The following is a 55,045-nucleotide window of genomic DNA, read 5'->3' as shown; positions in this document are numbered from 1 at the left end:
AAAAGGGCTGCGCGACCGCTATGAGGCGCACCATCGTGTTTCCATTTCCGATGAAGCGATTGAGCAAGCGGTGAAGCTGTCCGATCGTTACATTACCGACCGTTTCCTGCCCGATAAGGCGATTGACTTGATCGACGAAGCTTGCTCGAAAGTGCGCCTCCGTTCGTTTACAGCGCCGCCGAAGCTGAAAGAGCTCGAGCAAAAGCTCGAGGAAGTGCGGAAGGAAAAAGATGCAGCCGTGCAAAGCCAAGAGTTTGAAAAGGCGGCTTCGCTGCGCGATATGGAACAACGGCTGCGCGAAGAGTTGGAAGAGACGAAACGGGCGTGGAAGGAAAAACAAGGGCAAGAAAACTCCGAAGTCACGGTGGAGGATATCGCTGCGGTTGTGTCAAGCTGGACCGGCATCCCGGTATCGAAACTGGCCGAAACGGAAACAGAACGTTTGCTCAAGCTTGAGGAGATTTTGCATGCCCGCGTCGTCGGCCAAGATGAGGCGGTGAAAGCGGTGGCGAAAGCGGTGCGCCGCGCCCGCGCCGGTCTGAAAGATCCGAAACGCCCGATCGGTTCGTTTATTTTCCTCGGCCCGACCGGCGTTGGGAAAACGGAATTGGCTCGCGCTTTGGCAGAAGCGATGTTTGGCGATGAAGACGCCCTGATCCGCATCGACATGTCGGAGTATATGGAAAAACACTCGACATCGCGGCTCATCGGTTCACCGCCGGGGTATGTCGGCTACGAAGAAGGCGGCCAGCTGACAGAAAAAGTGCGCCGCAAGCCGTACTCCGTCATTTTGCTCGATGAGATGGAAAAGGCGCATCCGGATGTGTTCAATATTTTGCTGCAGGTGCTGGAAGACGGGCGCTTGACTGACTCGAAAGGACGGACGGTCGACTTCCGCAACACGATCATCATTATGACGTCGAACGTTGGCGCCGACGCGCTGAAGCGGAACAAATACGTCGGATTTAACATTCAAGATCAGCATCAGCAGTATAAAGACATGAAAAGCAAGGTGATGGACGAACTGAAAAAGGCGTTCCGTCCAGAGTTTTTAAACCGGATCGACGAAATTATCGTCTTCCATTCGCTTGAAAAAGAACATTTGAAACAAATTGTCCGCCTGATGGCCGATACGCTCGTGAAACGCCTGAAGGAACAGGATATTGACTTGGAGTTGACCGAGGCGGCCATTGAGAAAATTGCCGCTGAAGGGTTTGATCCGGAATACGGCGCTCGCCCATTGCGCCGCGCCTTGCAAAAGCATATCGAAGATCGGTTGTCGGAAGAGTTGCTAAAAGGCACGATCGCCAAAGGGCAGACAGTCGTCGTCGATGTCAAAGACGGGGAGTTTGTCGTGCTGGCGAAACAGGCGGTTGTGTAAGGGAAGGGGTATGCGGCAGTTTGCTGCCCATACCTTTTTTCTCATCTTGCCGATCCGGCGATAGAAGGGGTTTGTAGAAATGGTCAAAAAGAAAACGAAGTTTGTTTGTCAAGAGTGCGGCTATGAGTCGGCCAAATGGCTCGGCCGCTGTCCAGGATGCCAAACGTGGAATTCGTTTGTGGAGGAAATCGAGCGGGCGGTTTCTGGGCGTGGCGCGTTTCTTCACACTGAACCGTCCAGTTCGGCCCAACCGGTTCCGATTACGGCGGTCACAGCTACGCAAGAACCGCGCATCCGAACGAACAGCGCGGAACTCGATCGCGTGCTCGGCGGCGGGATCGTCAAAGGTTCGCTCGTCTTGATCGGCGGTGACCCCGGGATTGGCAAATCGACGTTGCTGCTGCAGACGTCGGCCCAGCTCGCCGCGGCCCGTCACAAGGTGTTGTATATATCCGGGGAGGAATCAGTGAAGCAGGTGAAGCTGCGCGCCGGGCGCCTCCACGCCGAATCAAATGAACTATATGTGTTAGCCGAAGCGAATATGGAATATATTGTAACAGCGGTGGAAACGATTGCGCCTGCCTGTGTGATCATCGATTCCATTCAGACGGTGTACCGAACCGATATTACGTCAGCCCCGGGCAGCGTCGCCCAAGTGCGCGAATGTACGGCCGAGCTGATGAAAATCGCCAAAACGAAAGGCATCGCCATTTTCATTGTCGGCCATGTGACGAAAGAAGGGGCGATCGCCGGGCCGCGCTTGCTTGAACATATGGTTGATACGGTTCTTTATTTTGAAGGGGAGCGGCATCATACGTACCGTATTTTGCGGGCGGTGAAAAACCGCTTCGGTTCGACGAATGAAATCGGCATTTTTGAAATGCGTGACATCGGGCTGCGAGAGGTGGAAAACCCGTCGGAAGTGTTTTTGGAAGAGCGGTCGCGCGGAGCGGCGGGCTCCACGGTCGTCGCGGCCATGGAAGGGACGCGCCCGGTGCTCGTTGAAATTCAGGCGCTCGTTTCGCCGACGAGTTTTGGCAACCCAAGGCGAATGGCGACCGGCCTCGATCACAACCGCGTTTCGCTGCTGATGGCGGTGCTTGAAAAGCGGGTCGGGCTGCTGTTGCAAAACCAAGACGCCTACTTGAAGGTAGCGGGCGGGGTAAAGCTTGACGAACCGGCCATTGACTTGGCGGTCGCCGTCAGCATCGCCTCAAGTTTTCGCGACCGGCCGACCCATCCGGCCGATGTGATCATCGGCGAGGTTGGCTTGACCGGCGAGGTGCGCCGTGTCTCGCGCATTGAACAACGGGTGCAAGAGGCGGCCAAACTAGGGTTTTCGCGCGTCATTGTGCCAAAAAACAATATCACGGGCTGGCAGCCCCCCGACGGCATCCAAGTAATCGGCGTATCACATGTCGCTGAGGCCCTCGAGCATACGATGGTGTAGAAAAGTACAGTAAACAGGCTGAATCTTTTTGCTTTGTCAAACGTAAGAAATTAGTGAGAGTCTCAAATGATCATCGCTTGATAATAGATGTTTGACAGCTGCTTAAAAATGGCGAAAATTACTTTCCAATTGATTTCAAACATGGGAAACTGTTTATAATGTTAAATAGGAGGTGAAAATGGGCCGATGGTGAAACGAATTGTGCAATTGTTTTTTCTTGCCGTAGGCGGAACGTTAGGCGCCATGTTTCTGCCCGATTTGTTTCAGCTGTTAAATGTAAGCGACCTGCCGCTTCTTCATCATTCATATTTGTTGGCGCTCTTGGGGGCCGTTCTGTTCTTTTTACTGACGTTTTGGCTTGTGGATTATGTCGTCGATATGATCCGATGGGTTGAGGAAACATTGGTGAAAGCGCCAGCCGTCGATGTGCTGTTTGGCAGCCTTGGGTTGATTTTTGGTCTCATTATCGCGTTTTTCATTGTCATGCCGTTGCAGTCGTTTCGCATTGAAGTGCTCAATACAGTGCTGCCGGTTTTTTTGACCATTTTGCTCGGCTATTTAGGGTTTCGCGTTGGTTGGAAGAAACGGAATGAGCTGATGAATTTATTTTCACTTTCCAATCGCATGACAAAGAAAAAAAGCGCAGAGGCTGAGAACGAACCGTCAAAAGGTGGCGCCGTCAAAATTTTGGACACGAGCGTCATCATCGATGGGCGGATTGCGGACATTTGTCAAACCGGCTTTTTGGAAGGACCGCTTGTCATCCCGCGATTTGTCCTCGAAGAATTGCAGCATATCGCCGATTCGTCCGACGTGCTGAAGCGGAACCGCGGCCGCCGCGGCTTGGACATTTTGAACCGCATTCAAAAAGAAATGGACATGAAAGTAGAAATTCACGAAGCGGATTTTAATGATGTGCAAGAAGTCGACAGCAAGCTTGTCAAATTGGCTAAGCAGCTGCAAGGGATCGTTGTGACGAACGATTTCAATTTAAACAAAGTATGTGAGCTGCAAAACGTGCGCGTCTTAAACATCAACGACTTGGCGAACGCGGTCAAACCGGTCGTGCTGCCGGGGGAAGAGCTGAACGTGCACGTCATCAAAGACGGCAAAGAGCATAACCAAGGTGTCGCCTATTTGGACGATGGGACAATGATCGTTGTGGAAGATGGCAAAGAATATATCGGCAAACGGGTTGACGTTTTGGTGACTAGCGTGTTACAAACATCTGCGGGGAGAATGATTTTTGCCAAGCTAAAACTGTTGCAAAAAGCGCTTTAGAAGAATAGGGGAAACGTCCAATGAAGTATGAAGCGATCGTGTTGGCGGCCGGACAAGGAAAGCGGATGAACGCCGGCATGAACAAGCAATTTCTTGAACTTGGCGGCGAACCGCTCATCGTTCGGACATTGAAAGTGTTTGACGGCGATGAGCGGTGCGCCGGCATTGTGCTCGTCGTCAACCCGGCTGAACGACAGCGGTTGGCGCAACTGCTTGAACGTTATCGCATCCGCAAAGTCACAGCGCTGGCCAACGGCGGACAGGAGCGGCAGCATAGCGTGTATAACGGGCTGCAGGCGCTCAAGGGAGAGGGGATCGTCCTCATCCATGACGGCGCTCGCCCGTTTATTCGCGTCCGGCAGTTGCATGAGCTGGCCGATGCCGCGGTTCAAGACGGGGCGGCCATTCCAGCCGTGCGGGTGAAAGACACGATTAAAAAAGCGAACGGCTTGTTTGTTGAAGAAACGATCGATCGTTCCAGCTTGTGGGCGGCGCAAACGCCACAAGCTTTTCGTCTGTCTTTGATCATGGAGGCGCACGAGGCGGCGAAACGGGATGGTTACCTAGGCACGGATGATGCCAGCCTCATCGAACGGCTCGGCAAGCCGGTGAGGCTTTTGGAGGGAGACTATCAGAACATTAAGTTGACAACACCGGACGATCTGCTGTTTGCCGAAGCGATTTTAGCAAGCCGCCTTGTCGAGTAGAATGGGGGAAAAGACATGTTTCGCATTGGACAAGGGTTTGACGTTCATCAGCTCGTGGAAGGGCGCCCGCTTATCATCGGTGGTGTCCATATCCCATATGAGAAAGGGTTGCTCGGTCATTCTGATGCCGATGTGCTGTTGCACGCGGTGGCCGATGCGTGCCTCGGCGCGATTGGCGCTGGCGACATCGGGCGGCACTTTCCTGACACCGATCCGCGTTATAAAGATGCTGATTCAGCCGAACTGCTCGCGCGCGTATGGGGGCTCGTTCGGCAAGAAGGCTATGTGTTGGCGAACATGGACTGTACGATTATTGCCCAAAAACCAAAGATGGCCCCGTATATTGAGGAGATGAGGGCGATCATCGCCCGGCTGCTCGAAGCTGAGCGTTCGCAAGTGAATGTGAAGGCGACGACGACAGAAAAACTGGGATTCACTGGGCGCGAAGAAGGCATTGCTGCCCAGGCGGTCGTATTGCTGCAAAAGAGCGGGGCGTAATATTAGGGTGCTGCGATGCCGTATGATGACCGCTTAGGAAGCGGCGGCATGACGGATCCGGAAGCGTTCCGGCCTCGTGTTTTTCCGCTGGGGCGTGAAGGCGTCGAGCGGAAGAGGCCGGCGTCCGGCGGCACAGCGCTGATGAGGCGAGCCGTCCGTTTTGAACATTGCCGCGATAAACGGTACAATAATAGCACAAGTTTGATGGAAGTGGAGGGGTTGGACGATGGCAAAAGAGGTGCGCGTGCGCTATGCGCCGAGCCCGACCGGCCATTTGCATATCGGCGGGGCGCGAACAGCGTTGTTTAATTATTTGTTTGCCCGCCACCACGGTGGAAAAATGATCGTCCGCATCGAGGATACGGATCTTGAACGGAACATTGAAGGCGGCGAACAGTCGCAGCTTGAAAACTTACAATGGCTTGGCATCGACTATGATGAGTCGGTCGACAAAGACGGCGGCTACGGTCCGTACCGGCAGACGGAGCGGCTCGATATTTATCGGAAATATGTGAATGAATTGCTTGAGCAAGGCCATGCGTACAAATGTTTTTGCACGCCGGAGGAGCTTGAACGGGAACGCGAGGAACAGCGGGCCGCCGGCATCGCCGCTCCGCAATACAGCGGCAAATGCCGGCATTTGACCCCGGAGCAAACGGCGGAGTTGGAAGCGCAAGGAAAGCCATATACCATTCGCCTCAAGGTGCCGGAAGGAAAAACGTATGAGTTTGACGACTTGGTGCGCGGAAAAGTGACGTTTGCGTCCAAGGATGTCGGCGGTGACTGGGTGATCGTCAAAGCGAACGGCATTCCGACGTACAACTTTGCGGTCGTCATTGATGACCATTTGATGGAGATCAGTCATGTGTTCCGCGGCGAGGAACATTTGTCCAATACGCCGAAGCAGCTCATGGTATACGACTATTTCGACTGGGAGCCGCCGCAGTTCGCCCATTTGACGCTGATTGTCAACGAGCAGCGGAAAAAACTGTCGAAGCGCGATGAATCGATCATTCAGTTCGTTTCGCAATACAAAGAGCTCGGCTATTTGCCAGAAGCGATGTTCAACTTTTTCGCGCTGCTTGGCTGGTCGCCGGAAGGGGAAGAAGAAATTTTTACGAAAGACGAATTGATCCGCTTGTTTGACGTCTCTCGGCTGTCGAAATCGCCGTCGATGTTTGATACGAAAAAGCTGGCCTGGATGAACAACCAATACATGAAACAGCTCGATCTCGATCGGCTCGTTGATCTCGCTTTGCCGCATTTAGTGAAAGCCGGGCGCCTGCCGGCGGATATGACGGAGGAGCAGCGGCAATGGGCGCGCGATTTGATCGCCTTGTACCAAGAGCAAATGAGCTACGGGGCGGAGATTGTTCCGCTGTCCGAGCTGTTCTTCAAGGAAGAGGTCGACTATGAAGAGGAAGCGCGTCAAGTGCTGGCCGAGGAGCAGGTGCCGGAAGTGCTGACTGCCTTTTTAGCGAACGTGCGGGAGCTTGAACCGTTTACGGCCGATGAGATTAAAGCAGCGATCAAAGCGGTGCAAAAGTCGACCGGACAAAAAGGGAAAAAGCTGTTCATGCCGATCCGCGCCGCAGTGACGGGACAAACGCACGGGCCGGAGCTGCCGTTTGCCATTCAGCTGCTCGGCAAACAAAAAGTGATCGAGCGGCTGGAGCGGGCGCTGCAGCAAAAATTTTAACTCTGCTTTGCACGTTCAGGCGGCAAATGTGATATAATAATACAAAGTTTTGGGTGGAACAAGTTCATCATGATAAAGCGTTGACGAGGAAAAGTAGGAGGCATCGGCATTCCAGAGAGAGCCGTCTTGGCTGGGAGCGGCTTATGTGCGGTGCCATCCGAAATGCGCCTCGGAGCCTCCTTTCGAACCGGAACAGAGACGTTCTGCAGTAGAGGGGAGCGGAGCATCTCCGTTATCGGACTCGAGTGAGCGAAGCGTCCCCCCGTTTCGCTAAACAGAGTGGAACCGCGCCAACAGCGTCTCTGTGTCTTCGGCACAGAGACGTTTTTTTATTCGAGACAGCTTAGGAGGCTGGTGGAAAACGGTTGTTTCTCTTGAGCAATGGGGGAACGTTTGAAAGGCGCCCCTGATGCGCCAAGGCTTATCTATTTGAGAAACGAGTTTGATAAGCGCCTTTGCTCCCTTAAATCACCGGTCTCTTAGAAGTGGAGGGAGGATGTCATGTTTAAAACATTGAAAGAGGACATTGAAGTCATTTTTGAACAAGACCCGGCGGCGAGAAGCTATTTGGAAGTCATTTTAACGTATTCCGGCCTTCATGCCATCTGGGCGCACCGGATCGCCCACGCGCTTTACAAGCGGAAATTTTATTTCCTTGCCCGCTTGATTTCACAAATCAGCCGCTTTTTCACCGGCATTGAAATCCATCCGGGCGCGAAAATCGGCCGCCGCTTTTTCATCGATCACGGCATGGGCGTGGTGATCGGCGAGACGTGCGAAATCGGCGACAACGTCACGGTCTATCAAGGGGTTACATTAGGCGGGACAGGAAAAGAAAAAGGGAAGCGTCATCCGACGATTAAAGATAACTGTTTGATCGCTGCCGGTGCGAAAGTGCTCGGTTCGATTACGATCGGGGAAAACTCGAAAATCGGCGCCGGCTCGGTCGTGTTAAAAGACGTGCCGCCCAATTCAACCGTCGTCGGCATCCCGGGCCGTGTCGTCGTGCGCGACGGGGTAAGGGTGAAGAAAGATTTAAACCATACCGACCTGCCTGATCCGATCGCCGACCGGTTCCGGGAGCTTGAAGAGGAAATCGCTCGGCTGAAAAGCGAGCTTGAGGCATTGAAACAACAAGAAAGGAAGAACGAGTATGAGCAGCATACGGCTTTATAATACGTTGACGCGAAAAAAAGAACCGTTTGAGCCGTTGGAACCGAACAAGGTGAAAATGTATGTGTGCGGCCCGACGGTGTATAACTATATTCATATCGGCAATGCGCGGGCCGCCATCGTTTTTGACACGATCCGCCGCTATTTGGAGTTCCGCGGCTATGATGTGACGTATGTATCGAACTTTACCGATGTTGATGACAAGCTGATCAAAGCGGCTCGCGAGCTCGGCGAGAGCGTTCCGGCAATCGCCGAGCGGTTCATTGAGGCGTATTTTGAGGACATTCAAGCGCTCGGCTGCAAAAAAGCGGACATCCATCCGCGCGTGACCGAAAACATCGGTACGATTATCGAATTTATTCAGACGCTCATTGACAAAGGATATGCCTACGAAGTCGAAGGCGATGTGTATTACCGGACGCGCAAGTTCCGCGAATACGGCAAGCTGTCCCATCAATCGATCGATGAGCTGCAAGCGGGGGCGCGCATTGAAGTTGGCGAGAAAAAGGACGATCCGCTTGATTTTGCCCTTTGGAAAGCGGCGAAAGAAGGGGAGATTTCATGGGACAGCCCATGGGGGAAGGGGCGGCCCGGCTGGCATATCGAATGCTCGGCGATGGCGCGCAAATATTTGGGCGATACGATCGATATTCACGCCGGCGGCCAAGACTTGACGTTTCCGCACCATGAAAACGAAATCGCCCAGTCGGAGGCGCTGACCGGCAAACCGTTCGCGAAATATTGGCTGCACAATGGGTATTTAAATATTAACAACGAAAAAATGTCGAAGTCGCTTGGCAATTTCGTGCTCGTTCACGATATCGTCCGGCAGATCGACCCGCAAGTGCTGCGCTTTTTCATGCTGTCGGTGCATTACCGCCATCCGATCAACTACAGCGAAGAGCTGCTTGAGAGCGCGCGGCGCGGGCTTGAGCGCCTGAAGACGGCGTACAGCAATTTGCAGCATCGCCTGCAGGCAAGCACGAACTTGACGGACAATGATGAGGAATGGTTGTCGCGCCTTGCTGACATCCGCGCTTCGTTCATCCGTGAAATGGACGACGATTTCAACACCGCAAACGGCATTGCGGTATTGTTTGAATTGGCGAAACAGGCCAACTTGTACTTGCAGGAAAAAACGACGTCCGAGAAGGTCATTGCCGCGTTTTTGCGCGAGTTCGAGCAGCTGACGGGCGTACTGGGGCTTACCTTGAAACAGGAGGAGCTGCTTGATGAGGAAATCGAAGCGCTGATCCAAAAGCGCAATGAAGCGCGAAAAAATCGCGATTTTGCCTTGGCTGACCGCATTCGCGACGAACTGAGAGCCAAAAACATCATTTTGGAAGACACGCCGCAAGGAACGAGATGGAAACGAGGATCGTAAGCGATGATGCCGTTTGAGACAGTCGAGAATGCAGGGCAGTTAAACGGTTTGGCGCTCGCTTACATCGGCGATGCGGTTTATGAGGTGTACGTGCGCCGCCATTTGCTTGTGGCTGGGAACGTTCGGCCGCATGAGCTGCACCGGCGGGCGGTTCGCTATGTGTCGGCGCGGGCGCAAGCGAAAGTCATTTTCGCGCTGCTTGACGAAGGCGTGCTGACCGATGAGGAAAAAGAGATTGTTCGCCGCGGCCGCAACGCCAAATCCGGCACGATCCCCAAAAATACCGATGTGCAAACGTATCGGCACAGCACGGCCTTTGAAGCGCTGATTGGGTATCATTTTTTAGTGAATAACGAAGCACGGATTATGGAATTGATCAGCCGTTCCTTTGCCATTATTGAAAGGGAAGAAAGGGCGTTGGAATGATGGACTACATTATCGGTAAAAATCCGGTCATTGAAGCGCTCAAAGCGGGGCGTGACATCAATAAAATTTGGATCGCTGAAGGGGCGCAGCGCCATACCGTCGAACCTGTGCTTGAATGGGCGAAACGGCGGGGCGTGCTCGTTCAATACGTCCCGAAACGCAAGCTGGACCAAATGGCGGAAGGGGCCCATCAAGGGGTGATCGCCCAGGCGGCGGCTTACCGCTACTATGAAATTGATGACTTGTTCGCTCGCGCCGCCGAGCGGGGCGAGGCGCCGTTTTTTCTCATTTTGGACGAGCTTGAGGATCCGCACAATTTAGGGGCGATCATGCGCACCGCTGACGCCGTCGGGGCGCATGGCCTCATCATTCCGAAGCGGCGTTCGGTCGGGCTGACCCCAACGGTGGCCAAGGCTTCGACCGGGGCAATTGAGCACGTTCCAGTCGCGCGTGTCACAAACTTGGCGCGGACGATGGACGAGCTGAAAGAGCGCGGCGTCTGGATCGCCGGCACCGATGCGGCTGCCAAAGATGACTACCGTTCGCTCGATGGCACGATGCCGCTGGCGCTCGTGATCGGCAGCGAAGGGAAAGGGATCAGCCGGTTGGTGCTGGAAAAATGCGATTTTTTGGTTCGGCTGCCGATGCGCGGGCACGTCACCTCGCTCAATGCCTCTGTCGCCGCCAGCCTGCTCATGTACGAGGTGTACCGGAAGCGGTATCCGTTAGGGGAATAGCCGATGAACATTTTGATTGTCGACGGCTATAACATGATCGGGGCATGGCCGGCGCTGCGCCGGCTGAAAGAAGAGGGCGATCTGGCAGCGGCAAGGGATTTGTTAATTGCGAAATTGGCCGATTATAAAGGATTCACCGGCGATCATGTCGTCATTGTGTTTGACGCCCACCTCGTGCAAGGCAATGAAAAAAAATATAAGCATTATGATATTGACGTCATTTTTACAAAAGAACATGAGACAGCCGATGAGCGGATTGAACGGTTGGCAAAAACATTGATGAACGCGCGCACAAAAGTGTACGTCGCTACCTCCGACTACACCGAGCAGTGGACGGTGTTCAGCCAAGGGGCCTTGCGCAAATCAGCCCGCGAGCTGTTATATGAGGTCGAATCGGTCGAGCGGGACATTTCCAAAAAACTGAGCGATATCAAACAGCACACCCCAACCTCGAAAATGCCGCTCAGTGACCAAGTTGCCGAAATCTTCGAAAAATGGCGAAGAGGGCAAAAATGAGCGGTTGACGCTGTAAAAATTTGTCCTGTATAATAAATAATAGCGAGTTATGCGGTCGGGGGGATCAGCGTGGGGGAATGCGTCAACGTACATAAAATCAAGGATTACCGCCACCTTGATGACGAACAGCTTGTTGCGCTTGTTCACGAGGGGGATCGGGAAGCGCTCGATTTTTTGATCCATAAGTACCAAAATTTTGTGCGCGCTAAGGCCCGCTCCTATTTTTTGGTCGGCGCTGACCGGGAGGATATCGTGCAGGAAGGGATGATCGGCCTGTATAAGGCCGTCCGCGACTTCAAGGGGGACAAGCTTTCTTCGTTTAAAGCGTTTGCAGAACTTTGCATCACTAGGCAAATGATCACCGCCATTAAAACGGCGACCCGCCAAAAGCATATTCCGCTCAATTCATATGTGTCTTTGGACAAACCGATTTATGATGATGAATCGGACCGCACGCTGATGGACGTGCTGTCCGGCACGCAGGCGACCGATCCGGAACAGCTGATCGTCAACCGTGAGGAAGTAGGGGACATTGAGTTGAAGATGGCTGAGCTGTTAAGCGACCTCGAGCGGAAAGTGCTCGCGTTATATTTGGATGGGCGCTCGTACCAAGAAATTTCCGAAGAATTGAACCGCCATGTCAAGTCGATTGATAACGCGTTGCAGCGCGTCAAGCGGAAGCTGGAAAAATACTTGGAATATCGTGAAGTTCATTTGTAGGTGGCGTGTCGGCAGCGACAAGGAGAAAAACATGACATTGACAGCGGAACGGACAGTATGATAAATTTTTATGGACATCTGGCTGAAACAGGCGGAACGTTGGAGCGTCGAACAGCGCCGTTGCCGCGCAGACGATCGGCGCGCGCCTAGTGCTGACCAAGATGCGGCAAGCGTGCGGTCCATCGCCAAATCAAACCGGTGATGGAGACAGTTTGGAGCGATCGTGGAGGTACGAGTGATGCAGCGGATAACAAATTTTTTGCGTGAAGTTGTGCGCGAGCTAAAAAAAGTAAGCTGGCCCAACCGGAAGGAATTGGTGAACTATACGGCGATTGTGTTGGCTACGGTGGTGTTTTTCACCGTCTTTTTTGCCGTTGTCGACCTCGGCATTTCCGAACTCATTCGTCTTTTGTCTGAATAAGCAGGCGAATGATATGCTATAATGAAAGATAATCGCACGAGCATGGAACCCGGCAACGGGTTTTTGTTTTGCGCAAAAATGGGATAAAAACCGCCCGAGGGAGGCTCGCTGATGGAGAAAAACTGGTATGTCGTCCATACCTATTCGGGATACGAAAACAAAGTGAAGGCGAATTTGGAAAAGCGTGTTGAATCGATGGGGATGCAGGATAAAATTTTTCGCGTCATCGTTCCGGAAGAGACCGAGACCGACGTGAAAAACGGAAAACGAAAAACGACCAAGAAAAAAGTGTTTCCTGGCTATGTGCTTGTTGAAATGGTCATGACGGACGACTCATGGTATGTAGTGCGCAATACGCCGGGGGTGACCGGATTTGTCGGCTCAAGCGGAGCCGGCTCAAAACCGACGCCGCTGATGGAGGAGGAAGTCAAACTAATTTTGAAGCGGATGGGCATGCCGCTCGCTGAGGTGGACGTCGACTACGAAGTGAACGAAATGGTCCGCATCAAAGAAGGGCCGTTTGCGAACTTTGTCGGGAAAATTGAAGCTATTGACCCAGACAAGCATAAAGTGAAACTGTTGATCGATATGTTTGGGCGCGAAACGCGGATGGAGCTCGAGTTTTCCCAAATTGAAAAAATCTAGCTGGATAAAGAACTTGCAATTACTAGGGAAAAGTGATACTATTTTAAAGTCAGTATGTCTCTGAACCGGAGACATCAAGCAATGAACTTATACCGGCGCGTATAAGGGAGCCTGTTATTGTTCTGCTGATCCTCTCAACGGAAACGGGAGATATCGAAACGGCTCATAAGATGGGGAGCCGGATGAGTGGGAGGGGCAATCCCTAATACCACATCACGGACGTAAGGAGGTGTGTCTCGTGGCGAAAAAAGTCATCAAGGTCGTCAAATTGCAAATTCCTGCAGGAAAAGCGAATCCGGCGCCGCCAGTAGGTCCTGCGCTCGGTCAAGCCGGTGTCAATATTATGGCGTTTTGCAAAGAGTTTAATGCTCGCACGGCTGATCAAGCAGGGTTGATCATTCCGGTTGAAATTACGGTTTTTGAAGACCGTTCGTTTACATTCATCACGAAAACGCCGCCTGCCGCTGTATTGCTGAAAAAAGCGGCTGGCATTGAATCGGGCTCCGGCGAACCGAACCGCAACAAAGTGGCGACGATCAAACGCGACAAAGTGCGTGAGATCGCCGAGCTGAAAATGCCGGATTTGAACGCGGCGAGCATTGAAGCCGCCATGCGCATGGTCGAAGGCACGGCCCGCAGCATGGGCATCGTGATTGAAGACTAATGCTGTCGCGCGGCTCGGGAGGAGAGGTTGCATCAAGTGGCAACCTCTTTCTCCATGAATGACACTTGCCTGCCGCGCCTTTCTTCACTTTCTTCGCGGGGTGAAGAGCGTTTCGTGTGGGAGGTTTTTTCCGCTACAACCACAACCGAGGAGGATGTTTTATATGCCAAAAAGAGGAAAAAAATACTTGGAAGCATTGAAGCTTGTTGATCGCTTTAAAGCGTACCCGATTGCCGAAGCGATCGAGCTCGTGAAGAAAACGAACGTAGCGAAGTTTGACGCCACGGTCGAAGTCGCGTTCCGTTTGGGCGTTGACCCGAAAAAAGCGGACCAGCAAATCCGCGGCGCTGTCGTCCTGCCGCATGGCACAGGGAAAGTCGCGCGCGTGTTGGTATTCGCGAAAGGGGAAAAAGCGAAAGAAGCGGAAGCCGCTGGCGCTGACTATGTCGGCGATACCGAATATATCAACAAAATCCAGCAAGGTTGGTTTGACTTTGACGTCGTCGTTGCTACGCCGGACATGATGGGCGAAGTCGGGAAACTCGGCCGCATCTTAGGCCCGAAAGGCTTGATGCCAAACCCGAAAACCGGAACCGTCACGTTTGATGTTGCGAAAGCGGTGCAAGAAATCAAAGCCGGGAAAGTGGAGTACCGCGTTGATAAAGCAGGGAACATCCATGTTCCAATCGGCAAAGTGTCGTTTGACAACGAGAAGCTGGCTGAAAACTTCGCCGCTGTTTACGAAGCGATTTTGAAAGCGAAGCCGGCGGCGGCGAAAGGGACGTACGTGAAAAACGTCACCATTACGTCAACGATGGGCCCTGGCATCAAAGTTGATCCGTCGACGGTAGCTGTCGCGCAATAACCGTTGACTTTTGCTTGCCCATCTGCTAAAATGCCATTTGGCTGAGCAAATGAATATCATTTGTACCGTAGACAGTAGGTGCCCGTTTGCGGCTTAATTTCCTACCGAGGTATGTGGACGATAGAACAGCGCGTCGTCTGTTTTCCGTTCGGTGCGCTGAACGATACCTCCATGTCTACGCGGCATGGAGGTTTTTGGTTGAACGCCCAAGCGGTATAAGTGGTATTCTTCGATTCTTTTCACAGGAGGTGCAGAACGTGTCGAGCGCGATTGAACTGAAAAAACAGGTCGTCGCTGAAATCGCGGATAAATTCCGGGCCAGCAAGGCGACGGTCATCGTCGACTACCGCGGCTTGAACGTGGCGGAAATGACCGAGCTGCGTAAACAGCTGCGTGAGGCGGGCATTGAGTTTAAAGTGTACAAGAACACATTAACCCGCCGGGCGCTCGCGGAAGTCGGCTTGGAAGGATTGGATGAAGTGTTTACGGGTCCGAACGCCATTGCCTTCAGCAATGAAGATGTCGTGGCGCCGGCGAAAATTTTAAGCGAATTTGCTAAAACGCACGAGGCGTTGGAAATCAAGGGCGGTGTCATTGAAGGAAACGTCGCCAGCAAAGAAGAAATCGATGCCTTGGCCAAACTCCCGTCCCGCGAAGGCTTGCTTTCGATGCTGCTTAGCGTCCTTCAAGCCCCGATCCGCAACTTGGCGCTTGCGGTTAAAGCGGTGGCTGACAAGCAAGAAGAGCAAGGCGCGTAACAGCGCGCTCGGATATGCGTAAACGATCATGATCAAAAAAGGAGGAAGTCACGATGACGAAAGAACAAATCATTGAAGCAGTGAAAAACATGACGGTATTGGAATTAAACGAACTTGTTAAAGCGATTGAAGAAGAATTTGGCGTAACGGCTGCGGCTCCGGTTGTTGTAGCGGGCGGCGCAGCGGCTGGCGCTGAAGCGGCGGCTGAGAAAACCGAATTCGATGTCATTCTCGCTGACGCTGGTGCGCAAAAAATCAAGGTCATCAAAGTCGTTCGTGAACTTACTGGCCTTGGCTTGAAAGAAGCGAAAGACTTGGTTGACAACACGCCGAAACCGATCAAAGAAGCTGTCTCCAAAGAAGAAGCTGAAGAAATTAAAGCAAAACTCGAAGAAGTTGGCGCGAAAGTCGAAGTCAAGTAATGGCTGCGCCGCTGAAAAAAGAGGCTGGCCCGAAGCAAGGGTCGGTCTCTTTTTTGTTACACTATGGGATGAAGGCGGTGCAATCTGTCAGCAAAAAAAGGAGGGAACGATCGTGAGTGAGCATTATTACTCGGTCCGTCCAGCGTCGGAGCGAAATCCGCAAACGTGGACGTACGTGCTGCGAGGACATGAATTCCGCTTCACGACGGACAGCGGAGTGTTTTCGAAACGTGACGTGGACTTTGGTACACGCTTGTTAATCGAAACGTTCGAAGAGCCTGAAGTGGCGGGGGATTGGTTGGATGTCGGCTGTGGATACGGGCCGATCGGGTTGGCCTTGGCTCGATCGTTTCCAGATCGGCGTGTTCACATGATTGACATCAACGAACGGGCGCTCGAGCTGGCGGAGACAAACAGGCGAGCCAATACGATTGCCAATGCGGTCGTTTATCAAAGCGACCTGTTTTCCGCAGTCGGCGAACAGCGGTTTGCGGCCATTATCACCAATCCGCCGATCCGGGCCGGCAAGCGGGTCGTGTACGCAATTTTTGAACAAAGCCGCGATCATCTGCTTGATCAAGGCGAGCTATGGGTGGTCATCCAAAAAAAACAAGGCGCCCCTTCCGCTTTGCAAAAGCTGAACGAATGGTTTCCCGTTGTAGAAGTCGTCGCCAAGAAAAAAGGATATTATATCATAAAGGCGAAAAAATGTTGACACCGTTTTTTGATTGTGGTAGCATTATAAAATGCTAAATAGGCACATTTCCCGTGTAAAGGGGAGACGTATAATTTTGTGTGCAATGGAAAAAATGATAAAATCCATAAGCAATGAACCATATGGTTTTCTATTGCAATAGAAACCATTTTCTTTTTTTCCCCATTCAACGCCTGGTTTCCTCGCACCGGGAGCGTGTTGAAATCCCCTTTCCCGAAACGGTGGTGCACGCAAGCAAAGCCGTTTCCGCCCGGACGGCGGGGGCCGGCCGCAAGCATGCCTGCTTTGCCCCGGAATGACGGAGCGGGCCAACTGATAGGGATGGTTTTTTATGTCCCTTCCGATCCGTTGGCGACCACGTTCCGGTTCCGGTTTTCATAATGTCTACATTTGAGGGGTGAATCACTCTTGACAGGCCGACTGGTTCAATACGGGCGACACCGCCAACGCAGAAGCTACGCACGCATTAGCGAAGTGCTGGAATTGCCGAACTTGATTGAAATTCAAACGTCCTCTTACCAATGGTTTCTCGATGAAGGGCTGCGGGAAATGTTCAAGGAAATTTCCCCGATCGAAGATTTTTCCGGCAATCTCTCGCTTGAATTTATCGACTATAGTTTAGGAGAGCCAAAATACTCGGTGGAAGAGGCGAAAGAACGCGATGTTACATATGCGGCTCCGCTTCGCGTCAAAGTTCGCCTGATCAATAAGGAAACGGGCGAAGTGAAGGAACAAGACGTGTTTATGGGTGATTTTCCGCTCATGACGGAAACCGGGACGTTTATCATCAACGGAGCGGAACGCGTCATTGTGTCCCAGCTCGTTCGTTCACCAAGCGTGTACTACAGCGACAAAGTGGACAAAAACGGCAAGCGCGGCTACTCGGCGACGGTGATTCCGAACCGCGGCGCATGGCTTGAGTACGAAACCGATGCGAAAGACGTCGTTTACGTGCGTATCGACCGCACCCGCAAACTGCCGGTGACGGTGCTTCTTCGTGCGCTCGGGTTCAGCTCCGACCAAGAAATCATCGATCTGCTTGGCGACAATGAATACTTGCGCAATACGCTCGAAAAAGATAATACCGACAGCACAGAAAAGGCGTTGATCGAAATTTATGAGCGCCTCCGTCCAGGCGAGCCGCCGACGCTTGAGAACGCGAAAAATTTGCTGGCGTCGCGCTTTTTTGACCCGAAACGCTACGACTTGGCCAGCGTGGGGCGCTATAAAATCAACAAAAAGCTTCATATTAAAAACCGGCTGTTCAATCAGCGGCTCGCTGAGACGATCGCCGACCCGGAAACCGGGGAGGTCATTGCGGAAGCGGGAGCGATGATCGACCGCCGAACGCTGAACCGTCTTCTTCCTTATTTGGAAAAAGGCATCGGTTTGCGAACGTACCGACCGATTGAAGGGGTGGCGGACGGCGACATTTCCGTGCAGACGGTCAAAATTTACGCCCCGAATGATTTAGATGGCGACAAAGTGATCAATGTCATCGGCAACGGCTTTATTGCTGAGGATGTGAAACATATTACGCCAGCGGACATCATTGCGTCGATCAGCTATTTCTTCAACTTGCTCCACGGCGTCGGCGATACGGATGACATCGACCATTTAGGCAACCGCCGCCTCCGTTCGGTCGGCGAACTGCTGCAAAACCAATTCCGCATCGGCCTATCGCGCATGGAGCGCGTTGTGCGCGAACGCATGTCGATCCAAGATACAAATACGATTACACCACAGCAGTTGATCAACATTCGGCCAGTCATTGCGTCGATCAAAGAGTTTTTCGGCAGCTCGCAGCTGTCGCAGTTCATGGATCAAACGAACCCGTTGGCCGAACTGACGCATAAGCGCCGCCTGTCCGCGCTTGGCCCTGGCGGATTGACGCGCGAGCGCGCCGGGTTTGAGGTGCGCGATGTTCACTATTCGCACTACGGGCGGATGTGTCCGATCGAGACGCCGGAAGGTCCGAACATCGGCCTCATCAACTCGTTGTCGACCTACGCGAAAGTGAACAAGTTCGGCTTTATTGAGACGCCGTACCGGCGCGTTGACCCGGAAACAGGGAGAGTAACCGACCATATTGATTATTTGACGGCCGACGAGGAAGATAACTATGTCGTGGCGCAGGCGAACGTGCCGCTTGCCGAAGACGGAACGTTTCTTGAAGAAAACGTCATCGCCCGTTTCCGCGGCGAAAACATCGTTGTCAAGCGCGACCGCGTCGACTACATGGACGTTTCGCCCAAACAAGTCGTCTCGGCCGCGACCGCTTGCATTCCGTTTTTGGAAAACGACGACTCGAACCGCGCCTTGATGGGAGCCAACATGCAGCGACAAGCGGTGCCGCTGCTCGAGCCGGAAGCGCCGATCGTCGGCACGGGCATGGAGTACGTCTCGGCGAAAGACTCCGGCGCGGCGGTCATTTGCAAACACCGCGGCATTGTCGAACGCGTGGAGGCGAAGGAAATTTGGGTGCGCCGGCTCATTGAAGTCGACGGCAAAGAAGTCAAGGGTGATTTAGATAAATATCGGCTGCTGAAATTTGTGCGCTCGAACCAAGGCACGTGCTACAATCAACGGCCAATTGTGAAAAAAGGCGACATTGTCGAGAAAGGCGAGATTTTGGCGGACGGTCCGTCGATGGATAAAGGCGAACTCGCTCTTGGCCGCAACGTGCTCGTCGCCTTCATGACATGGGATGGTTACAACTATGAGGATGCCATCATTATGAGCGAGCGGCTCGTCAAAGAAGATGTGTACACGTCAATTCATATCGAAGAATACGAAGCCGAATCGCGTGATACGAAGCTCGGCCCGGAAGAAATTACGCGCGACATCCCGAACGTCGGTGAAGACGCGCTGAGAAACTTGGATGAACGCGGCATCGTCCGCATCGGTGCAGAAGTGAAGGACGGCGACTTGCTCGTTGGCAAAGTGACGCCAAAAGGGATGACCGAACTGACGGCTGAAGAACGGCTGCTGCACGCGATCTTCGGGGAAAAAGCGCGCGAGGTGCGCGATACGTCATTGCGTGTGCCGCACGGCGGCGGCGGCATCGTCCTCGATGTCAAAGTGTTCAACCGCGAAGACGGCGACGAGCTTCCGCCAGGCGTCAACCAATTGGTGCGCGTTTACATTGTGCAAAAGCGAAAAATTTCCGAAGGTGACAAAATGGCTGGTCGCCACGGGAACAAAGGGGTCATTTCCCGTATTCTTCCGGAAGAAGATATGCCGTTCTTGCCGGATGGCACCCCGGTTGATATCATGCTAAACCCGCTCGGCGTTCCGTCGCGGATGAACATTGGGCAAGTGTTTGAGCTGCACCTTGGCATGGCGGCGAAAAAGCTCGGCTTGCATATCGCCTCTCCGGTCTTTGACGGCGCAACGGAAGAGGATGTATGGAACATTCTCGAAGAGGCCGGCATGGCCCGCGACGCGAAAACCGTGCTGTATGACGGCCGCACCGGTGAGCCGTTTGACAACCGCGTGTCAGTCGGGATTATGTACATGATCAAACTCGCCCACATGGTGGACGACAAGCTTCACGCTCGCTCGACGGGCCCGTATTCGCTCGTCACGCAACAGCCGCTTGGCGGCAAGGCGCAGTTTGGCGGCCAGCGCTTTGGCGAAATGGAAGTATGGGCGCTTGAGGCGTACGGAGCTGCCTATACGCTGCAAGAAATCCTAACTGTCAAGTCCGATGACGTCGTCGGCCGCGTCAAAACGTACGAGGCGATCGTCAAAGGGGAGAATATCCCTGAGCCGGGGGTGCCGGAGTCGTTTAAAGTGTTGATTAAGGAATTGCAAAGCTTGGGCATGGACGTCACGGTTTTGACGAGCGACGAGCAAGAGATCAACATGGAACACTTTGATGACGATGACGACCATGTTCCGGACGCCATTATGGCTGACGTCAAGCCGGTTGAAGCGGAAGAAGCTGACGAAGAAAAAGATGTCGTGACGAAAGAGTGAAGCGGTCATGACGGTTAGGCGGGGGGATTCCCCCGCCGCCGGCCGTTCGAGCGGATGGACGGCAAACAAGCCATGGAGCAAAACCGACGGATCAAATAAGGGAGGTATACCCCTTGCTGGATGTCAATAAATTTGAGTACATGAAAATCGGGCTCGCTTCCCCAGAAAAAATTCGTTCTTGGTCGTACGGCGAAGTGAAAAAGCCGGAGACGATCAACTACCGGACGCTGAAGCCGGAAAAGGACGGCCTGTTTTGCGAGCGCATTTTCGGCCCGACGAAAGACTGGGAGTGCCACTGCGGCAAATATAAGCGCGTTCGCTACAAAGGCGTCGTCTGCGACCGTTGCGGCGTCGAAGTGACGCGTTCGAAAGTTCGCCGCGAACGGATGGGCCATATTGAGCTCGCCGCCCCGGTGTCGCACATTTGGTATTTCAAAGGGATCCCAAGCCGAATGGGGCTCGTCCTTGACATGTCGCCGCGGGCGCTTGAGGAAGTCATTTATTTTGCTTCCTACGTCGTCACCGACCCGGGCGATACACCGCTTGAGAAAAAACAGCTGCTGTCGGAAAAAGAGTACCGCGCCTATCGCGAAAAATACGGCCAATCATTCCAAGCGTCGATGGGGGCGGAGGCGATCAAAAAACTGCTCCAGGACATTGATTTAGATAAAGAAGTCAACGCGCTGAAAGAGGAGTTGAAAACGGCGCAAGGTCAGCGGCGCACCCGCATCATTAAGCGCCTAGAGGTACTTGAGGCGTTCCGCAGCTCAGGAAACGATCCAGCATGGATGGTGCTTGATGTGCTGCCGGTCATTCCACCGGAATTGCGCCCGATGGTGCAGCTTGACGGCGGTCGGTTTGCGACGTCGGACTTAAACGATTTGTACCGCCGCGTCATCAACCGCAACAATCGGCTGAAACGGCTTCTCGACCTCGGCGCGCCGAACATTATCGTCCAAAACGAGAAACGGATGTTGCAAGAGGCCGTTGATGCGTTGATCGACAACGGCCGCCGCGGCCGTCCGGTGACGGGTCCCGGGAACCGTCCGTTAAAGTCGCTCTCTCATATGCTGAAAGGGAAGCAAGGCCGCTTCCGGCAAAACTTGCTCGGCAAGCGGGTCGACTATTCCGGCCGTTCCGTCATTGTCGTCGGCCCGAACTTGAAAATGTATCAATGCGGCTTGCCGAAAGAAATGGCGCTTGAGCTGTTTAAGCCGTTTGTTATGAAGGAGCTTGTCGAGCGGGGCTTGGCGCACAACATTAAAAGCGCGAAACGGAAAATCGAGCGCGTCCATCCGGAAGTATGGGATGTGCTCGAAGATGTCATTAAAGAACATCCGGTGCTGTTAAACCGCGCCCCGACGCTGCACCGTCTCGGCATTCAGGCGTTCGAGCCGACGCTTGTCGAAGGGCGGGCGATCCGTCTTCATCCGCTCGTTTGTACGGCGTACAACGCCGACTTCGACGGCGACCAAATGGCCGTGCACGTGCCGTTGTCGGCTGAGGCGCAAGCCGAAGCGCGCTTGTTGATGTTGGCGGCGCAAAACATTTTGAACCCGAAAGACGGCAAACCGGTCGTTACCCCATCGCAAGACATGGTTTTAGGAAACTACTACTTGACGATGGAGCGCGAAGGGGCCATCGGCGAAGGCATGGTGTTCAAAGACACGGACGAGGCGTTGCTTGCTTATCATAACGGTTACGTCCATCTCCATTCGCGCATCGCCATTCATGCCGGCTCGCTGAACAACGAAACGTTTACTGAGGAACAAAACAGCAAGCTGCTCCTGACGACCGTCGGCAAGCTCATTTTCAATGAAATTTTGCCGAAGTCGTTCCCGTACATCAACGAGCCGACAACGGAAAACATTGAAGGGCGGACGCCGGATAAGTACTTCCTTGACAAAGGGGTCAACGTGCGCGAAGAGATTCGCAAACGCGAGCCTGTCCCGCCGTTTAAGAAAAAAGTGCTCGGGCAAATTATCGCTGAAGTGTTCAAGCGTTTCAAAATTACTGAAACATCGAAAATGCTTGACCGGATGAAAGACCTCGGCTTCCAATATTCGACGAAGGCGGGCATCACGATCGGTGTCGCTGACATCGTCGTTTTGCCGGAAAAACAAGAAATTTTGGATGAAGCGCAAACGAAAGTCGATACGGTTTTGAAGCAGTTCCGCCGCGGATTGATTACCGACGAAGAGCGGTATGAGCGCGTCATTTCCATCTGGAGCGCGGCGAAAGACAAAATTCAAGACCGGCTGATGAAATCGCTCGACAAGCGCAACCCGATTTTTATGATGAGCGATTCCGGCGCTCGCGGGAACGCCTCGAACTTTACGCAGCTTGCGGGGATGCGCGGCTTGATGGCCAACCCGGCCGGCCGGATCATCGAGCTGCCGATCAAGTCGTCGTTCCGCGAAGGTTTGACGGTCTTGGAATACTTTATCTCCACACACGGCGCGCGGAAAGGGTTGGCGGATACGGCGCTCAAAACAGCCGACTCGGGTTACCTCACGCGCCGCCTCGTCGACGTGGCGCAAGACGTCATCGTCCGCGAGGAAGATTGCGGCACCGACCGCGGCATTTTGGCGCGAGCGCTGACCGACGGCACAGAAGTGGTGGTCAAGCTCGAGGAACGGCTTGTCGGCCGCTATGCGCATAAAACGGTGCGCCATCCGGAAACGGGAGAGGTGATCGTTCGCAAAGACGAGATGATCACCGAAGATATCGCCAATGAGATCGTGAAAGCCGGCATAACGGAAGTGTGGATTCGCTCCGTCTTCGCCTGCAACACGCGCCATGGCGTCTGCAAAAAATGTTATGGCCGCAACATGGCGACCGGCATGGACGTCGAAGTTGGCGAAGCGGTCGGCATCATCGCCGCTCAGTCGATCGGCGAGCCGGGCACGCAGCTGACGATGCGGACGTTCCATACAGGCGGCGTCGCCGGCGATGATATCACCCAAGGGTTGCCGCGGGTGCAAGAGCTGTTTGAAGCGCGCAATCCGAAAGGGCAAGCCGTGATTTCGGAAATCGACGGCACGGTTATTTCGATTAACGAAACGCGCGACAACCAATATGAAATCGTCGTCCAAAGCGAGGTGGAAACGCGCACGTACGTAGCGCCGTACAACGCGCGGCTGAAAGTCCAAGAAGGGCAGGGTGTCGAACGCGGCCAAGAGCTGACGGAAGGCTCGGTTGACCCGAAACAGCTGCTGCGCGTGCGCGACATCACGTCCGTCCAAGAATACTTGCTCCGCGAAGTACAAAAAGTTTACCGGATGCAAGGGGTGGAAATCAGCGATAAGCACATTGAGGTCATGGTGCGGCAAATGCTGCGCAAAGTGCGCGTCATTGATGCCGGAGACACCGACGTGCTGCCGGGCACGCTGTTGGACGTTCATCAATTTACGGACGTCAATGCCCAAGCTCTGCGCGAAGGAAAACGCCCGGCCACGGCTCGTCAAGTGCTGCTTGGCATTACCAAAGCCTCGCTGGAGACCGATTCGTTCTTGTCGGCTGCTTCGTTCCAAGAAACAACGCGCGTCTTGACGGATGCAGCCATCAAAGGAAAACGCGATGAGCTCCTTGGCTTGAAGGAAAACGTCATTATCGGAAAATTGGTCCCGGCCGGAACCGGCATGGCTCGCTATCGCAACGTAAAACCGGCCATCAAGAAAGAAACGGCCGGCGACCCGGTTTCGTCCAAATAATGTGAACGGCGCCGCCCGCTAAGGTTATCCTTAGCGGCGGCACCGACTGCAAAATGCTGTTGACAATCGCCAAAGAAAATGGTAGTCTAATAAAGGTGTTCCAACAACCTGGTACTTTGGAGGATATGTTACATGTCTTATGAAAAAGTATTACAGGCTGGGAAAATTGTGATTGGAACCAAACAAACGATAAGGGCTTTAAAGGAAGGGAAAGCGGTAGAAGTGATCGTGGCGACGGATGCCGACTCGCCGATCATCGAGCAAGTGACGACGGCCGCCAATGAGGCGAATGTGCCGGTCACGAAAGTCGATTCGATGAAAAAGCTCGGCAAAGCTTGCAAAATCCAGGTCGGCGCGGCCGCGGTGGCGATTCTTCGCTAAGCGCTTTTCTTTTGCCTTTAAACCTTTGTTTGCATAAAAGATGAACCGCCTGGATATGTGGGCTTAAAACACGCGAAAGGAGGAGCTTTTCATGCCTACAATCAACCAACTGGTCCGCAAAGGACGCGAGAAAAAAGTATTTAAGTCAAAATCCCCTGCGTTGAACAAAGGGTACAACAGCTTCAAAAAAGAACAAACGAACGTGTCGTCTCCGCAAAAGCGCGGCGTATGCACGCGTGTTGGCACAATGACGCCGAAAAAACCGAACTCGGCGCTTCGGAAGTACGCCCGTGTCCGCCTGACGAACGGCATTGAAGTAACGGCCTATATTCCGGGGATTGGCCACAACTTGCAAGAGCATAGCGTTGTGTTGATCCGCGGCGGACGTGTCAAAGACTTGCCAGGGGTGCGCTACCATATCATCCGCGGCGCGCTCGATACCGCTGGCGTAGCGAACCGGATGCAAGGTCGTTCGAAGTACGGTGCGAAAAAACCAAAAGCAGCGAAAAAATAATGAAATGAAGAGAATGTTTTCCTGAAGGGAGGAAACACTATGCCACGTAGAGGCCCTGTTGCTAAGCGTGACGTATTGCCGGATCCGATTTACAATTCCAAACTGGTTACCCGTCTGATCAATAAAATTATGGTTGACGGCAAAAAATCGAAAGCACAAAAAATTCTTTATACATCGTTTGATATGATCCGTGAACGCACGGGTAAAGATCCGATGGAAGTGTTTGAGCAAGCGTTGAAAAACGTGATGCCGGTGTTGGAAGTGCGCGCTCGCCGCGTCGGTGGGGCGAACTACCAAGTTCCGGTCGAAGTCCGTCCGGACCGCCGCATTTCCCTCGGTCTGCGTTGGCTCGTGCAATACGCCCGCCTTCGCAATGAAAAAACGATGGAAGAGCGCTTGGCAAACGAAATTATGGACGCTGCCAACAACACGGGCGCAGCGGTGAAAAAACGCGAAGACACGCACAAAATGGCCGAAGCGAACAAAGCTTTCGCCCACTACCGCTGGTAAGGACCGCCGCTTAACTTAAAAGGAATAGGTGAGAAGGCACGATCGCTGCCTGTTCACCTATCTTCCTATATATTGGAGCTTTTTTCAGCAAGGCTGTTCCGCTTTGTGAAAGAAAAGAGGGCGGCGCCATCTGTTTATACTTTATATTGAAGGAAGGAGAAAATAACCGCTATGGCACGAGAGTTCTCCTTAGAAAACACTCGCAACATCGGGATCATGGCGCACATTGACGCCGGGAAAACGACGACAACCGAGCGGATCTTGTTCTACACCGGCCGCGTTCATAAAATCGGGGAAGTGCACGAAGGCGCAGCCACGATGGACTGGATGGAGCAAGAACAAGAACGCGGGATTACGATTACGTCGGCGGCGACAACGGCGCAATGGAAAGGCCATCGCATCAACATCATTGACACGCCGGGGCACGTCGACTTTACGGTTGAGGTTGAGCGGTCGTTGCGCGTGTTGGACGGCGCGATTACCGTATTGGACGCGCAATCCGGCGTAGAGCCGCAAACGGAAACCGTTTGGCGTCAAGCAACGACTTACGGTGTTCCGCGGATTGTGTTTGTCAACAAAATGGACAAAATCGGCGCCGATTTCTTGTATGCGGTAAAAACGCTTCATGACCGCCTGCAAGCAAACGCGCATCCAGTGCAGCTGCCGATTGGCGCTGAGGACCAGTTTTCTGGCATCATCGACCTTGTCGAAATGTGCGCGTATCATTATCACGATGAGCTCGGCAAAAACATCGAGCGCATCGACATTCCGGAAGACTACCGCGATATGGCGGAAGAATATCACGCCAAGCTCATTGAAGCGGTAGCTGAGCTTGACGAAGAGCTGATGATGAAATATTTAGAAGGGGAAGAAATCACGAAAGAAGAGTTGAAAGCGGCGATCCGCAAAGCGACGATCAGCGTGGAATTCTTCCCGGTCTTCTGCGGCTCGGCCTTCAAAAACAAAGGCGTTCAGCTGCTGCTTGACGGGGTTGTCGACTACTTGCCGTCTCCGATCGACATTCCGGCGATTCGCGGTATCGTTCCGGATACGGAAGAAGAAGTGACTCGCGAAGCGCGTGACGACGCTCCATTTGCGGCGCTCGCGTTCAAAATCATGACCGACCCGTATGTTGGAAAATTGACGTTCTTCCGCGTCTATTCCGGCACGCTTGATTCCGGCTCGTACGTCATGAACTCGACGAAACGCAAACGCGAACGGATCGGCCGTCTCTTGCAAATGCACGCGAACCACCGGCAAGAAATTTCGAAAGTGTATGCCGGCGATATTGCGGCCGCAGTCGGTTTAAAAGACACGACGACCGGCGATACTCTATGTGATGAGAAAAATCTTGTCATTCTTGAATCGATGCAGTTCCCAGAGCCGGTCATTTCGGTGGCGATCGAACCAAAATCGAAAGCCGACCAAGACAAAATGAGCCAAGCGTTGCAAAAATTGCAAGAAGAAGACCCGACATTCCGCGCTCACACCGATCCGGAAACGGGACAAACGATCATCTCGGGAATGGGCGAGCTGCATCTTGACATCATCGTCGACCGGATGCGCCGTGAATTCAAAGTCGAAGCGAACGTCGGCGCGCCGCAAGTCGCTTACCGTGAAACGTTCCGCAAATCGGCGCAAGTCGAAGGGAAGTTTATCCGTCAGTCCGGTGGCCGCGGTCAATACGGTCACGTTTGGATTGAATTTTCGCCAAACGAGCGCGGCAAAGGCTTCGAATTCGAGAACGCCATCGTCGGTGGGGTCGTTCCGAAAGAATACGTGCCAGCCGTTCAAGCGGGGCTGGAAGAAGCGATGCAAAACGGCGTCTTAGCCGGCTATCCGGTTGTCGACATTAAAGCGAAACTGTTCGACGGATCGTACCACGATGTCGACTCGAGCGAAATGGCGTTCAAAATCGCCGCTTCCATGGCGCTGAAAAACGCCGCCGCGAAGTGTGATCCGGTTCTGTTGGAGCCGATCATGAAAGTGGAAGTGGTCATTCCTGAAGAGTACCTTGGTGACATCATGGGTGACATCACGTCCCGGCGCGGCCGCGTTGAGGGAATGGAAGCGCGCGGCAACGCTCAAGTCGTTCGCGCGATGGTGCCGCTGGCCGAAATGTTCGGTTATGCGACATCGCTCCGTTCGAACACGCAAGGGCGCGGAACATTCTCGATGGTGTTTGATCATTACGAAGAAGTTCCGAAAAACATCGCCGATGAAATTATCAAAAAAAATAAAGGCGAATAATTGATTTCTTTTGCTAGTTTCGCTATAAATACTTATGTAAGTAAGACTTGGGAACATTTTGTTCCCAAGCATCCTATACTTAACAACCATATCCATTATATTTTCATTTTTAAGGAGGATCTCTCATGGCTAAAGCGAAATTCGAACGCACGAAACCGCACGTCAACATCGGCACGATCGGCCACGTTGACCATGGGAAAACGACGTTGACAGCTGCCATCACGACGGTTTTGGCAAAACAAGGAAAGGCGGAAGCGAGAGCATACGACCAAATCGACGCGGCTCCGGAAGAGCGTGAGCGCGGAATCACGATCTCGACGGCGCACGTTGAGTATGAAACGGACAATCGCCACTATGCGCACGTTGACTGCCCAGGGCACGCGGACTACGTCAAAAACATGATCACGGGCGCAGCGCAAATGGACGGTGCAATCCTTGTTGTATCGGCAGCGGACGGTCCGATGCCGCAAACGCGCGAGCACATTCTTCTCTCCCGCCAAGTTGGCGTTCCGTACATCGTTGTGTTCTTGAACAAATGCGACATGGTGGACGACGAAGAATTGCTTGAGCTCGTTGAAATGGAAGTTCGCGATCTGCTCTCTGAATACGACTTCCCGGGCGATGAAGTGCCGGTCATCAAAGGTTCGGCATTAAAAGCGCTCGAAGGCGACCCGCAATGGGAAGAAAAAATTCTTGAACTGATGAACGCGGTTGACGAGTACATCCCGACGCCGCAACGTGAAGTAGACAAACCGTTCATGATGCCGATCGAGGACGTCTTCTCGATTACGGGCCGCGGTACGGTTGCGACGGGCCGTGTTGAGCGCGGTACGTTGAAAGTCGGCGATCCGGTTGAAATCATCGGTCTTTCCGATGAACCGAAATCGACGACGGTTACGGGCGTAGAAATGTTCCGCAAGCTTCTCGACCAAGCGGAAGCCGGCGACAACATCGGTGCGCTTCTCCGCGGTGTATCGCGCGATGAAGTTGAGCGCGGTCAAGTGTTGGCGAAACCAGGCTCGATCACGCCGCATACGAAATTTAAAGCGCAAGTTTACGTTTTGACGAAAGAAGAAGGCGGACGCCATACGCCGTTCTTCTCGAACTACCGTCCGCAATTCTACTTCCGTACGACGGACGTAACGGGCATCATCACGCTTCCGGAAGGCGTTGAGATGGTTATGCCTGGCGACAACGTCGAAATGACGGTCGAACTGATCGCTCCGATCGCGATCGAAGAAGGAACGAAATTCTCGATCCGTGAAGGCGGTCGCACGGTTGGCGCTGGTTCGGTATCGCAAATCATTGAATAATTGAAGCGAAAAGAGGGTGTCCGGAAACGATCGGGACACCCTCTTTCGTTTTCTTTCAAGTTGTGCGATCTTGAACGGCGGCGTTTTTTCGGTCAGCCTTTTTCTTTTGCCTGTTTGGCCAAAAGAGCGACGCCTCCAACGTTGGTTCACCCTTTTTCTTCGAGCAAGCTAGGTGCTTAGCATGAGCTCCTCCAACCTTCCCTTTCCCGAGGCGATGTTGAAAACGGCCCGGTGCCTCGGTATAATGAAGAAGTGTGGGAAAAGCGAAGAAATGGCTTGCAATCTCCCTTACATACCAGTATAATATCAAATGTTGGTCTTTGACTGCGATGAAGCGGAAGGTTGCTGACACACCCGGCCGCTTTGCCACGGCGGTGTGCAGGAAATTTCCGTGGAGAAGTCTATTTTCAAAATAGGCGAAGAAGGAGGGAAACCAAATGGCAAAAGAAAAAATTCGCATTCGTTTAAAAGCTTACGATCATCGAATTTTGGATCAGTCAGCGGAGAAAATTGTGGAAACCGCAAAACGTTCTGGGGCAAAAGTGTCGGGTCCGATTCCGCTGCCGACAGAAAGAACGGTGTATACGATCCTGCGCGCCGTTCACAAATACAAAGACTCCCGTGAACAATTCGAGATGCGGACACATAAGCGCTTGATTGACATCATCAATCCGACTCCGCAAACGGTGGATTCGTTAATGCGATTGGATTTGCCGTCCGGTGTGGACATTGAAATTAAACTTTAATGGATTGGGAGGTGTGACCAATGACGAAAGGAATCTTAGGAAGAAAAATCGGTATGACGCAAGTATTTGCGGAAAACGGCGATTTGATTCCGGTAACTGTCATCGAAGCGACGCCGAACGTCGTTTTGCAAAAGAAAACGATCGAAAACGACGGTTACGAAGCGATTCAATTAGGATTTGAAGACATTCGCGAAAAGCGCGCCAACAAACCGCAAATCGGCCATGCTGCCAAAGCAAACACGGCACCTAAGCGCTTCATTCGCGAAATCCGCGGCGCCAACGTGGATGAATACGAAGTGGGTCAAGAAGTGAAAGTGGACATTTTCAGCGAAGGCGACATCGTGGACGTCACAGGCACTTCGAAAGGGAAAGGGTTCCAAGGGGCCATCAAGCGCCACGGCCAATCGCGCGGACCAATGGCTCACGGTTCTCGCTACCATCGTCGCCCTGGTTCGATGGGGGCCATCGCGCCGAACCGCGTATTCAAAACGAAAAACTTGCCGGGCCGCATGGGTGGCGAGCGTGTGACGATCCAAAACTTGAAAATCGTCAAAGTCGATCCGGAACGCAACTTACTGCTCATTAAAGGCAATGTGCCAGGACCGAGAAAAGGCTTAGTAATTGTCAAAAGCGCTGTGAAAGCGGCGAAGAAGGCGAAATAACATCCGGCCAAGAAAGGAGGAACTACGTAATGCCAAAAGTAGCATTGTACAACCAAAACGGACAGACAGTCGGCGAAATTGAACTGAACGACGCCGTTTTTGGGATTGAGCCAAATAAACATGTGTTGTTTGAAGCAGTCATCATGCAACGCGCTTCGATGCGCCAAGGAACGCACAAAACGAAAAACCGCGCTGAAGTGAGCGGCGGCGGCCGCAAACCGTGGCGTCAAAAAGGGACAGGACGCGCCCGCCAAGGTTCGATTCGCGCTCCGCAATGGCGCGGCGGCGGCACGGTCTTCGGTCCGGTACCGCGCAGCTACAGCTACAAACTGCCGAAAAAAGTTCGCCGTTTGGCGATCAAATCGGCTTTGTCTTCGAAAGTGCTCGAAAACGACATCGTTGTCTTGGACCAATTGTCGTTGGAAGCGCCGAAAACGAAAGAAATGGTAAAAATTTTGAACAACCTCTCGGTTGACCGGAAAGCGCTCATTGTCACCGACGAATTGAACGAAACCGTGTATTTGTCGGCGCGCAACATCCCGGGCGTCAAAGTGGTGGCGGCCAGCGGCATCAATGTGCTTGATGTGCTGAACCACGACAAGCTCGTCATTACGAAGGCGGCCGTGGAGAAGGTAGAGGAGGTGCTTGCATAATGAAAGACCCTCGCGACATTATTAAGCGCCCCATCATCACGGAAAACACAATGGACTTGATCGGGCAAAAAAAATATACGTTTGAAGTCGACGTCAAAGCGAACAAAACGGAAGTAAAAGACGCCGTTGAGAAAATTTTTGGCGTCAAAGTCGAAAAAGTCAACATCATGAACTATAAAGGGAAATTTAAACGCGTCGGCCGTTACAGCGGCTATACGAACCGCCGCCGCAAAGCGATCGTGACGCTGACGCAGGACAGCAAAGAGATCGAACTGTTCGAAGTGTAACGAACTCATATTTGTGACGAAGGAGGGACATTCCGATGGCGATTAAAAAATATAAACCGACATCGAACGGCCGTCGCGGCATGACGGTGCTGGATTTCTCGGAAATTACGACAGATCAGCCAGAAAAATCGCTGCTCGCTCCGTTAAAGAAAAAAGCGGGCCGCAACAACCAAGGGAAAATCACGGTTCGCCATCAAGGCGGTGGCCATAAACGCCAATACCGGATCATCGACTTTAAACGCGACAAAGACGGAATTCCGGGACGCGTTGCTACGATCGAATACGATCCGAACCGTTCCGCCAATATCGCGCTCATCAACTATGCTGATGGCGAGAAGCGCTACATTATCGCGCCGAAAAACTTAAAAGTCGGCATGGAAATCATGTCCGGCCCGGACGCAGACATTAAAGTGGGCAATGCGCTGCCGCTTGAGAACATCCCGGTCGGTACGCTCGTCCACAACATCGAGCTGAAACCAGGCCGCGGCGGGCAATTGGTGCGCGCAGCCGGCACGTCAGCCCAAGTGCTTGGGAAAGAAGGAAAATATGTCATCGTTCGTCTTGCTTCCGGCGAAGTGCGCCTGATTTTAGGCAAATGCCGCGCTACGGTCGGCGAAGTCGGCAACGAGCAGCATGAGCTTGTCAACATCGGGAAAGCGGGCCGCGCTCGCTGGCTTGGCATTCGTCCGACAGTCCGCGGTTCGGTCATGAACCCGGTTGACCATCCGCACGGCGGTGGTGAGGGCAAAGCGCCAATCGGACGCAAATCGCCGATGACGCCGTGGGGCAAACCGACGCTTGGCTACAAAACGCGCAAAAAGAAAAACAAATCGGATAAATTCATCATCCGTCGCCGCAAGAAGTAATGAACGAGCGCAATTCAGAAGGGAGGTTCACTTATGGGTCGCAGCTTGAAAAAAGGTCCGTTTTGCGATGAACATTTGATGAAAAAGATTGAAAAATTGAATGAAACAGGGCAAAAACAAGTGATCAAAACATGGTCTCGCCGTTCGACGATCTTCCCGCAATTTGTCGGGCATACGATCGCAGTGTACGATGGCCGTAAACACGTTCCCGTTTACATCACGGAAGACATGGTCGGGCACAAGCTCGGGGAATTCGCGCCGACGCGCACGTTCCGCGGCCATGCCGGCGATGACAAGAAAACGAAACGGTAATGAGAGGAGGTTCTAGATATGCAAGCTAAAGCAGTTGCGAGAACCGTTCGCATCGCTCCTCGCAAAGCGCGCTTAGTCATTGACTTGATTCGTGGCAAAGAAGTCGGCGAAGCGTTCGCGATTTTGCGCCATACGCCAAAAGCGGCTTCTCCGATCATCGAAAAAGTATTGAAATCAGCGGTCGCCAACGCTGAGCACAACTATGACATGGACGTTACCAACTTGGTGGTTTCTCAAGCCTATGTCGATGAAGGTCCGACGCTGAAACGTTTCCGTCCGCGCGCGATGGGACGGGCAAGCGCCATCAACAAACGCACAAGCCATATTACGATCGTCGTTTCAGAAAAGAAGGAGGGATAATCCGTGGGTCAAAAGGTTCATCCGATCGGTCTGCGCATCGGCATCATTCGTGACTGGGAATCAAGATGGTATGCGGAAAAAGACTACGCCGATCTGCTGCACGAAGACTTGAAAATCCGTGAATATCTCAACAAACGCCTGCAAGATGCGGCCGTTTCCCGCGTGGAGATCGAACGGGCAGCCAACCGCGTCAACGTCACGATCCATACGGCGAAACCGGGCATGGTGATCGGGAAAGGTGGCTCTGAAGTCGAAGCGCTCCGCAAAGCGCTCGCGCAGCTGACGGGCAAGCGGGTTCATATCAACATCGTTGAAATTAAAAAGCCGGATTTGGACGCGAAACTTGTCGCTGAAAATATCGCTCGCCAATTGGAAAACCGCGTTTCGTTCCGCCGGGCGCAAAAACAAGCCATTCAACGGGCGATGCGCGCCGGGGCGAAAGGGATCAAAACGATGGTATCCGGCCGTTTAGGCGGGGCCGATATCGCTCGTTCGGAACATTACAGCGAAGGGACGGTTCCACTCCATACGTTGCGCGCTGACATTGACTATGCGACGGCAGAAGCCGACACGACGTACGGAAAAATCGGCGTCAAAGTATGGATTTATCGTGGGGAAGTCCTTCCGACTAAGAAAAAAGCCGAGGAAGGAGGAAAATAATCATGTTGATGCCAAAACGCGTCAAATATCGCCGCGAACATCGCGGACGGATGAAAGGCCGCGCGAAAGGCGGTACGGAAGTTCATTTCGGTGAATTTGGCTTGCAAGCATTGGAATCGGCCTGGATTACGAACCGGCAAATCGAAGCGGCTCGCCGGGCGATGACTCGTTACATGAGACGGGGCGGGAAAGTATGGATCCGCATTTTCCCATCCAAACCGTATACCGCCAAGCCGCTTGAAGTGCGGATGGGTTCCGGTAAAGGGGCGCCGGAAGGCTGGGTTGCCGTTGTGAAACCGGGCAAAGTAATGTTTGAAGTGGGCGGTGTTTCTGAAGAAGTGGCACGTGAAGCATTGCGTCTCGCTTCTCACAAACTTCCGATCAAATGCAAATTTGTAAAACGTGAAGAAACTGGTGGTGAAGCGTAATGAAAGCGAAAGAAATCCGTGAGTTGACCACTGCCGAAATCGAACAAAAAATTAAAGCGTTGAAGGAAGAACTGTTCAACCTTCGCTTCCAGCTGGCGACCGGCCAATTGGAAAACACGGCGCGCATCCGTCAAGTGCGCAAAGACATCGCCCGCATGAAAACGATCATTCGCGAACGTGAGCTCGCTGCCAATAAATAATGTTGTTTGAGAGGAGGTTTGCGAAATGAGCGAACGCAATCAACGCAAAGTGTACGTTGGACGGGTTGTATCGGACAAAATGGACAAAACGATCACCGTATTGGTGGAAACGTACAAAAAACATCCGCTGTACGGCAAGCGCGTGAAATATTCGAAAAAATACAAAGCGCACGATGAACATAACGAAGCGAAAGTCGGCGACATCGTCAAAATCATGGAGACTCGCCCGCTGTCGGCCACGAAACGCTTCCGTTTGGTCGAAATCGTTGAGAAAGCCGTTGTTCTCTAATGGTTCTTCGCTTAGTTCGGAGAGATAATTCCGAAAGGAGGTTTCGTCGATGATTCAACAAGAATCTCGCTTGAAAGTAGCTGATAACTCTGGCGCACGCGAAGTGCTCGTCATTAAAGTGCTTGGAGGCTCGGGCCGCCGCTATGCGAACATCGGCGACATCGTGGTCGCTACGGTTAAAGATGCGACACCAGGTGGCGTTGTTAAAAAAGGTCAAGTCGTGAAAGCGGTCGTTGTTCGCACGAAACGCGGAGTGCGCCGTCCGGATGGCTCTTACATCCGTTTTGACGAAAACGCCTGCGTCATCATCCGCGATGACAAAAGCCCGCGCGGCACGCGGATTTTCGGACCGGTTGCCCGCGAACTGCGCGACAAAGACTTCATGAAAATCATTTCGTTGGCCCCGGAAGTTATCTAACGGAACGGAACAGCGTTTCAAGGAGGTGCGAATGCGATGCATGTAAAAAAAGGTGATAAAGTGCAAGTGATCTCCGGAAAAGACAAAGGCAAACAAGGCGTCATCCTCGCGGCATTTCCGAAGAAAAACCGCGTCATCGTCGAAGGCGTCAACATCGTGAAAAAGCACGCGAAACCATCGCAAGCCAACCCGCAAGGCGGCATTATCGAAAAAGAAGCGCCGATCCATGTTTCCAAAGTGATGCCGCTCGATCCGAAAACAGGCGAACCGACGCGCATTGGCTATAAAGTGGTTGACGGCAAAAAAGTGCGCTACGCGAAAAAATCCGGAGAGATTTTAGATAAATAACCGTGACGCAGGAAAGGAGGTACTTTTATGAACCGCCTGAAAGAGAAGTATGTAAATGAAGTCGTTCCTGCTCTCATGAGCAAGTTCAACTATAAATCGATCATGCAAGTGCCAAAAATCGAAAAAATCGTCATCAACATGGGCGTCGGCGACGCGGTGCAAAATCCGAAAGCGTTAGACAGCGCCGTTGAAGAGCTGACATTGATCTCCGGCCAACGTCCAGTAGTGACACGCGCGAAAAAATCGATCGCTGGCTTCCGCCTGCGCCAAGGAATGGCGATCGGGGCGAAAGTGACGCTGCGCGGCGAACGGATGTATGAGTTTCTCGATAAGTTGATTTCGGTCTCGCTTCCGCGCGTGCGCGACTTCCGCGGCGTATCGAAAAAATCGTTTGACGGCCGCGGCAACTATACGCTCGGCATTAAAGAACAGCTCATTTTCCCAGAGATCGACTACGATAAAGTGAACAAAGTGCGCGGCATGGACATCGTGATCGTCACAACGGCCAACACCGACGAAGAAGCGCGCGAATTGCTGGCATTGCTCGGCATGCCATTCCAAAAATAATCCCATAGCACAAGGGAGGCGAAATCGTGGCTAAAAAATCGATGATCGCGAAACAAAAACGGACGCCGAAGTTTAAAGTAAGAGCGTACACCCGCTGCGAGCGCTGCGGCCGCCCGCACTCGGTTTACCGCAAATTTAAACTGTGCCGTATTTGTTTCCGTGAACTCGCATATAAAGGTCAACTTCCAGGCATTAAGAAAGCCAGCTGGTAATCACCCATTGATTGGGAAGGAGGTAAAACAAATGGTGATGACAGATCCAATTGCTGATATGCTGACTCGCATCCGCAATGCGAACATGGTGCGTCACGAAAAACTCGAAGTCCCGGCTTCGAAAATCAAGCGGGAAATCGCCGAAATCTTAAAGCGCGAAGGGTTTATTCGTGATTATGAATATATCGAAGACAACAAACAAGGGATTCTCCGCATTTTTCTGAAATACGGCCCGAACAACGAACGTGTCATTACCGGGCTGAAACGCATCAGCAAGCCAGGATTGCGCGTGTATGTCAAAGCCCATGAAGTGCCGCGCGTCTTAAACGGCTTAGGAATCGCCATTCTTTCGACATCGCAAGGCATTTTAACGGACAAAGAAGCACGGCAAAAAGGCACGGGCGGCGAAGTGATCGCCTACGTTTGGTAATTTATCTGCTCAAGAATGGAGGTGTTTTTGACATGTCACGTGTCGGCAAAAAACCAATTGAAATTCCGGCCGGTGTTACGGTTACGATCAACGGCAATACGGTCACGGTGAAAGGGCCAAAAGGGGAACTGACCCGCACGTTCCACCCGGATATGACGATCACCGTTGAGGGCAACGTGATGACGGTGACGCGTCCAAGCGATGAAAAACAACATCGTGCGCTGCACGGCACAACGCGCAGCCTGCTCGCCAACATGGTCGAAGGCGTTTCGAAAGGCTACGAAAAAGCGCTCGAACTCGTTGGGGTCGGATACCGGGCGTCGAAACAAGGGAAAAAGCTGGTGTTGAGCGTCGGTTATTCTCATCCGGTCGAAATTGAGCCGGAAGAAGGGCTTGAAATTGAAGTGCCGTCCCAAACGAAAATCATCGTCAAAGGCGCAGACAAACAGCGCGTCGGCGAGCTGGCGGCCAACATTCGCGCCGTACGTCCGCCGGAGCCGTATAAAGGCAAAGGCATTCGCTACGAAGGCGAACTGGTGCGCTTAAAAGAAGGCAAAACGGGTAAATAACGCGGCATAGCGAAGCGAAAGGAGTGACATTCGATGATCACGAAAGTGGATCGAAACGCGGTTCGGAAAAAAAGACACGCACGCATCCGCAAAAAAATCTTTGGCACGGCTGAACGTCCGCGGTTGAGCGTGTTCCGTTCGAACAAACACATTTACGCGCAAGTGATCGACGATACGAAATCGGCAACGATCGTCAGCGCCTCGACATTGGATAAAGAATTCACTTTGGATTCGACAAACAACATTGAAGCGGCGAAGAAAGTCGGCGAACTCGTCGCCAAGCGGGCGTTGGAAAAAGGCATTAAACAAGTCGTCTTTGACCGCGGCGGGTATTTGTACCACGGCCGAGTGAAAGCATTAGCGGATGCCGCCCGTGAAACTGGTCTAGAATTCTAATTACAAAGGAGGGACAACGATGCGTCGTATCGACCCAAACAAACTTGAATTGGAAGAACGTGTAGTCGCAGTCAACCGTGTAGCAAAAGTCGTGAAAGGCGGACGCCGCCTGCGCTTCTCTGCCTTGGTTGTCGTCGGCGACAAAAACGGCCATGTCGGCTTTGGCACTGGGAAAGCGCAAGAAGTTCCGGAAGCGATCCGCAAAGCGATTGAAGATGCGAAGAAAAACTTAATTGAAGTGCCGATCGTTGGCACGACGATTCCACACGAAGTGATCGGCCACTTTGGCGCTGGAGAAATCATTTTAAAACCGGCTTCCGAAGGTACGGGAGTCATCGCCGGCGGTCCGGCGCGCGCCGTTTTGGAGCTGGCAGGCATCAGCGACATTTTGTCGAAGTCCATTGGTTCGAACACACCGGTCAACATGGTGCGTGCCACGTTTGACGGCTTAAAACAATTGAAACGCGCCGAAGACGTCGCAAAATTGCGCGGCAAAACAGTCGAGGAACTGTTAGGATAAGGGGGGAACGATCATGGCAAAAAAACTGGCGATTACCCTCACACGCAGCGTGATTGGCCGTCCGGAAGATCAACGCGTCACCGTTCGAACGCTCGGTTTGCGGAAAATGCATCAGACTGTCGTTCATAACGATAATCCTGCCATTCGCGGGATGATTAACAAAGTCGCTCACCTTGTCAACGTGAAAGAAATCGAAGAATAATGAGGTCATAAGGAGGTGCTTTGCGATGAAACTTCATGAATTGCAACCAGCGCCGGGTTCCCGCAAAAAAGCGGTTCGCGTCGGCCGCGGGATCGGTTCGGGCAACGGCAAAACGTCTGGTCGTGGTCAAAAAGGTCAAAATGCTCGTTCTGGCGGGGGTGTGCGCCTCGGTTTTGAAGGAGGACAAACGCCGCTGTTCCGCCGCTTGCCGAAACGCGGGTTTACGAACATCCATCGGAAAGAATATGCGGTCGTAAACTTAGACAAATTGAACCGCTTTGAAGACGGAACGGAAGTCACGCCGGAGCTGCTTCTTGAAACGGGCGTCATCAGCAAGCTCAAATCGGGCGTGAAAGTTTTAGGCAAAGGCCAAATCGAGAAAAAGCTGACGGTCAAAGCGCACAAGTTCTCGGCGTCGGCAAAAGCAGCCATTGAGGCGGCTGGCGGTAAAACTGAGGTGATTTAATGTTTCGGACAATCTCCAACTTTATGCGCGTCAGTGACATTCGAAACAAAATTATCTTTACTCTTCTTATGTTGATCGTGTTCCGCATCGGCACGTTCATTCCGGTTCCGAACGTGAACGCGGATGTATTAAAACTGCAAGATGAACTGAATGCATTCGGCGTCCTGAACATTTTCGGCGGCGGGGCGCTGCGGAATTTTTCAATCTTTGCCATGGGGGTTATGCCCTACATTACGGCGTCGATTATCGTCCAACTGCTGCAAATGGACGTCGTTCCGAAGTTTACGGAATGGTCCAAGCAAGGCGAGGTTGGCCGGCGTAAATTAGCTCAGTTTACCCGCTATTTTACGATTGTGCTCGGGTTCATCCAAGCCCTCGGCATGTCGTACGGCTTTAACAATTTGGCCAACGGGATGCTCATTCAAAATCCGGGCATTGGCACGTATTTGCTCATTGCGGTCGTCTTGACCGCGGGCACCGCCTTTTTGATGTGGCTCGGTGAGCAAATCACGGCCAAAGGAGTCGGAAACGGGATTTCGATCATCATTTTCGCCGGGATCGTTTCCGGCATTCCGACGGTGTTGAACCAAATTTACGCCCAACAGTTTGAAAATGTTGGCGATGACTTGTTTTTGCGCATCGTCCGGCTGCTGCTTGTTGCGTTGGCGATCATCGCCGTGATCGTTGGCGTCATTTACATCCAGCAGGCGTTCCGGAAAATTCCGATTCAATACGCGAAGCGGTTGGAAGGGCGAAGCCCAGTGGGCGGCCACTCGACCCATCTGCCGCTGAAAGTGAACCCGGCCGGGGTCATTCCGGTCATTTTCGCGGTGTCGTTTTTGATTGCGCCGCCGACGATTGCATCGTTTTTTGGCACGAATGACGTAACATTATGGATTCGCCGAACGTTTGACTATACCCATCCGGTTGGCATGACTCTCTACGTCGCGCTCATCATCGCTTTTACGTACTTTTATGCGTTCGTTCAAGTCAACCCGGAGCAGATGGCGGACAATCTGAAAAAGCAAGGCGGCTATATTCCAGGTATTCGCCCAGGGAAAAGCACGCAAGAATATGTGACAAAAATTTTGTATCGGTTGACATTGGTCGGTTCAATCTTTTTGGCGGTGATCGCGATCTTGCCGGTGTTCTTCGTAAACTTTGCCAACTTGCCGCCCTCTGCCCGCATTGGCGGCACGAGCTTGCTCATTGTCGTCGGTGTGGCTTTGGAGACGATGAAACAGCTCGAGAGCCAGCTAGTCAAACGCCACTACCGCGGATTCATCAAATAAGGCAAGAGCGGACGTCCCTTGCCGTTTAGGGGGAGTTAGGGTGAATTTAGTGCTGATGGGGCTGCCAGGTGCCGGAAAAGGCACGCAGGCTGAGAAGATTGTCGAAGCGTACGGAATCCCGCACATTTCCACGGGAGATATGTTCCGGGCAGCGATCAAAGAAGGCACTCCGTTAGGGAAGCAGGCCAAACAATACATCGATCGCGGTGATCTCGTTCCTGACGAAGTGACGATCGGCATCGTCCGCGAGCGGTTGAGCAAGGCGGATTGCCAAAACGGATTTTTGCTCGATGGCTTTCCGCGTACGGTCGCCCAAGCCGAAGCGCTCGAAACGATGCTTTCGGAAATCGGCCGCCAACTCGATTATGTCATTCACATTGATGTCCGCCGCGAAGTGTTGCTCGAGCGTCTGACCGGCAGACGAATTTGCCGCAATTGCGGAGCGACGTACCATCTCGTTTTTCATCCGCCCGCGGTGCCGGGGGTGTGCGATAAATGCGGCGGCGAGTTATACCAGCGCGCCGATGACAATGAAGCGACGGTAGCCAATCGGCTTGAGGTCAATCAAAAGCAAATGAAGCCGCTGCTCGATTTTTATGAGCAAAAAGGCTATTTGCGCCATATTAACGGCGAACAGGACATGGAAAAGGTGTTTGCTGATATTCGGGAATTGCTCGGGGGATTGTCTGCATGATCCGCTGCAAAACCGCGCAGGAAATCGCGCTGATGCGCGAGGCGGGAAAAATCGTGGCCCTTGTCTTGGAAACGTTGAGAAAGGAAATCCGTCCCGGGATGACGACAAAGGAATTGGACGCCATTGCGGAGGAAACGATTCGTTCCCATGGCGCCATTCCGTCGTTTAAAGGATATCAAGGGTTTCCGGGCAGCATTTGCGCTTCGGTGAATGAAGAGCTTGTGCACGGCATTCCCGGCGAGCGAGTGCTAAAGGAAGGCGATATTATCACTGTTGACGTTGGGGCCCAATATCAAGGGTATCATGCCGACTCCGCTTGGACGTATCCTGTCGGGAAAATCGATGCCGAGACGAAGCGGCTGCTCGATGTGACGGAGCAGGCGCTCTACATCGGGCTCGCTGAGGCGAAGCCCGGGGCGCGGTTGACGAATATCTCCCACGCGATTCAAATGTACGTGGAAGCGAATCACTTTTCCGTCGTCCGGGAGTATGTGGGGCACGGAATTGGTCAACACTTACATGAAGACCCACAAATCCCACATTATGGGCCACCAAACAAAGGACCGGTGTTGCGGCCGGGAATGACCTTATGTATCGAACCGATGGTCAACGCCGGCAGCCGTCATGTGAAAACACTAGCGGATGACTGGACCGTTGTCACCGCGGATGGGAAACGGTGTGCCCATTTCGAGCATACCATTGTGATCACAGACGCTGGCTATGAAATTTTAACCGTTTCGTAAAAGCTCCCAGTCGCGAGGAGCGAATGAAAAGATCGCCCGCTCAATGTCCGTTCGGTTTTGCGCAACACCATGTTACTCATTCGTAAGGAGGGGGAGCCGCCCTATGGCTAAGGACGATGTAATCGAAGTGGAAGGCACCGTCATTGAAACATTGCCAAATGCGATGTTTCGTGTAGAATTAGAAAATGGGCATACGGTGTTGGCCCATGTGTCCGGCAAAATCCGCATGCACTTTATCCGCATTTTGCCCGGAGACCGGGTGACGGTGGAGTTGTCGCCGTATGATTTGACGCGGGGACGAATTACGTATCGGTATAAATAAAAGACGCACTCCGTTTCATTTAAGGAGGGAAACAACATGAAAGTAAGACCGTCCGTCAAGCCGATTTGCGAAAAATGCAAAGTCATTCGCAGACGCGGCAAAGTGATGATCATTTGCGAAAATCCAAAGCATAAACAACGCCAAGGGTAATTTTCAAGGAGGTGCACAACGATGGCACGTATTGCAGGTGTTGACATTCCGCGCGACAAACGAGTCGTCATTTCGTTGACATACATTTACGGAATTGGAAAATCGACCGCACAAAAAATCTTAAAAGAAGCGGGTGTATCGGAAGACACGCGCGTTCGTGACCTGACGGAAGAGGAGCTTGGCCGCATTCGCGAAATCGTCGGCCGCCTGAAAGTGGAAGGCGATTTGCGTCGGGAAGTATCGCTCAACATCAAACGGTTGATGGAAATTGGCTGCTATCGTGGTCTTCGCCATCGCCGCGGCTTGCCGGTTCGCGGACAAAACACGAAAAACAATGCCCGCACGCGCAAAGGTCCGCGCCGTACGGTAGCGAACAAGAAAAAATAATCACGCAAAGGAGGTCATTTGACGAATGGCACGCAGAACAAACACGCGCAAACGTCGGGTAAGAAAAAACATTGATACAGGCATCGCTCATATCCGTTCGACATTCAATAACACGATCGTGACGATCACGGATGTTCACGGCAACGCCATCGCTTGGGCGAGCGCCGGTTCGCTCGGATTCAAAGGTTCGCGCAAATCGACGCCGTTTGCGGCACAAATGGCAGCTGAAGCGGCAGCGAAAGCGTCGATGGAACATGGCATGAAAACGGTCGAAGTGAACGTCAAAGGTCCAGGGGCTGGCCGTGAAGCAGCGATCCGCGCTTTGCAAGCGGCTGGATTGGAAATTACGGCGATCAAAGACGTCACTCCAATCCCGCACAATGGATGCCGTCCGCCAAAACGTCGCCGCGTGTAACGCTTCGTATAGAATTTGCCCCATTGTCAATAATGGGATATGATAAAGACCATGGCAAAAAGAAAGATTCATGGGGGAATGTTGTTAGGCGTGTACCGTTTGGTCGGGGTCTCGACGTTTTGAAGGAGGGTATAATAATCGATGATTGAAATTGAGAAGCCGAAAATTGAAACGGTCGAGCTGAGCGAAGATGCCACCTACGGCAAATTCGTCGTCGAACCGCTTGAGCGCGGATATGGTACAACTTTAGGAAACTCCTTGCGTCGTATCCTATTGTCTTCACTCCCTGGTGCGGCTGTAACATCGGTGCAAATTGACGGCGTTCTGCATGAGTTTTCAACGATCGAAGGCGTCGTCGAAGATGTGACGGCCATCATTTTAAATATTAAAAAGCTGGCGTTGAAAATTTATTCGGATGAGGAAAAAACGTTAGAAATCGATGTGCAGGGTGAAGGAGTTGTCACAGCTGCCGATATTACTCATGACAGCGATGTCGAAATTTTAAACCCAGACCTTCATATTGCGACGCTGGCGGAAGGCGGCCGCCTGCGCATGCGCATGACCGCCAAACGGGGGCGCGGCTATGTCCCGGCTGAGGCGAACAAGCGCGAAGACCAGCCGATTGGCGTCATTCCGATCGACTCCATTTATACACCGGTCTCCCGCGTTTCTTATCACGTGGAGAATACGAGGGTCGGTCAAGTGACGGATTATGACAAACTGACCATCGATGTGTGGACGGATGGAAGCATCGGACCGAAAGAAGCCATTTCGCTCGGGGCCAAAATTTTGACTGAGCACTTGAACATCTTTGTCGGCCTGACCGATGAAGCGCAAAATGCCGAAATCATGGTCGAAAAAGAAGATGATCAAAAAGAAAAAGTGCTGGAAATGACGATCGAGGAGCTTGATCTTTCGGTTCGCTCCTACAACTGCCTGAAACGGGCCGGCATCAACACCGTTCAGGAGCTCACGCAAAAAACGGAAGAAGATATGATGAAAGTGCGGAACCTTGGCCGCAAATCGCTTGAGGAGGTCAAAGCGAAGCTCGCTGAGCTGGGTCTCAGCTTGCGCAAAGACGATTAAGAGCCGCCCTTTGGCGAAAGCGGCGCCGTGCTTTGGCCATATCTTTTGCGGTGCGGCCGGTGCGATCAGCAGCAAAGAACTGCATCACTCTAAAAGGGAGGGACATTTGATGTCGTACAGAAAGTTAGGACGCACGACCTCGCAACGGAAAGCGTTGCTTCGTGATTTAACCACTGACCTGATCATCAATGAACGCATCGAAACGACGGAAGCGCGGGCCAAAGAATTGCGCTCGGTGATGGAAAAAATGATTACGCTTGGCAAACGCGGCGATTTGCATGCCCGTCGCCAAGCAGCGGCGTTCATCCGCAAGGAAGTCGCCAACAGCGAAACGGGCCAAGATGCGTTGCAAAAGCTGTTCAGCGACATTGCGCCGCGCTACCAAGATCGCCAAGGCGGCTATACGCGCATTTTGAAACTTGGTCCTCGCCGCGGTGACGGGGCGCCGATGGTGATTATTGAACTCGTGTAACGGTTTCATTCAACAAGGGCGAGACAGTTTCGTTTGAACTGGATCTATGCCCTTTTTTTGTTTACCATATCTTAAAAGCCGCATCGGCAAACGCGGCGGGAGCAAGGGGAAACGATCATGGCCGAACCGATCTTGTCGCTGGAAGAAGTATGTTTTCGTTATCCAAATCAGTCGGAGTATGCGGTTCAACACGTCAGCTTTCAAGCCGAACGCGGGGAATGGCTGGCGATCGTCGGCCATAATGGATCCGGCAAGTCCACGATCGCTCGTCTGCTGATCGGCTTGCTTCGGCCGGAGCGGGGCGTGATTCGTCTGTTTGGCCGCCCACTGGATGAAACGACGGTGTGGGATGTGCGCCGTCGCGTAGGCATGGTGTTTCAAAATCCAGACAATCAGTTTGTCGGCACGACGGTCGAGGACGACATCGCTTTTGGCTTGGAAAACAACGGCATTCCGCGTGCTGAGATGGCTTGGCGCATCGATGAAGCGGTCCGTCAAGTGCATATGGAGCCGTTCCTTCAACATGAGCCGCATCGGCTTTCCGGCGGGCAAAAACAGCGCGTCGCCATCGCCGGCATTTTGGCGCTTCGCCCCGATATGATCATCTTGGATGAAGCGACATCCATGCTGGATCCTCGAGGGCGCGATGAAGTGTTGGAGACGGTGCGCCGCCTGAACCGCCAGCATCGCATCACCGTCTTGTCGATCACCCATGATCTTGAAGAAGCGGCCAAGGCCGATCGCCTGATCGTCATGAACAAAGGGGAAGTGATGGCGGAAGGGACGCCTGAGCAAATCTTTCGGCTCGGCAGCAAATTGGAACGCATCGGTCTTGATTTGCCGTTTGCGGTAAAAATGGGCAGCCGCTTGCGGGAACAAGGGCTGCCGCTGAGGCTAGGGTATTTTACCATGGAGGAGTTGGTCGAGGAGCTATGGACATTGTATTCGAAAACGTAGAGCACATATACAATGCCCGCTCTCCGCTTGCCCGCCGCGCCCTATATCACGTCAACGTCACGATTCGAAGCGGAGCGTATGTCGCCATCGTCGGCCATACCGGTTCGGGCAAATCGACGCTCCTTCAGCACTTGAACGGCCTCTTGCAGCCGACAAGCGGCACGGTGAAAATTGGCGAAGAGACGATCACAAGCGGCAAACGGCCCAAGCAGCTCAAACCGCTCCGCAAAAAGGTCGGGATCGTGTTTCAATTCCCGGAGCACCAACTGTTTGAAGAGACGGTTGAAAAAGATATTTGCTTTGGTCCGCTGAATTTCGGCGTTCCCGAGGAAGAAGCCAAGCGGAAAGCAAGGGAGCTCATCCGGTTGGTCGGGTTGGACGATGAAACGCTTGCCAAATCGCCGTTTGACTTAAGCGGTGGACAGATGCGGCGCGTCGCCATCGCCGGCGTGCTCGCGCTTGAGCCGGAAGTGCTGGTGCTCGACGAGCCGACCGCCGGGTTGGATCCGCGGGGGCGGAGGGAGATTATGGAGATGTTTTACCGTCTCCATCGCGAAAAGCGGCTAACGACCGTATTGGTAACGCATAGTATGGAAGATGCGGCTCGGTATGCCGATGAGCTGATCGTGATGCACGAAGGAACGGTGTGGGGCCAAGGGACCCCGGAGGAAGTATTTCGCGACGCCGAGCGGCTGGCGGCCATCGGTTTAAGCGTGCCGGAGACCGTCAAGTTGAAACGGGCGTTGGAAAGGCGGTTTGGCGTCACCATTCCGTCGCCATGTTTAACGATCGAACAGGCGGCCGAAGCGATTCGCGACTGGTTTTCTAGGGTGAGCGCTCATGAGTAATCATTTGATTATCGGGCAATACGTGCCCGGACAATCGATCATTCATCGCCTTGATCCGCGCGCCAAGCTGCTCATTGTGTTCGCCTATGTCTTGATTGTGTTTTTGGCCAATAATGCTGCGACCTATGCCCTGTTGTCCGTGTTTGCGTTCTTGTTCGCCGCCCTGTCGCGCATCCCGTTTTCCTATATCATGCGTGGGTTGAGGCCGGTGATATGGGTGGTGCTGTTTACCTTCGTTTTGCATGTATGGATGACAAAAGAAGGGGATGTGCTCTATCGAATCGGTGTGTTGACGATTTATGAGGAAGGCGTTCGGCAAGGCATCTTTATTTCGCTCCGGTTTTTGCTGCTTGTGCTGATGACGACGATGCTGACGCTGACGACGACGCCGATTGAGGTGACCGACGGCGTCGAGAGTTTGCTCGGGCCGCTCAAAAAGATGCGCGTCCCCGTCCATGAGCTCGCCTTGATGATGGCCATTTCGCTCCGTTTTATTCCGACCCTTATGGAAGAGACGGAAAAAATCATGAAGGCGCAGGCGGCCCGCGGGGTCGACTTCTCCGGCGGTCGCTTTTCCGAGCGGATGAAAGCGATCGTCTCGCTGCTCGTTCCCTTGTTTATCAGCTCATTCAAACGAGCTGATGAGCTGGCGACAGCCATGGAGGCGCGCGGCTATCGCGGCGGGGAAGGACGGACGAAATTTCGCCAGCTCGCTTGGAAACGGACGGATACGGTCTGTTTCGCGGCGGTTGTGCTGCTTGCCATTCTGCTTTGTCTACTACGCTCATAGCGGAGGAAAGCCATGGTGCGAAGGATAAAATGTGTGATCGCGTATGACGGCACCCATTTTTTTGGCTACCAAATTCAGCCGGGAAAACGGACGGTGCAAGGCGAACTGGAACGCGTGCTCAAGCGAATGCACAAGGGAAAGGAAGTGCGCGTGGCAGCTTCCGGACGAACCGATGCCGGTGTTCATGCTTACGGGCAAGTCATCCACTTTGACACGCCGCTTTCCCTTTCTCCTGAGCAATGGAAAAAAGCGTTGAACGCCCAGCTGCCCGATGATATTGTCGTTCGTTCAGCTGCTGAGACCGATTCCGCCTTCCACGCCCGATTTTCCGCCAAAGCGAAAGAGTATCGCTATAACGTATGGACCGCGGCCGAGCGCGACGTCTTTCGCCGCCATTACTGCGCATGGCACCCGTATCCGCTCCACATAGACGCCATGAATGAGGCGCTCGTCCCGCTGAAGGGGACACACGATTTTACGGGCTTTTGTTCGGCCAAAACAGCGATGGAGGACCGTGTGCGCACCATTTACCATGCCGAAGTGGAAGCGGACGGCCCAATGCTTCAATTTCGTTTGATCGGCAGCGGTTTTTTATATAATATGGTGCGCATTATCGTCGGCACGGTGCTTGAGGTCGGCCAAGGGAAACGTTCGCCGTCTGACATCGAATGGCTGCTTGCCGCTAAGGACCGCCGGCTTGCTGGTCCGACGGCGCCGGCGCAGGGACTGTACTTGTGGCGCGTATACTACGGAGACGAACATTTCGATCAGTAGCTTGAGGTCGCCTCTTCCGCTCCGCCAAGAGCGCTGCGACAAGGGCGCTTCGGCTCCGGGAGCTTTTCCGTGGCCCGAGAGCTTAAGGAATAAGCGCCGGAGGCAACTTGATTTTCCACCTCCATCGCCACGAGAGGAACGATGACAACGAATCCTCGTGTAACATCTTCTTGACATCGGCGTTCCAGCAGGCTATTATATCATATGGCATGTATTTTCCACGATTAGCCCCGGACAGCAAATCGTGTTGAAATAAAGAGCTAACCTTATTCGTTCACTTTTTATGATTTAGGAGGGAAAGGCATTGCGTACGACTTACATGGCAAAACCGAAGGAAGTAGAGCGTAAATGGTACGTTGTCGACGCAGCTGGCAAGACGTTAGGTCGTTTGGCCAGCGAAGTAGCGGCGCTGTTGCGCGGCAAGCATAAACCGATCTTCACTCCGCATGTCGATTGCGGGGATCACGTCATCGTGATCAATGCGGACAAAGTCGAGCTGACAGGGAAAAAACTAACGAAAAAGCTGTATTATCGCCACAGCTTGTATCCGGGCGGTTTGAAAGTGAGAACCGCGCTTGAAATGCGCACAAATTACCCGGAACAAATGATTGAACGGGCGGTGCGTGGCATGCTTCCAAAAGGCAGCCTTGGCCGTCAAATGTTCAAAAAACTGCACGTGTACCGCGGAAGCGAACATCCGCATCAAGCGCAAAAACCGGAAGTATACGAACTTCGCGGATAATTGATAAGGGAGGGTATTGGTGTTGGCACAAGTACAATATTACGGCACAGGTCGTCGCAAAAGCTCGGTTGCCCGCGTCCGCCTTGTTCCGGGCGATGGACGCATCATCGTCAATAAAAGAGATATTCGCGAATATATTCCGTCGGAAGCGCTCATCGAAATGGTGAAACAGCCGCTTGTGTTGACGGAAACGCTCGGCAGCTATGACGTTTTGGTCAATGTTCAAGGCGGCGGATTTGCTGGCCAAGCGGGCGCCATTCGCCACGGCATCGCTCGCGCCCTGCTTGAAGTGGATCCGGAATTCCGCGCGGTGCTGAAGCGCGCTGGCTTGCTGACGCGCGATGCCCGCGTCAAAGAGCGGAAAAAATACGGGCTCAAAGGCGCCCGCCGCGCTCCGCAGTTCTCGAAGCGCTAAAACAAGCCTTTCGGTTCGGGCTCCCAATCGTTATCGATTGGGGGCCTTTTTCAGTTGCCACACGGCCCGATTTTATTCATTGATCAAAAAGGTTGGTGATTTAAGGAAAAATACTGCTGAGTTCCACCCATTTCTCAATGAGAGAAACCTCACACAATCAGCTTTCTTTTCTGAATGAAAATGCCTCCAATTAGTGTGACAGCGCCTTTTCACCGGCCTTCAAAGGAAACCACCGTTTTTCACCAGCCATCTACAGGTTGTGCCCAACACCCTTGTGCTTAGCGTCGGGGTGTTTTTGTTGTCGTTTCTGGCTGGGTTTTTTGCTGATTTCTGCCTTTTGTCCGCACGTATGAATGCGCCTGATCGTTAAACACTACATCGTAAAGGAGCGTGAAAGACGATGGCCGTCATCACTTCATTGGCGGAGAAAAGGCAGGAAAAGCAATTGCGCTACGAACGGAACATGCTGCGCGAATTATCGTTGGAGAAGCTGCGGGCGAAAGTGCTTGAGCACTTTCTTTCCTTCTATACAACCTATCGGGTGTTTCCGTCCGTTGTCGAGGAAGGTTGCATCGACTTGGCCATTGAAGCCTACTTGCTCGGCGCCCGTTACAGCCGGTTTGGCTATTACGGAGAGAAGGCGGACAGCGTGCGCCGGCGCTGTGTTCAGGAAGAGAAGTACTTAGTCGACACTTTGTTTGATTTTCTTTGTTTCTGGGGCGGCATCGACGAAGACCTCGTGAGCCAGTCGCTCTACTATGCGTGTGAACACTATATTGGCGGTTGGTGGATGGAAGGATTTGAACGGGGAAAAAAACGGCGCCGGTTAAAACTTCGCTAAACGAGTTCTATTCCCGCGCCTTGTCCCATATAAGATAGAGAAGGGAAACGCGCGGGAGGAGAAACAATGAACAAAAAGTGGAAGTGGCTGGCCATTTTGGCTGTCGTCACGATCACAGCGCTTTTTCTATTTCTATCTCTATTTTCCGATTTGACCTCAACAAAGCCATGGAATCTCCCGCTCTCCGGGAGAATCATCGTATTGGACCCCGGCCACGGCGGACCGGATGGCGGCGCCGTTGGCGGCGAAGTGCTGGAAAAAGAAATTGCCTTGAGCGTCGCGAAAAAACTGCGCGACTATTTGCAACAGCAAGGGGCGCTCGTTCTCATGACGCGCGAAACAGACCGCGACTTGGCCAGCCCGTCAACGCGCGGTTACAGCCGGCGCAAAACGGAGGACTTGCGTGAGCGCACCGCTTTGATCAACCAAGCGGAGGCCGATCTATTCATCAGCATCCATCTCAATGCCATTCCCTCCCCCCGCTGGCGAGGAGCGCAGACGTTTTATTACGGTTCATTGATTGAAAATGAACGCTTGGCCAAGTTCATCCAAGCTGAACTACGGCGCAATTTGGAAAATACCGATCGATCGGCGAAGATGATCGATACGGTTTATTTGTTAAAGCACGCCAAGATTCCAGGGGCGCTTGTTGAGGTCGGCTTTTTATCGAACCCAGACGAACGGGAGCTGCTCGCCTCGGACCATTATCAAACAAAGTTGGCCGCCTCGATTTACAAAGGGGTGCTGCGCTATTTTTCAAATGAACCGACTCCCCGTGAATAGCGGGGAGTTGTGCTTTTTGCCACGTTGGCGAAAAAAAGCTGATGCCCTAGCCCGATTTGGTCATAAGTCGTCCGCTAGCGAGAAGGTTTGAAGCCGATCGTGATGTTTTCGCGGAATCGAGCGGCAACATGGCAGCCGCCTGCCCGTTTATGATATGATGCGTATAGAAGCAACCATCGATTGTGAAAAGGTTGGTGAAGACGATGCTGACAGCAAATGACGTGCGAGCCATTCTTGAAAAAATGAAAGATCCGTTCTTAAATAAAACCTTTCAAGAAACGAATGCCATTCAAGAAATTAAAATCAAGGAAGAGAAAAACCATGTCAGCGTGAAAATTGCCCTCGCCAAAACAGGAACGCCTGAGCAGCTCCGCTTGCAGATGGAGATCGTTCAGCAGTTGAAAAACGCGGGGGCAGCGACTGTTGGGCTGCGGTTTGCTGAATTGCCGCGCGAAACAGTTGAAAAATATCGTCAGCACAAGCCGAAAACGACGTATATTGCCATTGCCAGCGGCAAAGGAGGAGTCGGCAAATCGACCGTCTCTGTCAATTTGGCCATTGCCCTCGCTCGCCTCGGCAAAAAAGTGGGGCTAATTGACGCCGATATTTATGGATTTAGTGTGCCTGACATGATGGGAATTACCGAGCGCCCGACAGTAAGGGGCGATAAGATTATCCCCGTGGAACGGTTTGGGGTAAAAGTCATTTCGATGGCCTTTTTCGTTGAGGACAACGCCCCGGTGATTTGGCGCGGACCGATGCTGGGGAAAATGCTCAACAACTTTTTTAAAGAAGTCGAGTGGGGCGATTTAGACTATCTATTGCTTGATCTGCCGCCAGGGACAGGTGATGTCGCCCTAGACGTCCATACGCTTTTGCCATCGTGCAAGGAAATTATCGTCACAACCCCGCATCCGACCGCCGCGTTTGTCGCCGCCCGCGCTGGAGCCATGGCGCTGCGCACGGAGCACGAGATTATCGGGGTCATCGAAAACATGTCCTATTACGAAAGCCGCAAAACAGGCGAACGAGAATACGTCTTTGGCAAAGGCGGCGGGGAAAAGTTGGCCAAAGAGTTGCAAACCGAACTGTTAGGGCAGCTGCCGCTTCAGCAGCCGGATTGGAATGACGACGACTTCGCCCCGTCGGTCTATGCAGAAGATCATCCGATCGGGAAAATTTATATGGATATCGCGCGTAAAATTGTCGCCAAGTCCTCGTAAAAAACAAAGCGTCCGATGGCTGTAGGGCTGACCGCGTTCGTCTTCGGCGAACGGCGCCCTTTCGCATCCGGACGCTTTTTGATTATCCGCTCCCACCTTGTTGGTTGCCTCCTCCTCCTTCTTCTCCTTCCCCGCCTTCCCCACCTTCTTCTCCTCCCTCTTCTTGTTTTCCCCCGCCTTGCTGGAGCGATTCCGCCGCTTTTGTCAGCATATCTTGAATTTTAGTCTGATATAGCGGGCTGTTTAGTGTTTCTGTTACGACTTTTTGCACGTGCTGGCGGAACTCCTTGCTTTTTAAGACATCCATCATCGCTTTTTCTGCTTCTGGATCTTTTAGAATGTCAATCATCATGCCTTGATATTCAGGGTCTTTCATCAGCGCTTTCATCATTTTTTCATGCTCTTTTTGCAACCCTTTGGCAAAGCTTTCAGCAAATTTCGGGTCTTTGAAAGCATTTTCCCAAAATTTTTTTCCTTGTTCAGACGTCAGCACCTGCTGCAGCGTCTCTTTCACAGCAGTCTGGTCCATCATGAGCTGCTGCTTCATCTGCTCGTCAGACATAATATCTTGAATCGCCTTTTTCCCCTCGTCGGTTTTTAAAATGTCAACAACCATTTTTTTCGTTTCATCATAATCCGGTGGAGGGGGGCTAATTTCTTGAGGGGCACAAGAACCGAGAAAGAGAAAACTGAGCAAGAGGAGCGGTAGGTGTTTGTTCATGAAAATGAGCTCCTTTCTGCAAAAATCCCTCACCCTTAATATGAATGTTGGTGAAAAAAATATGCATGGAGAGGAATGGAGCTGGCTTTTTCAAAAGGGCGCTGGTAAAATGATAAGCGGATGATGTTGATGATGGAGGATGAAGCTGTGAACAGCCGCAAATGGGTGCGTTTGTTTTTGTCTACATTGCTGATAGGCGGCATTGCCACGGCAGCCGTTGGCATGATTTTAAACGGGAAGGAATTTGCGCATCTCTTTGTCCGCTTGGAGATCGTAGAGCTGCTCGCGGTGTTGTTTTGGCATATTGGCGTCGGTTTTATTTTTAGCGTCATCAGCCAAGCCGGGTTTTTTGCCTATTTGACCATTCACCGATTTGGCCTCGGTTTTTTTCGTTCCCTCTGGAATTCGGTGCAGCTCGTTCTCATCGTGTTTGTCCTGTTTGACCTCGTCTATTTTCGCTATATGGTGTTTGCGGACAAGGGAGATTCGATCGTCCCTTACCTTCTTGTGGCCCTGGTTATTTTGTTGGTCGGCCTCGCTGTTGCCTATGTTAAGAGTGTACAAACCAATAAAGGGGCGTTCGTTCCCGCCCTGTTTTTTATGGTTGTTGTGACGGTGATCGAATGGTTTCCTGTGCTGCGCATCAATGACCGCGATTGGCTGTATTTGATGCTCATTCCATTATTACTATGCAATGCATACCAGCTTCTTATTCTGCATAAGTTGACAGGCGGCGCAAAACAATAAAGAGGAGACGCCGCCTGTTCTTTTTTCACGTTCGTGAGGGGGAGAGGGCTTGATGTCGGCTCAAGCCGCTCCGGAAGCCGATGATAGAAGGGAGCGTGCGGCTTCACAGCATTGTTTCCAAAATGGAAAAGCTTTTCCCCTCAGCCCAGCTTTTTCCCTGTTGACTCATCGATCAAGAAGGGAAACCGTGTTTTTTCGCCTCCTTCCAAGAGGCAGGTGATTTAGTGCAAAAACGACGGATTCCACTCATTTCTCAATTAGAAAAACCTTGCAGAATCTGCTTTCCCTTCTGAATGAAAATGCCGCCGATCGGGAGGTGACAGCGGTTTTTCACCGGCTTTCTAGGAGGCAGGTGATTTAATCGTGGATACGGCTTTACAATGTTATTTCTCAATTAGAAAAACCTTGTTACATCGGTCCTGCTTTTCGCTCATTCTCCCATTGATGAAAGGAATCAGCGGTTTTTTTACCGGCTTTCTCGGCAGCTTCCTTAGTCGATTCCTTTGCTTTTCGCTTCCCCGTTTGCCAACAGTTCCGAGAGGCTGACGTTTTGGTAGCCGTTTTCTTTCATCACCGCAATGATTTTGGGCAACGCCTTTGCGGTTTGTTTTGCCGAATCGGAGGCGTGCAAAAGTACGATATCACCTGGTTCTAAATCGTTTGTCACATTGGCTACAATCTGCTCCGTGCCCGGATTGAGCCAGTCTTTTGAGTTAATGCTCCAATGTACAACCGTATAACCGAGAGAATGAGCAATTTTTAGGACGATTTTGTTAAAATTTCCACCTGGAGGGCGCAGCAGCTCAACGTTTTTGACTCCCAATGTGTCAAACACTTTTTTGGCCATCATTAAATCTTGGCGAATTTTGGAGCTCTCCAGTTCAGTGTAGTTCACAAATTGATACCCCATGCTGCCAATTTCATGCCCATCTTCCTTGATCCGTTTCACAACGGACGGATGGCGTTCGGCCCATGAAGCAGATAAAAAAAAGGTTGCATTTTTGATGCCGTGTTGTTTTAGGACATCTAAAATTTGCTCGGCATTTTCGTCTCCCCAGCTAATATCAAACGTTAAGGCCACTTGCCCACGGGCATTGTCCACTTTATACACCGCTTTTGGTCCAGATGGAAGCGAAAAAACCGGGCGGTTCGTTTCATAAGCGTATAGAATGACGGCAGTGAAAAAAGCAGAGCATATAATAATGAGCGCCTTTTTCAGCATCCTTCCGTTCAACGCATAAAACATGGCATCCGTCCCCCTTTGCGCGGAAAATCGCTGTCCCAGTAAAATCTTATGCGGACAGACAGGGGGGATATGAATGCTATTTGTAACCAGAACAAAACATAAATAGTTTTCCCCTCCATCAACACCTCAAAATTCTAGTAAAAATATATTGCATTTTCGATATGTAAATGATAAGATAAACATCGTCGCTTCAAAAGAAAGGTTTTGAAACGATGATAAGGGTTGACGAAAGCGAAAGATTGTGTTAGTATAAAAGAGCTGCTTGTGAGAGGATGTTGATGAAACTCACGAGTAAAAGTCATTTTCCCTCGTTCCTTGAAAACTGAACGAAACGAAGCGCAACGAAAGGCTGAGGTCCGCGGGTCGCCGCGACGGGCAAATGTTCTTCACCCGCAGGGGTGCTTGCACCCCGAGGGGGAAGGTTATTTGACCCCGAGCGGCGGCGGACCGAAGCTAGACCATACGAAAAGCGGAGGCTGCTTGACACGTTTGGTGTCGGCGCCGAAGCTTGCAAAGCCAATCCACTTTCTTTTGGAGAGTTTGATCCTGGCTCAGGACGAACGCTGGCGGCGTGCCTAATACATGCAAGTCGAGCGGACCGAATCGGAGCTTGCTCTTATTTGGTCAGCGGCGGACGGGTGAGTAACACGTGGGCAACCTGCCCGCAAGACCGGGATAACTC

At 52.5% G+C, this 55,045-nt stretch carries 69 protein-coding genes, 1 rRNA gene and 2 other annotated features (1 of these 72 cut by a window edge); of the genes, 68 read left to right on the top strand and 2 right to left on the bottom strand.

Annotated features, from left to right (window positions below):
- From clpC to B4113_RS01645, 66 genes are all read left to right on the top strand, one after another.
- Positions 1 to 1,381, top strand: the 3' portion of a protein-coding gene (gene clpC, locus B4113_RS01970; RefSeq protein WP_033021066.1) for an ATP-dependent protease ATP-binding subunit ClpC. The gene continues 1,055 nt to the left of window position 1, outside the view; the window shows 1,381 of its 2,436 coding nt (coding positions 1,056-2,436); its start codon lies off the left edge, out of view; it ends in the stop codon at positions 1,379 to 1,381.
- Positions 1,382 to 1,460: 79 nt separating this feature from the next.
- Positions 1,461 to 2,831 (top strand): DNA repair protein RadA, encoded by a 1,371-nt coding sequence (gene radA / locus B4113_RS01965; protein WP_033842702.1) that lies wholly within the window; start codon positions 1,461 to 1,463, stop codon positions 2,829 to 2,831.
- A 186-nt stretch (positions 2,832 to 3,017) separates the two neighbouring features.
- Positions 3,018 to 4,112 (top strand): PIN/TRAM domain-containing protein, encoded by a 1,095-nt coding sequence (locus B4113_RS01960; RefSeq protein ID WP_033842700.1) that lies wholly within the window; start codon positions 3,018 to 3,020, stop codon positions 4,110 to 4,112.
- Between the two features lie 20 nt (positions 4,113 to 4,132).
- Entirely contained in the window at positions 4,133 to 4,819 is a 687-nt protein-coding gene (ispD, locus tag B4113_RS01955) for a 2-C-methyl-D-erythritol 4-phosphate cytidylyltransferase (RefSeq protein WP_033021059.1), read from the top strand.
- Positions 4,820 to 4,834: 15 nt separating this feature from the next.
- Positions 4,835 to 5,317: a 2-C-methyl-D-erythritol 2,4-cyclodiphosphate synthase gene (gene ispF, locus B4113_RS01950; protein ID WP_033021056.1), complete on the top strand. Its 483-nt coding sequence runs from the start codon at positions 4,835 to 4,837 to the stop codon at positions 5,315 to 5,317.
- Between the two features lie 226 nt (positions 5,318 to 5,543).
- The gene (gene gltX / locus B4113_RS01945; RefSeq protein ID WP_033021054.1) at positions 5,544 to 7,016 is read left to right on the top strand and encodes a glutamate--tRNA ligase; all 1,473 of its coding nucleotides are present in this window, start codon (positions 5,544 to 5,546) and stop codon (positions 7,014 to 7,016) included.
- Between the two features lie 71 nt (positions 7,017 to 7,087).
- Positions 7,088 to 7,323, top strand: a binding site (T-box leader).
- A gap of 194 nt (positions 7,324 to 7,517) precedes the next feature.
- Positions 7,518 to 8,192: a serine O-acetyltransferase gene (gene cysE / locus B4113_RS01940; RefSeq protein WP_033021051.1), complete on the top strand. Its 675-nt coding sequence runs from the start codon at positions 7,518 to 7,520 to the stop codon at positions 8,190 to 8,192.
- Positions 8,170 to 9,573, top strand: a complete 1,404-nt coding sequence (cysS, locus tag B4113_RS01935) for a cysteine--tRNA ligase (RefSeq protein WP_033021049.1) — start codon at positions 8,170 to 8,172, stop codon at positions 9,571 to 9,573. The genes cysE and cysS overlap by 23 nt, the downstream gene beginning before the upstream one ends.
- 3 nt (positions 9,574 to 9,576) lie before the next feature.
- Positions 9,577 to 9,999 (top strand): Mini-ribonuclease 3, encoded by a 423-nt coding sequence (locus tag B4113_RS01930; RefSeq protein WP_033021047.1) that lies wholly within the window; start codon positions 9,577 to 9,579, stop codon positions 9,997 to 9,999.
- Entirely contained in the window at positions 9,999 to 10,736 is a 738-nt protein-coding gene (rlmB, locus tag B4113_RS01925) for a 23S rRNA (guanosine(2251)-2'-O)-methyltransferase RlmB (RefSeq protein ID WP_033021045.1), read from the top strand. Before B4113_RS01930 ends, rlmB begins: the two co-directional genes overlap by 1 nt.
- A 3-nt stretch (positions 10,737 to 10,739) precedes the next feature.
- Positions 10,740 to 11,252, top strand: a complete 513-nt coding sequence (locus tag B4113_RS01920) for an NYN domain-containing protein (protein ID WP_033021043.1) — start codon at positions 10,740 to 10,742, stop codon at positions 11,250 to 11,252.
- 36 nt (positions 11,253 to 11,288) lie between these two features.
- A complete protein-coding gene (gene sigH / locus B4113_RS01915; protein WP_369802213.1) occupies positions 11,289 to 11,972 on the top strand; it encodes an RNA polymerase sporulation sigma factor SigH in 684 nt (227 codons plus the stop codon).
- Positions 11,973 to 12,042: 70 nt separating this feature from the next.
- Positions 12,043 to 12,174, top strand: a complete 132-nt coding sequence (locus B4113_RS20915) for a hypothetical protein (protein ID WP_255358694.1) — start codon at positions 12,043 to 12,045, stop codon at positions 12,172 to 12,174.
- Between the two features lie 36 nt (positions 12,175 to 12,210).
- Positions 12,211 to 12,393, top strand: a complete 183-nt coding sequence (gene secE / locus B4113_RS01910) for a preprotein translocase subunit SecE (RefSeq protein WP_033021039.1) — start codon at positions 12,211 to 12,213, stop codon at positions 12,391 to 12,393.
- Between the two features lie 111 nt (positions 12,394 to 12,504).
- Positions 12,505 to 13,038: a transcription termination/antitermination protein NusG gene (gene nusG / locus B4113_RS01905; protein ID WP_033021037.1), complete on the top strand. Its 534-nt coding sequence runs from the start codon at positions 12,505 to 12,507 to the stop codon at positions 13,036 to 13,038.
- A gap of 238 nt (positions 13,039 to 13,276) precedes the next feature.
- The gene (gene rplK / locus B4113_RS01900) at positions 13,277 to 13,702 is read left to right on the top strand and encodes a 50S ribosomal protein L11 (RefSeq protein ID WP_033842689.1); all 426 of its coding nucleotides are present in this window, start codon (positions 13,277 to 13,279) and stop codon (positions 13,700 to 13,702) included.
- Positions 13,703 to 13,865: 163 nt separating this feature from the next.
- Positions 13,866 to 14,567 carry a 50S ribosomal protein L1 gene (rplA, locus tag B4113_RS01895; RefSeq protein WP_033021026.1) on the top strand — a complete coding sequence of 234 codons (702 nt, stop codon included), beginning with the start codon at positions 13,866 to 13,868 and terminating at the stop codon, positions 14,565 to 14,567.
- Between the two features lie 47 nt (positions 14,568 to 14,614).
- Positions 14,615 to 14,773: a sequence feature (ribosomal protein L10 leader region), on the top strand.
- Between the two features lie 51 nt (positions 14,774 to 14,824).
- A complete protein-coding gene (gene rplJ / locus B4113_RS01890) occupies positions 14,825 to 15,325 on the top strand; it encodes a 50S ribosomal protein L10 (protein ID WP_033021021.1) in 501 nt (166 codons plus the stop codon).
- A 53-nt stretch (positions 15,326 to 15,378) separates the two neighbouring features.
- Entirely contained in the window at positions 15,379 to 15,747 is a 369-nt protein-coding gene (rplL, locus tag B4113_RS01885; RefSeq protein WP_033008641.1) for a 50S ribosomal protein L7/L12, read from the top strand.
- A 112-nt stretch (positions 15,748 to 15,859) separates the two neighbouring features.
- Positions 15,860 to 16,462 (top strand): class I SAM-dependent methyltransferase, encoded by a 603-nt coding sequence (locus tag B4113_RS01880; RefSeq protein WP_033021019.1) that lies wholly within the window; start codon positions 15,860 to 15,862, stop codon positions 16,460 to 16,462.
- 408 nt (positions 16,463 to 16,870) lie between these two features.
- Entirely contained in the window at positions 16,871 to 20,443 is a 3,573-nt protein-coding gene (rpoB, locus tag B4113_RS01875; RefSeq protein WP_033021017.1) for a DNA-directed RNA polymerase subunit beta, read from the top strand.
- A gap of 113 nt (positions 20,444 to 20,556) precedes the next feature.
- Positions 20,557 to 24,156, top strand: a complete 3,600-nt coding sequence (rpoC, locus tag B4113_RS01870; RefSeq protein WP_033021013.1) for a DNA-directed RNA polymerase subunit beta' — start codon at positions 20,557 to 20,559, stop codon at positions 24,154 to 24,156.
- A gap of 132 nt (positions 24,157 to 24,288) precedes the next feature.
- On the top strand, positions 24,289 to 24,537 hold the full coding sequence (locus B4113_RS01865) for a 50S ribosomal protein L7ae-like protein (protein ID WP_033021011.1): 249 nt from the start codon (positions 24,289 to 24,291) through the stop codon (positions 24,535 to 24,537).
- Between the two features lie 91 nt (positions 24,538 to 24,628).
- On the top strand, positions 24,629 to 25,051 hold the full coding sequence (gene rpsL / locus B4113_RS01860; RefSeq protein WP_033021009.1) for a 30S ribosomal protein S12: 423 nt from the start codon (positions 24,629 to 24,631) through the stop codon (positions 25,049 to 25,051).
- Between the two features lie 39 nt (positions 25,052 to 25,090).
- Complete coding sequence (rpsG, locus tag B4113_RS01855; protein WP_033021007.1) at positions 25,091 to 25,561, top strand: 30S ribosomal protein S7; 471 nt, start codon at positions 25,091 to 25,093, stop codon at positions 25,559 to 25,561.
- A 171-nt stretch (positions 25,562 to 25,732) separates the two neighbouring features.
- Positions 25,733 to 27,811, top strand: a complete 2,079-nt coding sequence (fusA, locus tag B4113_RS01850) for an elongation factor G (protein WP_033021005.1) — start codon at positions 25,733 to 25,735, stop codon at positions 27,809 to 27,811.
- Positions 27,812 to 27,936: 125 nt separating this feature from the next.
- The gene (tuf, locus tag B4113_RS01845) at positions 27,937 to 29,124 is read left to right on the top strand and encodes an elongation factor Tu (protein WP_033021003.1); all 1,188 of its coding nucleotides are present in this window, start codon (positions 27,937 to 27,939) and stop codon (positions 29,122 to 29,124) included.
- A 437-nt stretch (positions 29,125 to 29,561) separates the two neighbouring features.
- Positions 29,562 to 29,870: a 30S ribosomal protein S10 gene (gene rpsJ / locus B4113_RS01835; protein WP_008881945.1), complete on the top strand. Its 309-nt coding sequence runs from the start codon at positions 29,562 to 29,564 to the stop codon at positions 29,868 to 29,870.
- Positions 29,871 to 29,890: 20 nt separating this feature from the next.
- Positions 29,891 to 30,532 carry a 50S ribosomal protein L3 gene (gene rplC / locus B4113_RS01830; protein ID WP_033021002.1) on the top strand — a complete coding sequence of 214 codons (642 nt, stop codon included), beginning with the start codon at positions 29,891 to 29,893 and terminating at the stop codon, positions 30,530 to 30,532.
- Positions 30,533 to 30,561: 29 nt separating this feature from the next.
- Positions 30,562 to 31,185: a 50S ribosomal protein L4 gene (rplD, locus tag B4113_RS01825; RefSeq protein ID WP_033021001.1), complete on the top strand. Its 624-nt coding sequence runs from the start codon at positions 30,562 to 30,564 to the stop codon at positions 31,183 to 31,185.
- Positions 31,185 to 31,472: a 50S ribosomal protein L23 gene (gene rplW / locus B4113_RS01820; RefSeq protein WP_061912142.1), complete on the top strand. Its 288-nt coding sequence runs from the start codon at positions 31,185 to 31,187 to the stop codon at positions 31,470 to 31,472. The genes rplD and rplW overlap by 1 nt, the downstream gene beginning before the upstream one ends.
- Positions 31,473 to 31,507: 35 nt before the next feature.
- Positions 31,508 to 32,338 carry a 50S ribosomal protein L2 gene (gene rplB, locus B4113_RS01815; protein ID WP_033020998.1) on the top strand — a complete coding sequence of 277 codons (831 nt, stop codon included), beginning with the start codon at positions 31,508 to 31,510 and terminating at the stop codon, positions 32,336 to 32,338.
- A gap of 33 nt (positions 32,339 to 32,371) precedes the next feature.
- Entirely contained in the window at positions 32,372 to 32,650 is a 279-nt protein-coding gene (gene rpsS / locus B4113_RS01810) for a 30S ribosomal protein S19 (RefSeq protein WP_003247570.1), read from the top strand.
- Between the two features lie 18 nt (positions 32,651 to 32,668).
- Complete coding sequence (rplV, locus tag B4113_RS01805) at positions 32,669 to 33,010, top strand: 50S ribosomal protein L22 (RefSeq protein WP_033020996.1); 342 nt, start codon at positions 32,669 to 32,671, stop codon at positions 33,008 to 33,010.
- Between the two features lie 3 nt (positions 33,011 to 33,013).
- On the top strand, positions 33,014 to 33,670 hold the full coding sequence (gene rpsC / locus B4113_RS01800) for a 30S ribosomal protein S3 (protein ID WP_033020994.1): 657 nt from the start codon (positions 33,014 to 33,016) through the stop codon (positions 33,668 to 33,670).
- Positions 33,671 to 33,672: 2 nt separating this feature from the next.
- Positions 33,673 to 34,098 carry a 50S ribosomal protein L16 gene (rplP, locus tag B4113_RS01795; RefSeq protein ID WP_011229627.1) on the top strand — a complete coding sequence of 142 codons (426 nt, stop codon included), beginning with the start codon at positions 33,673 to 33,675 and terminating at the stop codon, positions 34,096 to 34,098.
- The gene (rpmC, locus tag B4113_RS01790; RefSeq protein WP_011229628.1) at positions 34,098 to 34,298 is read left to right on the top strand and encodes a 50S ribosomal protein L29; all 201 of its coding nucleotides are present in this window, start codon (positions 34,098 to 34,100) and stop codon (positions 34,296 to 34,298) included. The genes rplP and rpmC overlap by 1 nt, the downstream gene beginning before the upstream one ends.
- A gap of 25 nt (positions 34,299 to 34,323) precedes the next feature.
- A complete protein-coding gene (rpsQ, locus tag B4113_RS01785; RefSeq protein ID WP_033008672.1) occupies positions 34,324 to 34,587 on the top strand; it encodes a 30S ribosomal protein S17 in 264 nt (87 codons plus the stop codon).
- Between the two features lie 49 nt (positions 34,588 to 34,636).
- The gene (rplN, locus tag B4113_RS01780) at positions 34,637 to 35,005 is read left to right on the top strand and encodes a 50S ribosomal protein L14 (protein ID WP_033020993.1); all 369 of its coding nucleotides are present in this window, start codon (positions 34,637 to 34,639) and stop codon (positions 35,003 to 35,005) included.
- A 36-nt stretch (positions 35,006 to 35,041) separates the two neighbouring features.
- Positions 35,042 to 35,353, top strand: coding sequence for a 50S ribosomal protein L24 (gene rplX / locus B4113_RS01775; protein ID WP_033020989.1), 312 nt, complete (start codon positions 35,042 to 35,044; stop codon positions 35,351 to 35,353).
- A gap of 27 nt (positions 35,354 to 35,380) precedes the next feature.
- Entirely contained in the window at positions 35,381 to 35,920 is a 540-nt protein-coding gene (gene rplE, locus B4113_RS01770) for a 50S ribosomal protein L5 (protein ID WP_033020988.1), read from the top strand.
- Between the two features lie 26 nt (positions 35,921 to 35,946).
- Entirely contained in the window at positions 35,947 to 36,132 is a 186-nt protein-coding gene (locus tag B4113_RS01765; RefSeq protein ID WP_003247599.1) for a type Z 30S ribosomal protein S14, read from the top strand.
- 31 nt (positions 36,133 to 36,163) lie between these two features.
- A complete protein-coding gene (gene rpsH / locus B4113_RS01760) occupies positions 36,164 to 36,562 on the top strand; it encodes a 30S ribosomal protein S8 (protein ID WP_012820490.1) in 399 nt (132 codons plus the stop codon).
- Positions 36,563 to 36,594: 32 nt separating this feature from the next.
- A complete protein-coding gene (gene rplF / locus B4113_RS01755; protein WP_033020986.1) occupies positions 36,595 to 37,131 on the top strand; it encodes a 50S ribosomal protein L6 in 537 nt (178 codons plus the stop codon).
- A 33-nt stretch (positions 37,132 to 37,164) separates the two neighbouring features.
- Positions 37,165 to 37,527 (top strand): 50S ribosomal protein L18, encoded by a 363-nt coding sequence (rplR, locus tag B4113_RS01750; RefSeq protein ID WP_033020984.1) that lies wholly within the window; start codon positions 37,165 to 37,167, stop codon positions 37,525 to 37,527.
- Between the two features lie 19 nt (positions 37,528 to 37,546).
- Positions 37,547 to 38,047, top strand: a complete 501-nt coding sequence (gene rpsE, locus B4113_RS01745) for a 30S ribosomal protein S5 (protein ID WP_033020982.1) — start codon at positions 37,547 to 37,549, stop codon at positions 38,045 to 38,047.
- Positions 38,048 to 38,060: 13 nt separating this feature from the next.
- Entirely contained in the window at positions 38,061 to 38,249 is a 189-nt protein-coding gene (gene rpmD / locus B4113_RS01740) for a 50S ribosomal protein L30 (protein ID WP_025039211.1), read from the top strand.
- A 25-nt stretch (positions 38,250 to 38,274) separates the two neighbouring features.
- Positions 38,275 to 38,715, top strand: a complete 441-nt coding sequence (gene rplO / locus B4113_RS01735) for a 50S ribosomal protein L15 (protein ID WP_061912141.1) — start codon at positions 38,275 to 38,277, stop codon at positions 38,713 to 38,715.
- The gene (gene secY / locus B4113_RS01730) at positions 38,715 to 40,007 is read left to right on the top strand and encodes a preprotein translocase subunit SecY (protein WP_061912140.1); all 1,293 of its coding nucleotides are present in this window, start codon (positions 38,715 to 38,717) and stop codon (positions 40,005 to 40,007) included. The genes rplO and secY overlap by 1 nt, the downstream gene beginning before the upstream one ends.
- A 40-nt stretch (positions 40,008 to 40,047) precedes the next feature.
- On the top strand, positions 40,048 to 40,701 hold the full coding sequence (locus B4113_RS01725) for an adenylate kinase (protein ID WP_033842684.1): 654 nt from the start codon (positions 40,048 to 40,050) through the stop codon (positions 40,699 to 40,701).
- On the top strand, positions 40,698 to 41,444 hold the full coding sequence (gene map / locus B4113_RS01720) for a type I methionyl aminopeptidase (RefSeq protein ID WP_033842682.1): 747 nt from the start codon (positions 40,698 to 40,700) through the stop codon (positions 41,442 to 41,444). The genes B4113_RS01725 and map overlap by 4 nt, the downstream gene beginning before the upstream one ends.
- Positions 41,445 to 41,547: 103 nt before the next feature.
- Positions 41,548 to 41,766, top strand: a complete 219-nt coding sequence (infA, locus tag B4113_RS01715) for a translation initiation factor IF-1 (protein WP_011229642.1) — start codon at positions 41,548 to 41,550, stop codon at positions 41,764 to 41,766.
- 36 nt (positions 41,767 to 41,802) lie between these two features.
- A complete protein-coding gene (gene rpmJ, locus B4113_RS01710) occupies positions 41,803 to 41,916 on the top strand; it encodes a 50S ribosomal protein L36 (RefSeq protein ID WP_011229643.1) in 114 nt (37 codons plus the stop codon).
- A 21-nt stretch (positions 41,917 to 41,937) separates the two neighbouring features.
- The gene (rpsM, locus tag B4113_RS01705) at positions 41,938 to 42,303 is read left to right on the top strand and encodes a 30S ribosomal protein S13 (RefSeq protein ID WP_033020970.1); all 366 of its coding nucleotides are present in this window, start codon (positions 41,938 to 41,940) and stop codon (positions 42,301 to 42,303) included.
- 25 nt (positions 42,304 to 42,328) lie between these two features.
- Entirely contained in the window at positions 42,329 to 42,718 is a 390-nt protein-coding gene (gene rpsK / locus B4113_RS01700; protein ID WP_011229644.1) for a 30S ribosomal protein S11, read from the top strand.
- A gap of 141 nt (positions 42,719 to 42,859) precedes the next feature.
- Positions 42,860 to 43,804 (top strand): DNA-directed RNA polymerase subunit alpha, encoded by a 945-nt coding sequence (locus B4113_RS01695; protein ID WP_033020967.1) that lies wholly within the window; start codon positions 42,860 to 42,862, stop codon positions 43,802 to 43,804.
- 109 nt (positions 43,805 to 43,913) lie between these two features.
- A complete protein-coding gene (gene rplQ / locus B4113_RS01690) occupies positions 43,914 to 44,276 on the top strand; it encodes a 50S ribosomal protein L17 (protein WP_033842680.1) in 363 nt (120 codons plus the stop codon).
- Between the two features lie 117 nt (positions 44,277 to 44,393).
- On the top strand, positions 44,394 to 45,233 hold the full coding sequence (locus B4113_RS01685) for an energy-coupling factor ABC transporter ATP-binding protein (RefSeq protein ID WP_033842679.1): 840 nt from the start codon (positions 44,394 to 44,396) through the stop codon (positions 45,231 to 45,233).
- On the top strand, positions 45,209 to 46,081 hold the full coding sequence (locus tag B4113_RS01680) for an energy-coupling factor ABC transporter ATP-binding protein (RefSeq protein ID WP_033842678.1): 873 nt from the start codon (positions 45,209 to 45,211) through the stop codon (positions 46,079 to 46,081). Before B4113_RS01685 ends, B4113_RS01680 begins: the two co-directional genes overlap by 25 nt.
- Positions 46,074 to 46,871: an energy-coupling factor transporter transmembrane protein EcfT gene (locus B4113_RS01675; RefSeq protein ID WP_061912139.1), complete on the top strand. Its 798-nt coding sequence runs from the start codon at positions 46,074 to 46,076 to the stop codon at positions 46,869 to 46,871. The genes B4113_RS01680 and B4113_RS01675 overlap by 8 nt, the downstream gene beginning before the upstream one ends.
- Before the next feature lie 12 nt (positions 46,872 to 46,883).
- Complete coding sequence (gene truA, locus B4113_RS01670) at positions 46,884 to 47,645, top strand: tRNA pseudouridine(38-40) synthase TruA (protein ID WP_061912138.1); 762 nt, start codon at positions 46,884 to 46,886, stop codon at positions 47,643 to 47,645.
- 304 nt (positions 47,646 to 47,949) lie between these two features.
- Positions 47,950 to 48,387: a 50S ribosomal protein L13 gene (gene rplM / locus B4113_RS01665; protein ID WP_061912137.1), complete on the top strand. Its 438-nt coding sequence runs from the start codon at positions 47,950 to 47,952 to the stop codon at positions 48,385 to 48,387.
- A 22-nt stretch (positions 48,388 to 48,409) separates the two neighbouring features.
- The gene (rpsI, locus tag B4113_RS01660) at positions 48,410 to 48,802 is read left to right on the top strand and encodes a 30S ribosomal protein S9 (RefSeq protein ID WP_012820498.1); all 393 of its coding nucleotides are present in this window, start codon (positions 48,410 to 48,412) and stop codon (positions 48,800 to 48,802) included.
- 400 nt (positions 48,803 to 49,202) lie between these two features.
- Positions 49,203 to 49,643, top strand: a complete 441-nt coding sequence (locus B4113_RS01655; protein WP_061912136.1) for a YbaK family protein — start codon at positions 49,203 to 49,205, stop codon at positions 49,641 to 49,643.
- 66 nt (positions 49,644 to 49,709) lie between these two features.
- Positions 49,710 to 50,426: an N-acetylmuramoyl-L-alanine amidase CwlD gene (gene cwlD / locus B4113_RS01650; protein ID WP_033842674.1), complete on the top strand. Its 717-nt coding sequence runs from the start codon at positions 49,710 to 49,712 to the stop codon at positions 50,424 to 50,426.
- Positions 50,427 to 50,629: 203 nt separating this feature from the next.
- Complete coding sequence (locus tag B4113_RS01645) at positions 50,630 to 51,649, top strand: Mrp/NBP35 family ATP-binding protein (protein ID WP_033021077.1); 1,020 nt, start codon at positions 50,630 to 50,632, stop codon at positions 51,647 to 51,649.
- Between the two features lie 82 nt (positions 51,650 to 51,731).
- Here the strand turns inward: B4113_RS01645 and gerD are convergent, their stop codons facing one another.
- Positions 51,732 to 52,370 carry a spore germination lipoprotein GerD gene (gene gerD / locus B4113_RS01640; RefSeq protein WP_033842673.1) on the bottom strand — a complete coding sequence of 213 codons (639 nt, stop codon included), beginning with the start codon at positions 52,368 to 52,370 and terminating at the stop codon, positions 51,732 to 51,734.
- 147 nt (positions 52,371 to 52,517) lie between these two features.
- On the opposite strand from gerD, the gene B4113_RS01635 reads away from it, so the two are divergent.
- Entirely contained in the window at positions 52,518 to 53,117 is a 600-nt protein-coding gene (locus tag B4113_RS01635) for a KinB-signaling pathway activation protein (RefSeq protein ID WP_033844724.1), read from the top strand.
- A gap of 490 nt (positions 53,118 to 53,607) precedes the next feature.
- Here B4113_RS01635 and pdaB read toward each other — a convergent pair whose 3' ends face one another.
- Positions 53,608 to 54,363, bottom strand: coding sequence for a polysaccharide deacetylase family sporulation protein PdaB (gene pdaB, locus B4113_RS01630; RefSeq protein WP_033842671.1), 756 nt, complete (start codon positions 54,361 to 54,363; stop codon positions 53,608 to 53,610).
- Positions 54,364 to 54,891: 528 nt separating this feature from the next.
- On the opposite strand from pdaB, the gene B4113_RS01625 reads away from it, so the two are divergent.
- A 16S ribosomal RNA gene (locus tag B4113_RS01625) occupies positions 54,892 to 55,045 on the top strand; the annotation flags it as partial.

Origin of the sequence: Geobacillus sp. B4113_201601, assembly GCF_001587475.1 — a bacterium.
Taxonomy (GTDB): domain Bacteria; phylum Bacillota; class Bacilli; order Bacillales; family Anoxybacillaceae; genus Geobacillus; species Geobacillus icigianus.
This window is presented reverse-complemented; position numbering and strand designations above follow the sequence as displayed.

Bases quoted from the DNA above. Each gene is read 5' to 3' on its own strand.
- ispF (WP_033021056.1), top strand. From the start codon at position 4,835: ATGTTTCGCATTGGACAAGGGTTTGACGTTCATCAGCTCGTGGAAGGG.
- B4113_RS01930 (WP_033021047.1), top strand. From the start codon at position 9,577: ATGATGCCGTTTGAGACAGTCGAGAATGCAGGGCAGTTAAACGGTTTG.
- rplQ (WP_033842680.1), top strand. From the start codon at position 43,914: ATGTCGTACAGAAAGTTAGGACGCACGACCTCGCAACGGAAAGCGTTG.
- radA (WP_033842702.1), top strand. From the start codon at position 1,461: ATGGTCAAAAAGAAAACGAAGTTTGTTTGTCAAGAGTGCGGCTATGAG.
- rpmD (WP_025039211.1), top strand. From the start codon at position 38,061: ATGGCAAAAAAACTGGCGATTACCCTCACACGCAGCGTGATTGGCCGT.
- rplL (WP_033008641.1), top strand. From the start codon at position 15,379: ATGACGAAAGAACAAATCATTGAAGCAGTGAAAAACATGACGGTATTG.
- rpsK (WP_011229644.1), top strand. From the start codon at position 42,329: ATGGCACGCAGAACAAACACGCGCAAACGTCGGGTAAGAAAAAACATT.
- rpsL (WP_033021009.1), top strand. From the start codon at position 24,629: ATGCCTACAATCAACCAACTGGTCCGCAAAGGACGCGAGAAAAAAGTA.
- tuf (WP_033021003.1), top strand. From the start codon at position 27,937: ATGGCTAAAGCGAAATTCGAACGCACGAAACCGCACGTCAACATCGGC.
- cysE (WP_033021051.1), top strand. From the start codon at position 7,518: ATGTTTAAAACATTGAAAGAGGACATTGAAGTCATTTTTGAACAAGAC.
- gltX (WP_033021054.1), top strand. From the start codon at position 5,544: ATGGCAAAAGAGGTGCGCGTGCGCTATGCGCCGAGCCCGACCGGCCAT.
- rplW (WP_061912142.1), top strand. From the start codon at position 31,185: ATGAAAGACCCTCGCGACATTATTAAGCGCCCCATCATCACGGAAAAC.
- rplA (WP_033021026.1), top strand. From the start codon at position 13,866: ATGCCAAAAAGAGGAAAAAAATACTTGGAAGCATTGAAGCTTGTTGAT.
- rpsQ (WP_033008672.1), top strand. From the start codon at position 34,324: ATGAGCGAACGCAATCAACGCAAAGTGTACGTTGGACGGGTTGTATCG.
- rpsJ (WP_008881945.1), top strand. From the start codon at position 29,562: ATGGCAAAAGAAAAAATTCGCATTCGTTTAAAAGCTTACGATCATCGA.
- infA (WP_011229642.1), top strand. From the start codon at position 41,548: ATGGCTAAGGACGATGTAATCGAAGTGGAAGGCACCGTCATTGAAACA.
- fusA (WP_033021005.1), top strand. From the start codon at position 25,733: ATGGCACGAGAGTTCTCCTTAGAAAACACTCGCAACATCGGGATCATG.
- rplD (WP_033021001.1), top strand. From the start codon at position 30,562: ATGCCAAAAGTAGCATTGTACAACCAAAACGGACAGACAGTCGGCGAA.
- B4113_RS01865 (WP_033021011.1), top strand. From the start codon at position 24,289: ATGTCTTATGAAAAAGTATTACAGGCTGGGAAAATTGTGATTGGAACC.
- rpmC (WP_011229628.1), top strand. From the start codon at position 34,098: ATGAAAGCGAAAGAAATCCGTGAGTTGACCACTGCCGAAATCGAACAA.
- truA (WP_061912138.1), top strand. From the start codon at position 46,884: ATGGTGCGAAGGATAAAATGTGTGATCGCGTATGACGGCACCCATTTT.
- rlmB (WP_033021045.1), top strand. From the start codon at position 9,999: ATGGACTACATTATCGGTAAAAATCCGGTCATTGAAGCGCTCAAAGCG.
- ispD (WP_033021059.1), top strand. From the start codon at position 4,133: ATGAAGTATGAAGCGATCGTGTTGGCGGCCGGACAAGGAAAGCGGATG.
- rplO (WP_061912141.1), top strand. From the start codon at position 38,275: ATGAAACTTCATGAATTGCAACCAGCGCCGGGTTCCCGCAAAAAAGCG.
- cwlD (WP_033842674.1), top strand. From the start codon at position 49,710: ATGAACAAAAAGTGGAAGTGGCTGGCCATTTTGGCTGTCGTCACGATC.
- B4113_RS01645 (WP_033021077.1), top strand. From the start codon at position 50,630: ATGCTGACAGCAAATGACGTGCGAGCCATTCTTGAAAAAATGAAAGAT.
- rplB (WP_033020998.1), top strand. From the start codon at position 31,508: ATGGCGATTAAAAAATATAAACCGACATCGAACGGCCGTCGCGGCATG.
- rplP (WP_011229627.1), top strand. From the start codon at position 33,673: ATGTTGATGCCAAAACGCGTCAAATATCGCCGCGAACATCGCGGACGG.
- rpsM (WP_033020970.1), top strand. From the start codon at position 41,938: ATGGCACGTATTGCAGGTGTTGACATTCCGCGCGACAAACGAGTCGTC.
- rplE (WP_033020988.1), top strand. From the start codon at position 35,381: ATGAACCGCCTGAAAGAGAAGTATGTAAATGAAGTCGTTCCTGCTCTC.
- B4113_RS20915 (WP_255358694.1), top strand. From the start codon at position 12,043: ATGGACATCTGGCTGAAACAGGCGGAACGTTGGAGCGTCGAACAGCGC.
- gerD (WP_033842673.1), bottom strand. From the start codon at position 52,370: ATGAACAAACACCTACCGCTCCTCTTGCTCAGTTTTCTCTTTCTCGGT.
- B4113_RS01695 (WP_033020967.1), top strand. From the start codon at position 42,860: ATGATTGAAATTGAGAAGCCGAAAATTGAAACGGTCGAGCTGAGCGAA.
- B4113_RS01680 (WP_033842678.1), top strand. From the start codon at position 45,209: ATGGACATTGTATTCGAAAACGTAGAGCACATATACAATGCCCGCTCT.
- secE (WP_033021039.1), top strand. From the start codon at position 12,211: ATGCAGCGGATAACAAATTTTTTGCGTGAAGTTGTGCGCGAGCTAAAA.
- rpsE (WP_033020982.1), top strand. From the start codon at position 37,547: ATGCGTCGTATCGACCCAAACAAACTTGAATTGGAAGAACGTGTAGTC.
- rplX (WP_033020989.1), top strand. From the start codon at position 35,042: ATGCATGTAAAAAAAGGTGATAAAGTGCAAGTGATCTCCGGAAAAGAC.
- map (WP_033842682.1), top strand. From the start codon at position 40,698: ATGATCCGCTGCAAAACCGCGCAGGAAATCGCGCTGATGCGCGAGGCG.
- rpsS (WP_003247570.1), top strand. From the start codon at position 32,372: ATGGGTCGCAGCTTGAAAAAAGGTCCGTTTTGCGATGAACATTTGATG.
- rplF (WP_033020986.1), top strand. From the start codon at position 36,595: ATGTCACGTGTCGGCAAAAAACCAATTGAAATTCCGGCCGGTGTTACG.
- pdaB (WP_033842671.1), bottom strand. From the start codon at position 54,363: ATGTTTTATGCGTTGAACGGAAGGATGCTGAAAAAGGCGCTCATTATT.
- B4113_RS01685 (WP_033842679.1), top strand. From the start codon at position 44,394: ATGGCCGAACCGATCTTGTCGCTGGAAGAAGTATGTTTTCGTTATCCA.
- rplV (WP_033020996.1), top strand. From the start codon at position 32,669: ATGCAAGCTAAAGCAGTTGCGAGAACCGTTCGCATCGCTCCTCGCAAA.
- rplR (WP_033020984.1), top strand. From the start codon at position 37,165: ATGATCACGAAAGTGGATCGAAACGCGGTTCGGAAAAAAAGACACGCA.
- rplN (WP_033020993.1), top strand. From the start codon at position 34,637: ATGATTCAACAAGAATCTCGCTTGAAAGTAGCTGATAACTCTGGCGCA.
- rpmJ (WP_011229643.1), top strand. From the start codon at position 41,803: ATGAAAGTAAGACCGTCCGTCAAGCCGATTTGCGAAAAATGCAAAGTC.
- B4113_RS01675 (WP_061912139.1), top strand. From the start codon at position 46,074: ATGAGTAATCATTTGATTATCGGGCAATACGTGCCCGGACAATCGATC.
- nusG (WP_033021037.1), top strand. From the start codon at position 12,505: ATGGAGAAAAACTGGTATGTCGTCCATACCTATTCGGGATACGAAAAC.
- rpsH (WP_012820490.1), top strand. From the start codon at position 36,164: ATGGTGATGACAGATCCAATTGCTGATATGCTGACTCGCATCCGCAAT.
- B4113_RS01960 (WP_033842700.1), top strand. From the start codon at position 3,018: ATGGTGAAACGAATTGTGCAATTGTTTTTTCTTGCCGTAGGCGGAACG.
- cysS (WP_033021049.1), top strand. From the start codon at position 8,170: ATGAGCAGCATACGGCTTTATAATACGTTGACGCGAAAAAAAGAACCG.
- rpsG (WP_033021007.1), top strand. From the start codon at position 25,091: ATGCCACGTAGAGGCCCTGTTGCTAAGCGTGACGTATTGCCGGATCCG.
- B4113_RS01655 (WP_061912136.1), top strand. From the start codon at position 49,203: ATGGCCGTCATCACTTCATTGGCGGAGAAAAGGCAGGAAAAGCAATTG.
- secY (WP_061912140.1), top strand. From the start codon at position 38,715: ATGTTTCGGACAATCTCCAACTTTATGCGCGTCAGTGACATTCGAAAC.
- B4113_RS01920 (WP_033021043.1), top strand. From the start codon at position 10,740: ATGAACATTTTGATTGTCGACGGCTATAACATGATCGGGGCATGGCCG.
- rplC (WP_033021002.1), top strand. From the start codon at position 29,891: ATGACGAAAGGAATCTTAGGAAGAAAAATCGGTATGACGCAAGTATTT.